This is a genomic window from Streptomyces sp. NPDC040432, assembly GCF_055595445.1.
In genome coordinates, this window is sequence record NZ_JBVIVP010000007.1 from 1 (window position 1) to 57,671 (window position 57,671).

Here is a 57,671-nt window from a genome sequence, read left to right on the forward strand (position 1 = left end):
CGTCAGCCGCATCCGCACCACCCTCGGCGCGGAACTTCCCATCCGGCAGCTCTTCGAGACCCCCACCATCGCCGGCCTCGCCACCACCCTCGACCAAGCAGCCGACGCCCGCACTCCCCTCACCCCACAACCCCGACCCGACCACATCCCCCTCTCCTACGCCCAGCAACGCCTCTGGTTCCTCCACCAACTCGAAGGTGAAAGTTCGGCGTACAACATCCCCACCACGCTCCGGCTCACCGGTCGCTTGGACGTCGATGCTCTGGGAAGGGCGCTCAACGATGTCGTCGCCCGGCACGAGAGCCTGCGCACCGTTTTCGCCGAGGACGAGGAGCACGGGCCGCACCAGATCGTGTTGCCGGTCGGTGAGGCCGTCGTGCCGTTCGTGGTCCGCGATGCGGGGCCGGAGGAGGTCCCGTCCCTGATCGCCGAGGCGACCGGTCGTGGCTTCGATCTGACGTCGGAGATCCCCATCCGCGCCTCGCTCTTCCGGATCTCCGACGAGGAGCACGTACTCCTCCTCCTCATCCACCACATCGCCAGCGACGCCTGGTCCCGCACCCCCCTCGCCCACGACCTCACCACCGCCTACACCACCCGCACCACCAACGGCTCAGCCCCCAACTGGACCCCCCTCCCCGTCCAATACGCCGACCACGCCCTCTGGCAACGCCAACTCCTCGGCAACGACAACGACCCCACCACCACCGCCACCCAACAACTCACCCACTGGAAAAACACCCTCCACGGACTCCCCGAACAACTCGACCTCCCCACCGACCGACCCCGACCCCCCACCACCACCCACCACGGCGACCGCATCACCTTCACCATCCCCACCACCACACACCAACAACTCACCGAACTCGCCCGCACCACCAACACCACCACCTACATGGTCCTCCAAACCGCCCTCACCACCCTCCTCACCCGACTCGGCGCAGGCACCGACATCCCCATCGGAACCCCCATCGCCGGCCGCACCGACGACGCCACCGACCACCTCATCGGCTTCTTCGTCAACACCCTCGTCCTCCGCACCGACACCAGCGGAAACCCCACCTTCAACCAACTCCTCCACCGCATCCGCGAAACCGACCTCACCGCCTACGCCCACCAAGACCTCCCCTTCGAACGCCTCGTAGAAGCCCTCAACCCCACCCGCACCCTCTCCCACCACCCCCTCTTCCAGACGATGCTGACGTTGCACAACACCGAGGGCGCGCAGGCACGTTCGGAGGTCCCGCGGTTCGCCGGGCTCACTGCCCGGGTGGAGGGATCGGAGGGGGCTTCGGCGCGCTTCGACCTGTCGTTCGCGCTGGCCGAGCGGTTCGGTGCGGACGGGGCCTGTGAGGGCATGTCGGGCAGCGTCACGTACAGCACCGACCTGTTCGACCGGGAGACCGTGCAGGGCATCGCGGACCGGCTGGTGCAGGTGATCGGTACGGGTGTGGCGCACCCCAACCGGCCGATCGGGCAGTTGGAGATCCTCAGCCCGGCCGAGCGGCAGTCGCTCCGCGAGTGGAGCGGGACGGCCGGGCCGGTGCCCGACGCCTCCGTGTCCCGGCTGGTCGAGCGGCAGGCCGCGCTGACCCCGGACGTGCCGGCGCTCGTCGTCGCCGGCACGGCTCTGACGTACTCGGATCTCAACGCGCGGGCCAACCGGCTCGCCCGACAACTCGTCGAGCGGGGCGCGGCGCCGGGCCGGTTCGTGGCGGTGGCGTTGCCGCGTTCCGTCGACCTGGTCGTGACGCTGCTGGCGGTCCTCAAGTCGGGTGCCGCGTATCTGCCGCTCGACCCCGGCTACCCCGCGGACCGCATCGCGTACATGCTCGACGACGCGGCTCCGACGCTCACCGTCACCGAGCCGGTCACCGCGGACGAACTGGCGGCGTACCCGGCCACCGATCTCGCGGACACGGAGCTGCGGACGCGGGTCCGCGGCGCGCACCCCGCCTACGCGATCTACACGTCCGGGTCCACCGGCCGGCCCAAGGGTGTCGTGGTGCCCCGGGCCGCGCTGGGCGCGTTCCTCGACTCGGTGGGGCGGCGCTTCGCGCCGGGTGTCGGGGACCGGCTGCTGGCGGTCACGACGGTCGGCTTCGACATCGCCGGTCTCGAACTGTTCCTGCCCCTGCTGCACGGTGCGACGGTCGTCCTCGCGGACGAGGAGACGGCGAAGGACCCGGCCGCGCTGCTGCGGACGGTCGTGGAGTCCCGGATCACGATGTTGCAGGCGACGCCCAGTCTGTGGCAGGGGTTGGTGGCCGCGGAGCGCGGCGAGCTGGCCGGGGTCCACGTGCTGGTGGGCGGTGAGGCGTTGCCGGTCGAGCTGGCCCGGACGTTGGGCGGGCGGGCGCGTTCGGTGACCAACCTGTACGGGCCGACGGAGGCGACGATCTGGGCGACGGCCGCCGAGGTGTCGCGGCCGGGGCCCGCGGGTCCGGTCATCGGGCGGCCGTTGGCGAACACGTCGGCGTACGTGCTGGATGCGGCGCTGCGCCTGGTGCCCGTGGGGGTGCCGGGCGAGCTGTACCTGGCGGGGGCGCAGCTGGCGGAGGGGTACCACCGGCGTCCCGGGTTGACGTCGGAACGGTTCGCGGCGGACCCGTACGGGCCGCCCGGTGCGCGGATGTACCGCACCGGGGACCTGGTGCGACGGGAGCGGGACGGTGCGTTGCGCTACCTGAGCCGTGTCGACCAGCAGGTGAAGCTGCGCGGGTTCCGCATCGAGTTGGGTGAGGTCGAGTCGGAGCTGGTGCGGCACCCGGGGGTCGCGGAGGCGGCGGTCCTGGTCCGTGAGGACCGGCCGGGTGACCAGCGGCTGGTCGGGTACGTCGTCGCGGACGGGCCGGCGCCGGCGCCGGCCGCGTTGCGGGACCTGCTGCGGCGCAGGTTGCCGGAGTTCATGGTGCCGACGGCCCTGGTGTTCCTCGACCGGTTGCCGTTGACGCCGAACGGGAAGTTGGACCGGGCGGCGCTGCCCGCGCCGGACCAGGCCGACGGGTCGGTCGGGCGGGGTCCGCGGGATCCGCGCGAGGAGATCCTCTGCTCGCTGTTCTGCGAGGTGTTGGGTCGGACGCGGGTCGGTGTCGACGACAGTTTCTTCGACCTGGGCGGGCACTCGCTGCTCGCGAGCCGGCTGGTCAGCCGGATCAGGACGGCTTTGGGCGCGGAGCTGTCCGTACGGCAGTTCTTCGAGACGCCGACGGTGGCCGGGCTGTCGGGTGCGCTGGATGCGGCGTCCGGTGCGCGGGCCCCGTTGGTGGCGCGGCCGAGGCCGGAGCGCGTTCCGTTGTCGCCTTCGCAGCAGCGGCTGTGGTTCCTGCGGCAGTTCGAGGGTCCGTCGGCGACGTACAACCTGCCGACCGCCCTGCGGCTGACCGGTGTCCTGGACCGGGAGGCCCTGGAGCGGGCGGTCGACGACGTGGTGGAGCGGCACGAGAGCCTGCGGACCGTCTTCGCGGACGACGAGCGGGGTTCGCACCAGATCGTGCTGCCCGCCGACCGGGTCCGCCGGCCGTTGCGGGTCACGGACGTGACGGCGGGGGAGCTGGAGGAGCGGCTGGCGGAGGCGACGGGTCACGTCTTCGACCTGACGGACGAGATCCCGTTCCTGGTCCGGTTGTTCCGGCTGTCCGACACGGAGCACGTGCTGCTGTTGCTGATCCACCACATCGCCGGTGACGGCTGGTCGATGGCTCCGCTGGCCCGTGACCTCACCTCGGCGTACGCGGCGCGCGGCGCGGGCGGGGCTCCGGTGTGGGAGCCGCTGCCCGTGCAGTACGCCGATTACGCGTTGTGGCAGCACGAGCTCCTCGGTGACGAGGCGGATCCGACCAGCACCGCCGGTCTTCAGTTGGCGTACTGGAAGGAGGCCCTGGCCGGGTTGCCCGAGCAGTTGGAGCTGCCCACGGACCGGCCGCGTCCCGCGACGGCCGGCTATGCGGGGGACCGGATCCCGTTCACCGTTCCGGCGGCGTTGCACGCCCGGCTGGTGGAGTTGGCGCGGGCGGCGCACGCGAGCCCCTTCATGGTCGCCCAGGCGGCGTTCGCGACGCTGCTGACCCGCCTGGGCGCGGGTGAGGACGTGCCCATCGGCACGGCGGTGGCCGGTCGTACGGACGCGGCGACCGAGGACCTCATCGGGTTCTTCGTCAACACGCTGGTCCTGCGGACGGACACGAGTGGGAACCCCACCTTCCGGGAGCTGCTGAGCCGGGTGCGTACCGCCGATCTGGCGGCGTACGCGCACCAGGACGTGCCGTTCGAGCGGCTGGTGGAGGCGATCAACCCGACGCGCAGCCTGTCCCACCACCCGCTCTACCAGGTGATGATCACCTTCAACAACACGGCTGAGCCGGTGCGCGAGGAGGACCGCGGTCGTGGCGCGGTGGCGGGTGGTGACGTCCTGCGGGACGCGACGCGGCTGGCCGCGCGGACGGGCGTCGCGAAGTTCGACCTGTCGCTGACGCTCGGGGAGAGCCACGACGCGTCGGGCGCGCCGGCGGGGATGCGGGGTTCGCTGGAGTACCGGACGGAGCTGTTCGACCGGGAGACCGTCGAGTCGATCATTTCGCGGCTGTTGGGCGTGCTCGGTTCGGTGACGGCGGATCCGGACCTGCCGATCGGCGGGATCGGTCTGCTGGATCCGGTGGAGCGCCGGCAGGTGCTGGAGGAGTGGAACGACACCGCCCGTCCCCAGCGGGAGGCGACCCTGCCGCAGCTGTTCGAGGAGCAGGTGGCGCGGACCCCGCTGCGCCCGGCGCTGTCGGCGGACGGGACGACCCTCACGTACGAGGAGCTGAACGCGCGCGCCAACCGGCTGGCCCGGCTGCTCGTCGCGGCGGGGGCGGGCCCGGAGCGGATCGTGGCGTTGTGCCTGCCGCCGTCGGTGGACATGGGGGTGGCGGTCCTCGCGGTGCTGAAGAGCGGCGCGGCGTACCTTCCCGTCGATCCTTCGGCGCCGCCGGAGCGGGTCGCCGTGATGGTGGACGACGCCCGGCCGGTGTGCGTGCTCACGGCGGGTCGGCTGCCCGAGGGGTTGTTCCCGGACGGGTTGCCCCGGTTGGCGTCGGACGGTCCGCAGGTGCGTGCCGAGGCGGCGGGGCTGCCCGACCACGACCTGGACGACGCGGACCGTACGGCGCCCCTGTCGCCGTGGCACGCGGCGTACGTGATCTACACGTCGGGGTCGACGGGCCGCCCCAAGGGTGTGGTCGTGGAGCACCAGCCGGCGGTGAACTACCTGGCGGTGTCGACCGAGTTGTATCCGGGGGTGGCCGGGCACGCGCTGCTGCATTCGCCGCTGTCGTTCGACCTGACGGTGACCGGGCTGTTCGCGCCGCTGCTGAGCGGCGGCTGCGTCCACCTCGCCGACCTGGAGGAGCTGCACGAGCGGCACCTGGCGGGCGAGGTGCCCGAGGGGCTGCCGCAGATCACCTTCCTGAAGGCGACGCCGAGCCACCTGCCGCTGATCACCGAACTGCCCGGGGTGTACGCGCCGAGGGGTGACCTGGTGCTGGGCGGGGAATCGCTGACGGGCCGGGCGGTGCGCACCGCGTTGGAGGCGCACCCCGGCATGACCGTGCTCAACGAGTACGGGCCGACGGAGACCATCGTCGGGTGCACGACCTGGCGGGTGGGTTCCCCGGAGGACCTTCAGGACGGGGTCCTCACCATCGGCCGGCCGTTCCCCAACACCCGGATGCTGGTCCTGGACCGGTTCCTCCAGCCCGTGCCGGTGGGTGTGCCCGGTGAGCTGTACGTCTCCGGTGTGCAACTGGCGCGCGGCTACCTGGCCCGGCCGGGGCTCAGTGCCTCCCGGTTCGTGGCGAACCCCTTCGAGGGGCCCGGTGAGCGGATGTACCGCACGGGTGACATCGTCCGCTGGAACCGGCGGGGTGACCTGGAGTTCATCAGCCGGGTCGACGACCAGGTGAAGATCCGCGGGTTCCGGGTGGAGCTCGGCGAGGTCGAGTCCACCCTGGCCCGGCATCCCGGGGTGTCGGAGGCGGTGGCGGTGGTCCGTGAGGACCGGCCGGGTGATCGGCGTCTGGTGGCCTACCTGGTGGCCGCCGAGGGCGCCGGCGGGGTCGCGGACGCGGAGGAGCTGCGGGCCTTCGTACGGGACGCGCTGCCCGACTACATGGTGCCGGCGGCGTTCGTGACGCTGGACGTGCTGCCGCTGACGGGCAACGGGAAGCTGGACCGCAAGGCGCTGCCCGCGCCCGACTACGGGCGGCGTTCCACGGGCCGGGCCGCGGGCAACGCCGTCGAGGAGCTGCTGTGCCGGCTGTTCGCCGAGGCCCTCGGACTGGAGTCCGTCGGAGTCGACGACGGTTTCTTCGACCTGGGCGGCGACAGCATCCTGTCCATCCAGCTCGTCAGCCGCGCCCGCGGGCAGGGCCTGACGATCTCCGTCCGGGACGTCTTCGAGCACCAGAGCGTCGCCCTGCTCGCCGAATCCCTGGACCGGGCGGCCGGCACGGGGACGGAAGGGGCGGCGGCCGAGGTGTTCGGGCCGACCGGGCCGGTCCCGATGACGCCGATCATGGGCTGGTTGAAGGAGCTCGGCGGTCCGGTGGCCCCGTTCAACCAGTCGGTGGTGGTGTCGGTGCCCGCCGGCCTCGACGAGGACCGGCTGCGGGGCGCCCTGCGGACCCTCCTCGACCATCACGACGCCCTGCGCCTGCGGGTGGCCCCGGACTGGACGATGTCCATCCCGGAGCCGGGTGTTCCGCAGGTGGAGGCCGTGTTGACCCGCCACCACGCGCCCGGGCTCGACGGGGACGCGCTGCGCACGACGGTCACCGATCTGGCGGCCGCCGCCCGCGACCGGCTCGACCCCGAGCACGGCCGGATGCTGGAGGCCTGCCGGCTCGACCGGGGTCCCGGGGCGGAGGGCCTGCTCGTCCTGGTCGCGCACCACCTCGTCGTCGACGCGGTGAGCTGGCGGTTCCTCGTACCCGATCTGGCCGCCGCGTACGAAGGCCGGCCGCTCGCCGAGGGCGGCACCGGTTGGCGGCAGTGGGCCGAGACGCTGCGCGGCCTCGCGGAGCGGCCCTCGACGGAGGCGGAGGCCGAGCACTGGCTCCGGACCCTGGACCACACGGCGGCCCTGGCCCTCGATCCGGTCCGTGACACGCACGCCGCGGCGGGCCAGGTCACCCTGGACCTCGACGCGGACACCACCGAGGCCCTCCTGACCTGGGTGCCGGGCGTCTACCACGCCGAGATCAACGACGTCCTGCTGACCGCGTTCGCCCTGGCCGTCGCCGACTGGCGGCGGACCCGGGGCGAGGACCCGGGCGCACCGGTCGTGGTCGACCTCGAAAGCCACGGCCGGCACGAGCACCTGGCGGCCGGCGCCGACCTCACCCGCACGGCCGGCTGGTTCACCTCGATGCACCCGGTGCGACTGAGCCCCCGCGTCGGCGGGGACTGGGCGCAGGTGTGGGACGGCGGTCCGGCGGCGGGCCGCGCCCTGAAGCAGGTCAAGGAGCAGCTGCGCGAGGTCCCCGGTGACGGGGTGGGCCACGGCCTGCTCCGGTACGTGAACCCGCGGACCAGGGAACGGTTCTCGCGGTTGCCCGCCCCCGAGTACGGGTTCAACTACCTGGGCCGGTTCACCGGCGCCCGCGGGACCGGGGAGGGCGGAGCGGCGCCCGCGTGGAGCGTGGTGGGTCGGGGCGTGGCCGGGCAGCACCCGGACACCGTGCTCGGGCACCCCGTCGAACTGGTCGCCGGCGCCCATGACACCGCGCACGGGCCGCGACTGCACAGCGTGTGGACGTACGCGGCGGGCGTACTGACCGAGGACGCGGTCCGCGGCCTCGGCGAAGGCTGGTTCAGGGCGCTGAAGGCACTGGTGGAGCACGCCCGTCGGCCGGAGGCCAGTGGCCTGACGCCGTCGGACGTGTCCCTCACCTCGCTCAGCGCGGACGACATCTCACGGCTCGAAAGCGAATGGGGTTCCCTCTGATGGCCAAGTCAGGTCTGGAAGACATTCTTCCGCTCTCTCCGCTCCAGGAGGGAATGCTGTTCCACAACCTCTTCGACGCCGATGAGTTGGACGCCTACAACGTCCAGGTCTTCATCGAGCTCGAAGGCCGCGTCGACGCGCACCGGCTGCGCGGCGCCACCACGGCGATGCTGCGGCGGCACTCGAACCTGCGCGCCGCCTTCCGGCACGAGGGCCTCAAGCGTCCGGTGCAGTTGATCCCCCGCGACGTGGTCGTGCCGTGGCGGGAGGAGGACCTGAGCGGGCTGCCGGAGGACCGGCGGGAGGCTGCGGCGGAAGGACTCGCCGACGAGGACCGCTGGACCCGGTTCGACCTGGGCAAGCCGCCGTTGATCCGGTTCACGCTGATCGGGCTGGGTGGGGGCCGTCACCGCCTGGTGATGACGAACCACCACATCCTGCTCGACGGCTGGTCGATGCCGGTGCTGCTGCGCGAACTCCTCACGCTGTACACGGTGCACGGTGACGTCACCGCGCTGCCGCGGGTCCGCCCGTACCGCGACTACCTCACCTGGCTCGACGCCCGTGACCGGGGGGCGGCCGAGACCGCCTGGACGGAGGCCTTCGAGGGGTTCACCGGCCCGAGCATCGTGGCGCCGGACCGGGGGGCGCTCACCTCGGCCCCGGAGCGGATCCACTTCGTGGAGGACGAGGCGTTCACCGCCGCGCTGACCCGCTTCGCCCGGTCCACCGGGGTGACCGTGAACACCACGATCCAGAGCGCCTGGGGCCTGGCCCTGGCCCACATGACGGGCCGCGGCGACGTGGTGTTCGGTGTGACCGTCAGCGGTCGGCCGCCGGAACTCCCCGGGATCGACACGATGGTCGGCCTGTTCATGAACACGCTGCCGCTGCGGGTGCGGCTGCGGCCGGCCGAGCCGCTCGCGGACCTGCTGCGCCGGGTGCAGCGCGAACAGGCCCGGCTCATCGACCACCAGTGGGTGGGGCTCGCGGACATCCAGCGCTGGGCCGGCTCCGGGGAGCTGTTCGACACGGCGATGGTCTTCGAGAACTACCCGTTGAACTCCAGCCGGGGTCGGCCGCCGGGTACGGACGCCGCCGCGGACCTCCCCACCGTCCTGAAGATCCACTCCCGTGACCAGATGCACTACCCGCTGGGCCTGCTGGCCCTGCCCCGGGACAACATGCTCCGGTTCTCGCTGGGTTACCTGCCGGACCTGTTCACCGCCGAGCGGGTCGACGAGGTGATCGCCGTGTTCCGCCGCGCCCTGCGGGCCATGGTCGAGGAGCCGCAGGTCCCGGTGGGCGCCGTCCGACTGCTGGACCCGGCCGTGCGGCGCACGGTCCTGGAGGAGTGGAGCGGCTCCGACTACGAGCCGGCCCCCGAACTGTTCACCGACCTGTTCGAGGAGCAGGTGGCGCGGACCCCGCACGCCCCGGCCCTGATCGCGCCCGACGACACCCTCTCCTACAGGGACCTCAACGCGCGCGCCAACCGGCTGGCGCGGCGCCTGGTCCAGCTCGGTGTGGGCCCGGACCGCCTCGTCGCGATCGCCGCGCCGCGCTGCGCGGACCTCGTCGTCGGCATGCTCGCCGTCCTCAAGGCCGGCGGCGCCTACGTGCCCGTCGACCCCGGCTACCCGGCCGACCGGATCCGGCACATGATCGAGGACTCCGATCCGGTGCTCGTGCTGACCACCGCCGAGGTGGACGTACGGCTGGGCCGGGAGAGCGGCGCCCCCCTGACGTTCGTCATGGACGATCCGATGCTGCCCGGGACGCTGCGGGAACACTCCGCCGCCGACCTCCGCGACCCGGACCGGGCCGCGCCCCTGGCCCCGCACCACCCGGCCTACGTCATCTACACCTCGGGCTCCACCGGCCGACCCAAGGGCGTGCTCGTCGAACACCGGGCCCTGTCGGCGTTCGTCAGGCACTGCCGGGAGACCCAGGCACCCGACGTGTCGGGCCTGTCCGTGATGCAGGCCTCGGCGTCCTTCGACCAGAGCGTCGGCTCGCTGCACGCCCCGCTGATCAGCGGCGGCTGCGTCCGGCTGTCGGACCTGGAGAGCCTGGCCGAGACCGCCGTCGCCGAACCGGACTTCCTGCGGGCCACGTTCATGAAGGGCACGCCGTCGCACCTGGCGCTGCTCGCGACCATGCCGGAGTCGGTGTCCCCGTCCGGGCTCCTCACCCTCGGCGGGGAGCAGCTCCTCGGCGAACACCTCTCACCGTGGCGCGAGTCGAGGCCCGAGGTGACCCTGGTGAACGTCTACGGCCCGACCGAGGCCACCGGGCACTGCCTGGAGCACTGGATCCGGCCCGGGACCGAGGTGCCGTCCGGGCCGGTGCCGATCGGCACCCCGCACCACGGGGTCCGGCTGTACCTGCTGGACGCCGGGCTGCGCCCGGTGGGGCCGGGCGCCGACGGCGAGGTGTACCTGGCGGGGGCGCAGCTGGCGCGCGGGTACCTGGGCCGGGGCGGGCTGACGTCCGAGCGGTTCACCGCCAACCCCTTCGGCGATCCCGGCAGCCGCATGTACCGCACGGGTGACGTGGCCCGCTGGAACGACGACGGGAAGCTCGTCTTCGTCGGCCGTGCGGACGACCAGGTGAAGCTGCGCGGGTTCCGCATCGAGCTGGGCGAGATCGAGTCGGCCGTCGCGGCCCAGCCGGGCGTGCTCCAGGCGACCGTCCTGCTCCGCGAGGACCGGCCCGGCGACCAGCGCCTGGTGGCGTACGTGGTGCCCGACCGCACGCTGTGGAACGAGGGCGTCGCGCAGGCCGGGCTCGCGGAGCGGCTTCCCGACTGGATGCTCCCGTCGGCGATCGTCGTCCTCGACGCGTTCCCGCTGTCCCCGAACGGCAAGCTCGACCGCAGGGCCCTGCCCGAACCCACCTGGACGGCGCGGTCCGCAGGGCGGGCGCCGCGCGGGCCGCGCGAGGAGATCCTCGTCTCCCTGTACGCGGAGATCCTGTCCGTGCCGCACCTGACGATCGACGACAGCTTCTTCGACCTCGGCGGCCACTCGCTCCTCGCGACGCGTCTGGTCAGCCGCATCCGCACCACCCTGGGCGCGGAACTCTCCATCCGGCAGCTCTTCGAGACCCCCACGATCGCCGGCCTCGCCACCGCCCTGGACCGGGCGGCCGACGCCCGCGAGCCGCTGACCGCCCGGCCGCGTCCGGAGCGCGTTCCGCTGTCCTACGCCCAGCAGCGCCTGTGGTTCCTCCACCAACTCGAAGGCCCCAGCCCGACCTACAACATCCCGACGACGCTCCGGCTGACCGGTCCGCTCGACACCGACGCCCTCGAAGAGGCCGTCAACGACCTCATCGGCCGGCACGAGATCCTGCGCACCGTGTACGCGGAGGACGAGCGGGGCGCGCATCAGGTGGTGCTCGGTCCGGAGCGCTCGCGCATCACCCTCGTCCGGGGCGACACGACCGAGGCGGACCACGAGCGGGACTGCGCGGCGGCGGCCCGGCACGCGTTCGACCTGACGTCGGAGATCCCGGTCCGTGCCTCGCTCTTCCGGATCTCCGACGAGGAGCACGTACTCCTCCTGCTCATCCACCACATCGCCAGCGACGCCTGGTCCCGCACCCCCCTCGCCCACGACCTCACCACCGCCTACACCACCCGCACCACCAACGGATCAGCCCCCAACTGGACCCCCCTCCCCGTCCAATACGCCGACCACGCCCTCTGGCAACGCCAACTCCTCGGCAACGACACCGACCCCAACAGCACCGCCACCCAACAACTCACCCACTGGAAAAACACCCTCCACGGACTCCCCGAACAACTCGACCTCCCCACCGACCGACCCCGACCCCCCACCACCACCCACCACGGCGACCGCATCACCTTCACCATCCCCACCACCACACACCAACAACTCACCGAACTCGCCCGCACCACCCACACCACCACCTACATGGTCCTCCAAACCGCCCTCACCACCCTCCTCACCCGACTCGGCGCCGGCACCGACATCCCCATCGGAACCCCCATCGCCGGCCGCACCGACGACGCCACCGACCACCTCATCGGCTTCTTCGTCAACACCCTCGTCCTGCGCACCGACACCAGCGGAAACCCCACCTTCAACCAACTCCTCCACCGCATCCGCGAAACCGACCTCACCGCCTACGCCCACCAAGACCTCCCCTTCGAACGCCTCGTAGAAGCCCTCAACCCCACCCGCACCCTCTCCCACCACCCCCTCTTCCAGGTGGTCCTCTCCCTGCAGAACACCGGTCCGCGCGGACCCGCGGCGCAGGCCGGCCCGGCCCTGCCCGGCGGGCTGACGATCTCCCGCGCCGGTGGCACGGCCACCGCCGCCAAGGTCGACCTGGGCTTCTCGGTGTCGGAGCGGCGCGACGGCGACAACGCCCCCGCCGGCATCACCGGCGTCCTCGACTACAGCACCGACCTCTTCGACCGCGCGACGGCCCGGGCCCTGGCCGACCGGTTCGTCCGGGTACTCGTCGAAGCCGTCGCCGACCCCGGCCTGCGGTTGAGCCACATCGACGTCCTGGGACCCGAGGAGCGCGGACGGGTCCTGTCGCAGGCGCGGGGGCCCGCGAAGAACCTCGTCCCGACCGGCTTCGCCGCGCTCTTCGAGGAGCACGTCCGCCGGCGCCCCGACGCCGAGGCCCTCGTCCTGCGCGAGGAGTCGCTGACCTACGCCGAGCTCAACGCGCGCGCCAACCGGCTGGCCCGGCTGCTGATCTCGTACGGAGCCGGTCCCGAACGCCTCGTCGCCCTGGCGCTGCCGCGCTCCACCGAACTGGCCGTGGCCGTCCTGGCCACCGCGAAGGCCGGCGCCGCCTTCCTGCCCCTCGACCCCGGACACCCCGCGGAGCGGATCACCGGCACGCTCCGGGACGCGTCCCCCGTCGTCCTCGTGACCACCTCTGCGACCGGCGGCACGCTGCCCGCCGCCGACGTGCCCCGGCTGGTGCTGGACGAGCCCGCGACGGCCGCCCGGCTCGCCGGTCAGGACGCCGACGACCCGACCGACGCCGACCGGACGGCCCCGCTCTCCCCGTTCAACCCGGCCTACGTCATCTACACCTCGGGGACGACCGGCCGCCCCAAGGGGGTCACCGTCACCCACGCGGGCCTGCCCGGCCTCGTCGACATCTTCACCTCGTACGCCGGGGTCGTCCCCGGCAGCCGGGTCCTGCACCACCTGTCCCCCGCCTTCGACGGCGCGGTCTGGGAACTTTCCATGGGCCTGCTCACCGGATCGACGCTGGTCGTCGCACCCCCGGAGACCGTCCCCGGCCGGGAACTCGCGGAGCTGGCGGTCCGCGCGTCCGTCACGCACGCCGCGATCCCGCCGGCGGTCCTCCAGCTGATCCCCGAAGGGGCGCTGCCCGCCGGGATGACCCTGGTCGTGGCCGCCGAGAGCTGCCCGCCCGAGCTGGTCGCGCGCTGGTCCGCGGGGCGACTCATGCTCAACTCGTACGGCCCGTCCGAGGCGACGGTCTGCGCGACGATGAGCGGCCCCCTGACCGGCGCGGTCACCCCGCCGATCGGCGGCCCGGTGGCCGACACCTCGGTCCACGCCCTCGACGAGGCCCTCCAGCCCGTGGCGCCCGGCGTGCCCGCCGAGCTGTACGTGAGCGGCCCCGGCCTCGCCCGCGGCTACCTGGGCCGGGCCGCCCTGACCGGCGAACGGTTCGTCGCGAACCCGTACGGCCCGCCCGGCAGCCGCATGTACCGCACCGGCGACCTGGTCCGGCGGAACCGGGACGGCCAACTGGAGTACCTGGGCCGCACCGACACCCAGGTCAAGCTGCGCGGCATGCGCATCGAGCCCGCCGAGATCGAAGTGGCCATGACCCGTCTTCCCGGCATCGCCCAGGCCGCGGTGCTGGTCCGCGAGGACACCCCGGGCGAGCGGCGGCTCGTCGGCTACGCGGTCCCGGAGAGCGGCTTCGTCCCGGACCCGGCGGAGCTGCGCCGCCGGCTGCGGGAGCTGCTGCCCGAGTACATGGTGCCCGGGGCGGTCACCGTCCTGCCCGCGCTGCCCCTGACGTCGAACGGCAAGCTCGACCGGCGTGCGCTGCCCGTGCCCGCGTACCGCACGCCCGGCGGCCGGGCCCCGCGCACACCGCGCGAGGACATCCTGTGCCGGCTGTTCGCCGAGGTGCTGGAGCTGGAACTCGTCGGCCCCGACGACGGGTTCTTCGACCTCGGCGGCCACTCCCTGCTGGCGGTCCGGCTCGTGGAACGGGTCAGGGCCGAGCTGGGCGCGGTGATGACGGTGCGGGACCTGTTCGCCGCGCCGTCCGTCGCGGACCTCGCGGCCCGGCTCGCCGCCGGTGGTGCCCGCGAGCCGATGGAGCGCCTGCTGCCGTTGCGGGCCTCGGGCTCGGAACGTCCGCTGTTCTGCGTCCACCCCGGTTCCGGGATGAGCTGGTGCTACTCGGGTCTCGTCCGCCACCTGCCCGCCGGGATCCCGCTGTACGGGATCCAGGCCGCGGGCCTCGACGGTGACGGCACGCTGCCCGCCACCCTGGAGGAGATGGCCACCGAGTACGCCGACCTGATCCGCGGGGTGCAGCCCGAAGGCCCGTACCGGCTGCTCGGCTGGTCGCTCGGCGGGAACGTCGCCTTCGCGATGGCCGACGAACTGCGTCGGCGCGGCGAGGAGGTGGAACTGCTGACCCTGCTGGACTCCTACCCGCGGCGCCGCACGGCCGGCGCGGAACCGGAACTGGCCGAGGTGTTCGCCCACAACCTGCGCGACGCCGGCTTCGACGTGACGCCCGCGGAACTGGCCGGCGGGGCGTTCCCCGCGGCCCGCTACCGGGAGTTCCTGCACGCCACCGGCGACCCGATGGGCCGCCTCGAAGCGGACGAACTCCGCTCGGTGCTCGACGTCTTCATGAACAACGCGGGCCTGATGCGCGGCCACGTCCCGGGCCGCGTCGACGGCGACGTGCTGGTGGTGTCCGCGGAGCGGGTGTCCGCGGAGAAGCTCGCCCGGCGCGACGCCGAGTCGTGGCGCCCCCACGCGACGGGCCGCATCGACCGCGTCGGCGTCGACTCGGACCACCTCGGGCTCGTCCAGTCCGACGACGCGCTCGCCCGCATCGCCCGGGCCCTGACCGAACGACTGCTGCCCACCGAAGGAGACACCGCCATGTCCCGTCCGAACGAAACCGCCTGACGCCATGCCCCTCATCGACGTCAACGGCATCCGGCTCAATTACTACGACAACCGGGCCGCCAACCGGGCCGACAACCCCGCCGCACCGACCGGCCCCGGCCGCACCGCGCCCGCCGTCCTGCTCATCATGGGCTCGGGCAGCAAGGGCCGGGCCTGGCACCTGCACCAGGTGCCGGCCCTGGTCGCCGCGGGACTGCGCGTCATCACCTTCGACAACCGGGGCATCGCCCCGAGCGACGAGTGCGCCGGCGGTTTCGGCCTGGCCGACCTGATCGCCGACACGGCCGCGCTGATCGAGGAACTGCGGCTGGGCCCCTGCCAGGTCGTCGGCACCTCGATGGGCGCCTACGTCGCCCAGGAACTCGCCCTGGCCCGGCCCGAACTCGTCGACCGGCTCGTCCTGATGGCCACCCGGGGCCGCGCGGACGCGGTCCGCAGCGCGCTGTCCCGCGCCGAGATCGAGCTGTACGACTCGGACGTGCGCCTGCCCGCCTCCTACGAGGCGGTCATCGAGGCGATGCAGATGCTGTCGCCCACCACCCTCGACGACGACCAGCGGGCCCGGGACTGGCTCGACCTGCTGGAGCTGACCCGGGCCTCCGGGCCCGGCAGCCGGGCCCACCTCGGCATCACCGTGGGCTCGGACCGGCGTTCGGCCTACCGCGACATCCGGGTCCCGACCCGGGTCATCGCCTTCGAGGACGACCTCATCTCACCGCCCCGGCTCGGCCGGGAGGTCGCCGAGGCGATCCCCGGCGCCGAGTTCGAGGTCCTGCCCGACTGCGGGCACTACGGCTATCTGGAGCAGCCGGAAGCCGTCAACAAGAGCCTCATCGGCTTCCTACGGACGTGAGGAGCACACCGTGCTGAAGGCAAATCCCGTGGTCGACCTCCCCGGCCTCGCCGAGGGCGAACGGGACCTCCTGGACCGGATCCTGGAGGTGTGCCCCGCGCTCCGACCGGCCTCGGTCGTCTACCGCAGCCGGACCTCCCTGGTGGTCTCCGGCGACCTGGCGGGCACCGAGGTGGTCGCGAAGGTGCGCACGCCCGAATGGCGCCGGCAGAGCCTGCGCGAGATCGAGGCGTACGACCTGTTCGACGGGTCGCCGCCGCCCGTGCCGGTGCCCCGGCGCTTCGCCTCCGACCGGGAGCACGCGGTACTGGTCCTGGAACGGCTGCCCGGCGGGGTGGTGGCACCGGAGCGGTTCCCCGCCGCCCCGGTGCCGGAGGCGGATCTGACGGGCGTCCTCGACGCCGTGCGGCGGCTGCGCGGCTGGCGCCCCGACGTGCCCGCCTCCTGGCACGTCGACTACCGGCCCATGCTGGACGGCGTCATCGCCCGGGGCGACCTCGACGCGGCGCACGGGACGGCCGTGCTCCGGCTCCTGGAGTCGGCCGGACCGCCGCGGGAGATCGGGCACGGCGACCTCGTCCTCGCGAACGTGGTGCGCGCCGCCGGCGGGCACGCCCTGATCGACTGGGCGAGCGCCGCCGTGTTCCTGCCCGGCGCGGACCTGGCACAGCTGTGGCTGCTGCTGGGCGAGGTGCCGGGGGCCCGCGAGCGGATCGACGCGGTGGCCGCCGGGCCCGGCGTCCCCCCGGCGGACGTCGCCGGGTTCCTGGTCAACCTGACCCTGCTGCTCTACCGCGAGCGGCGGGCCCACTCCCGCTTCACCGACGAGGCGTCCCGGGCCCGCGCCGCCCGGCTGGACACCGACTGGGACCTGATCCGCGAACGCGTCGGGGCCTGCGCCCCCTGACGGGGTCGGCGGGACCGTACGCGCAGGGGCCTCCCGGTCCGCGGGCCGGGAGGCCCCTGCGCGTCCGCGGGCCCCCGCGGGTCCGGGGCGCGGCGGCGCAGCACGGCCCACACGGTCTCCAGGCCGAGTCCGGCGACCACCGCGAGACCCACGGCGCTCCAGGTCGCCGCGCCGCCGGCGGGGGCGATCAGGAAGAACTCCCGCAGCGGCGGCACCAGCAGCACGGCCAGGAACACCAGACCGGCCCCGCCGGCCAGCAGCAACCCGCGCGCCCCGAAGGGCCGCACGAGCAGGGCGAGGACCCACAGACCGACGAGGAAGAGGCCGAGCAGCCCGGCGGCGGACGCGGCGCCCGCGTCCCCGCCGCGGACCCGGAACGCCACCCCGTACGCGCCGCAGGTCGCGGCCGCGGTCAGGGCGCCCGCCGGAACCGCCAGGCGTAGGCCCCGGCCGGCGAAGGGCGTCGCCAACCGGTCCGTCCCCCGGCCCCGGACGAACACCAGGAACAGCGCCGGCAGGACCACCACGAGGGAGGCGACCAGGGCGTGCTGTCGCGGCAGGAACGGGTACGGGACCCCGCCGGCGACGACGGCGAGCGTCAGCAACGCCCCGTACACCGCCTTCGTCAGGAAGAGGACCGCGATCCGTTCGACGCCGCCGATGAGCCGCCTGCCCTCGGCGACGACGGACGGCAACCCCTGAAGGGCCGGTCCGAGCAGCACGAGGTGCGCCGCGCCCCGGGCCGCGGCCGTCCCCGACCCCGAGGACACGGCGGTGTCGGCGTCCCGCAGTGCCGGGAGGTCCCCGACGCCGTGCCCGACCACGGCGACGCGCCGGCCGCGCTCGCGGAGTCCGGCGACGAGGTCCGGCCCGTGCCCCGGACCGGCCCCCTCGGGCAGGCCGCGTACGTCGACGCCCTGCCCGCCCAGTCGGCGCGCCGCCTCGGCGGCCCCCGGGTCGGCCCGCGGCCCGAGCGCCACCAGCGCGACGGGTTCCGCGCTGCCGGGCACCGCGTCCGGGTCGGTGAGGAGGACGGCGAGGCCCGCCTCGGACCGGGCCAGGACCAGGACGTCCAGGCCCTTGGCCGCGTAGGCGTCGGCGACGACGCGCAGTGAGTGCCAGCCGGGCAGCAGCGGGGCGGGGGCGCCGAGGAGCCAGGTCCGGGGGCCGTCGTCACCGGTGACGTCGACGCCGCTCCATCCGGGGTGGGGAAACGGTCCGCAGGTCCGGCCCCGGACGGTGGGTCCGGTCTCGGGGTCCGGTGCGGGGAAGCGTTCGGCGACGGCCCGCAGCGTCGGATCGGGGCGGCTCTCCGTACGGCTCAGGAGGCCCAGCACGGCGGCGACGGGCGCCTCCTCGTCCAGGACGTGCACGGCCACCACCTCCCGCTCGGCCCGCACCGCGGGGGTGTCGGCGCCGACGACGACGGTGTCCGCCCGGCCGATGCCCTCGATCCCGGACGCCTTGCGCACCAGGCAGCCGCGGCGCCCCAGCCGGACGACTGCGGCGGAGTGCGCCATCGTGGTGAACAGCACGAGCCCTCCCGGAAGCATCGGCAACAGCGCGCTGACCATGTGGCGGACGGCGTCCCCCGGATCGTTCCTGCCGACCACCCACTGGCCGATGATCCCGACGAGCGCCGCCGGGACGACCAGGTACCCGGCGTGCGCGAGCTGCCTCGTCAGGCTCCGGCCCAGCGGCCCCTCCTGGTCCGGCCCGACCGGGTCCGGGCGGACCGCGGCGCCCGACCGGGCGGCGCGGACGCCCGCGGCGGTCACCGCGTACGCCCCGGTGCCGGCCATGACGAGGGCGCCCGCCCGGACCGGGTCGCCGGGCTGCTTCAGGACCGGATCCGCCTCGCCCGGCACGGGGTGCTCGTCGATCTCCAGATCCTCTGCACCGACGATCGACCCACCCACCAGGATCCGGTCCCCGGGGCCCAGTTCGACGACGTCGTCGACGAGGAGGTCCCGGACGCCGAGCGGGACGAGCTCCCCGTCGCGCCGGCCCGACGGGCGGTTCTCCGCGACGGCCGTCAGCCGCTCCGTGATCCGCCGGGCCCGAACGCCCTGGAGCACTCCGAGGGCGGTCGCGGCGAGCGTGACGGCGACGAACACCGTGTCCTGGACGGGCCCGGTGGCCACGACGGCCAGGCACAGCAGGCCGGACAGCGCGCCGGCGCGGGTGCGCAGGTGGGCGCGCAGCACCGCGCGCAGAACGCGCGGGGCCGGTAAGGAGGTTGCCGCGCCGCGCTCCTCGTCGACCCTGAGGGCCACCTGCGCCGCGGAGAGGCCGGTGCCCCGGACCGCCGGGAGGGCGAGGACGGGTACCGACCCGGCCGGGCGGGGCGGTTGCTCGGCAGCGCCCCCGCGTCGTCCGCTCATGAGTCCCTTGCTCCACGTTCCCGATGGCCTTCAGCCGGCCGGCCCCGGCTGAACGTACGGTACGAAACGGGCCCCGCACCACTGCCGAAGGGCAGTCGCCCACCCCTGACTTCCGTCAGGGGCGCGGGGACCGCCCTTCGTCACGGGCACCACCCCGACCGGCTACTTGATCAGCAGCTGATGGCTCGCCAGCTCCCGGTAGAGGGGGCTGCTTTCGGTGAGTTCCTCGTGGCTTCCGGTGGCGACGACCTCGCCGTGTTCGAGGACCACGATCTGGTCGCTGTCCACGACGGTCGACAGCCGGTGCGCCACCACGAGCAGGCTGCGGTCGGCGATGACCTCGTTGATCGCGTTCCGCATGAGCGCCTCGTTGCGGGCGTCGAGGTTGCTGGTCGCCTCGTCGAGCAGCATGATCGGCGGGGCGGCCAGGAAGGTCCGCGCCAGGGCCAGCCGCTGGCGTTCACCGCCGGAGAGCAGGACGCCGCCCTCGCCGACCTCGGTGTCCAGGCCGAGGGGGGCCCGCATGATCACCTGTTCCAGGTTGACCGAGCGCAGCACCCGGCGCATGTCCTCGTCCGTCGCCCCCGGCGCCGCCAGGGACAGGTTGTCCCGCACCGTTCCCGCGAGGACGGGCGCCGACTGCTCGACGTAGCCGAGGGAGTGGCGCAGCCGCGTGCGCGGCAGCTCGCGTACGTCGGTGCCGCCGACGCGCACCGCGCCCGAGGTGACGTCGTAGAACCGTTCCACCAGGGACAGCAGGGTGGACTTGCCCGCCCCCGAGGGGCCGACCAGGGCGGTGCGGGTGCCGCGGGCGACGGTCAGCGACACGTCGCGGAGCACGGTCTCGCCGTTGCCGTAGCCGAAGGAGACCCGGTCGAACTCGATCGCGGGCGCGGCGGCGGCCGGCGCGTCCGGGGCGACGCGCTCCCGGACCGACAGGGTCGCGCCCGCGGTCGGCGGGGCGGCGGGACGGACCGGGGCGAGGTCCTCGGGGCCGGCGACGTCGCTCTCCTGCGGGAGTTCCAGCACTTCCTCGATGCGCTGGAGCGCGCCGAGTCCGGTCTGGAGCCGGGCGTAGCCGTTCAGGGCCCGGCCGAGCGGGAACCAGAGCATGAAGAGGAACAGGACGAAGGCGACCAGGTCACCGACCTGGATCGCGCCACTGGCCACCCGGGCACCGCCCAGGCCCAGGACGACCAGGAAGGCCAGTTGGATCGTCGTGGAGGTGATCGGGTTGATCATCGCCTGGAGCTTCGCGATGCGCATGCCCGCGTCGAAGGCGTCCTTGGCGTAGCCGTCCACGGCCCGCTCCTCACGCTCCTCGGCGCCGCTGGCGCGGATGGTGCGCACCGCCGAGATCGCCCGCTCCACGGCGGCGGTCATCCCGCCGATGCGGTCCTGTGCGTCGCGGGAGGCCCCGCGGACCCGGCGGGCGAGTCCCAGGACCCCGGCGACGCCCAATCCGATGCCGAGGGCCGTCGCCGCGAACAGGGTGGGGTCGATGACGAACATCATGCCCGCGGAGCCCACGACCATCAGGACGTTGGTGACGGTGTCGAACAGCCCCGACGTGACGACGGCCCGCAGCAGGGTGGTGTCGGAGCCGACCCGGGACAGCAGGTCGCCCGTACGGCGCCGGTCGTACTCGATGATCGGCATCCGCAGCAGACGGGCCACCAGCCGGCGGCGGGCGGTCAGCACCAGGCCCTCGGCGGCGCGCTGGAGCAGGTAGTCGCGGAACCCGCTGAGCACGGCCACCACCAGCAGCGCCGCGACCAGCAGCGCGACCAGCGATCCGACCGGTCGTTCCGCCTCTATGTTGGCCAGCACCTCACGGGTCATGACCGGCTGGCTGAGGGTGAGCAGGGTCGTCGCCAGGGACAGCACGGCGACGGCCGCCAGGGTGCGCCAGCGCCCCTGGAGGTAGGGCAACAAGGACCGGAGCCCGACCTCTTTCTTCACGGGTGGTGGCGCCTGGGGCGGAACCTTCCGGGGCGGCTGCGTCGAGGTGTCCGGAGCGGACGGCCTCACCCGGGTCTGCATGCTCGTCATCGCACTCCAACTCATCGCTCGCTGCCGGCGGTCGGTGGGCCCGCCCCGGCGGGGGCTACGGCTACGGAAGGTCTCCCAGCACGTATCCGTCGGCCGGTCGCAACCCTCGTGACCGACGCAGGTCGGTCATCACGAAGGTGCGCTGGAGCCAGCGGTCGGTGCCGTCGTATCTCGGTGTGAATTCGGTACGGCCGTGCACGGTGACCCGGTTGTCGACGATGGCCAGCTCACCGGGGTGCAGCCGGTGGGTCGCCGCGTGGCGGTCGAACTGCTCCTGCAGGGCGCGCAGGGCGTCGGCGGCCCGTGCGGTGACCGCGGTCGTCGCCGACAGGTCGACACGGATGTCGGGGTCCAGCGGGTCGCCGCTGAGGACCGGCGCCGGCTCGGCCCGGAAGTCGTTCATCCCGAAGGACGGGGGCGGCTCGGTGACGAACTCCGCCGCCCACAGGGCCTCGACGGTCGCCGCGGACAGCAGCGGCAGCACCTGGCGGATGCTCGCCGTGCGCAGGCCCGCCCGGCCCTCGGGGTCGGCGCGCAGGCACAGCAGCATCACGAAGTCGGGCCGGTGCTCGTGGAAGACGTTCTCGTTGTGGAACGTCAGCAGCGTCGAGCCGGCGTTGCCCTGGAACTCCTCCATGCCGGGGACGGGTACGACGTCCTGGACGAGGGCCCCGCCCTTCTCCGGCCGGAACGCCCCCGGGTCGCCGAGCCCGCAGGCCACCATCAGCAGGACGGCGGCCCCGATCGACGGCTCCCGTTGGACGGACCCCTTGACGTCCGGGGTCACCGGCAGGTCCAGGGCGCCGACCGGGAGCCCGCGCAGCACCAGTCCGCCGTCGGGGCCCGAGTCGCGTCGGAAGTCGGCCAGCGTCCGGCGCAGCGCGACGGGCAGTTCGTGCCAGGAGTTCCTGGCGGCCGCCACCCAGTCGGGGTCGTCGGGCCGGCCCGACGCGTGGGTGACGAGTTTCCAGGCGATCTCCTCGACCCTTTCCGCGTCTTTCAGGTCGAGCGTCACATCGTAGGGATTTGCCACATAGCCGGCTGCCACCGCCATATTCAAAGCCTCCATCCACAGGGGTGTACCGTTCTCCGGAAACGCTATGGAAATTCGTTATCGGGCACGTATCGGGGCAGCATGGCCGCCGTCCGATCGCCCGCACTGCCGTCACCCGTTTCGAACGGGTTCCCGACATCAGCCCCGTACGTCGTGGACGGGTTCGGCGCCCGTCCAGACGACGGCCGAGGAACCCCAGGTCAGACCACCTCCGAAGGCGGTCAGCAGCAGCTTGTCGCCCTCCTTGATCCGACCGGCGGCAGCAGCGTCCGCCAACGCCAGCGGAATGGAGGCCGCAGCCGTGTTACCGACGTTCTCGATATTCGAGATCACGCGTTCCGGAGGCAGCCCCAGACGTTTGGCGACGGCCTTCAGGATGCGAATGTTCGCCTGGTGCCCGATAAACGCATCGATATCCGCGAGGTCCCATCCGACCCGGCCGGCGACCGACCGGGCGGATTCCGCCATGGTGGTCACCGCCCGTTTGTAGACCTCCGGGCCGTCCATCGTCAGATAGGCACCGTCCTTGGGGATCGTGATCAGCCCGTCCCCACTGCCGTCGCTGCCCAGCTCCGTTCGGAGCACCGCGCCCGGCCCGTCCGGCCGGCCCCGCTCCAGCAGGACCGCACCGGCCCCGTCACCGAAGAGGGGCGCCGTCACCCGGTCGTCGGGGTCGACGATCGAGGAGTAGACGTCCGCACCGATCAGCAGGACGCTGTCGCAACTCCCCGCGCCGATCATCGACGTGGCCACGGAGAGCCCGTAGACGAATCCCGAGCAGACGGCGGCGAGGTCGAACGCGGGCACCCGCAGGCCCAGTTCGGCCGCCACCCGCGGCGCGGTGGCGGGGCAGCGGCGGTCCGGCGTCGTCGTCGCCAGGAGCACGAGGTCGCAGCCGTCCCGCCCGGCCGACTTCAGCGCCGCGGCGCCCGCGGTGACGGCGAGGTCGCCCGTCTCGATCCCGGACGCCACCCGGCGCCGCGAGGCGATGCCGGTCCGGCTGTGGATCCACGCATGGTCGGTGTCCAGGTTCCGCGACACCTCCTCGTTGCTGACCACGGCCTCCGGCAGACAACTGCCGATGCCCGTGATGACCACGCCGCCACCGTCACGCGGACCGGTCATGGACGAACTCCTCTCGGTACTCCGGCACGCCCACGACGACGGGCGTCCGACCGCCGTGCGCCGCGGCCACGTGACGTTCCGCGAAGTCGGGGCGGGCGATCGGAGCGGTGATCAGCTCGTCGGGGACCGCGAGCACCTCCAGCAGCTCGTCCGCCTCGAACGGCGCACCGGCCGCCTCCTGCCGCTCGGCCTCCAGGCGCAGGACGTCGTCCCGGTCCAGGATCCCGGCCGCGAGACCTGTCAGGGCGTGCTCCAGCACGCAGCCCGCCGCGTACTGCCCCAGCAGCCGCCGCTCCAGGACGGTGGTGGCCGTCGCGGCCCACCGGCCCAGCGCCAGCAGTTGGTGCACGGCACGCGTCCAGTGCGTGGTGGCCTCGCCCGGACCGTGCGCGTCGACCCGGTCCAGCAGGGCGTCGCAGATCGCGCGCAGCCGTCGTACGGCATCCAGGCCGTCGGCCGGCAGCACGGCCGCGTCGAGCGCCGCGTCGAAGCCGGCGCGCTGCCGCAGCGCGTAACGGGTGGCCTGGTAGCCGAGGACGGTGTTGTCCCCGCCGAAGGTGACGGCCACCTCGTAGTCGTGCAGCAGCGGGGCGATCTGGTTCGCGTCGTGGTAGCCCAACCCCCCGCACAGCTCGCGCGTCTCGGCGAGCGTGTGCCGGGCGTCGCCGGTCGAACCGGACTTGCCGCAGGAGATCAGCGCGTGCAGCACCTGATCGCCGGCCGGCGGCCCGTCCGCCGCCCGGTCGACCGCGATGTCCGCCAGCGCCTCCAGCGCGTACCGGGACGCCAACGCCCGGCCCACCGCGGTCGTCAACCGCGTCCGGTAGTGGGCGTGACCGAGCAACGGCGATCCGAAGGCCCGTTTCACGGACGCGAACCGGGTGGTGACCGCGCAGGCGAGACGCTGCGCGTGCGCGGCGCCCACCGACGGGAACAGCCGCTCGTGCGTGAAGGTCGCCAGGCACTCCTCGAAGCGCCGGTGCCGGGGCAACGGCGACCGGTAGGTGCCGTCCGCGTCGATCGACGCCCACCGGTTCATCAGCGCCGACAGCGGCAGTCGGTGGTCCGTGAAGGTCAGGAGACCGGTCTGGTTGGCCGCCACCCCGCCCTTCGGTTCGGCCCGCCCGATGCTGATGCCCGGCAACACCTTCCCGCCGGCCCGCAGGGGCACCCGCAACCAGTGGTGCCCCTCGTCCCGCCCCGCGACGACGAGCCGGGCCAACACCATCGCGACGTCGCCCGAGTGCAGGCTGTTGCCGATCCAGACCTTGCCGGCGCCCGGATCCGGTGTGTCGAGGACCAACTGCCGGTCCTGCGGGCGGTACGTCGCGGTGGTCGCCACCCGCTTCAGATCCGACCCGGCGTGCAGTTCGGAGGCCGCGAAGCAGTACACCTTGCCCATGCCGTCGATCTCCGGGCCGTAACTGCGCACCTGGATCGGCCCCGCGTGGCTGAGCAGCGCGTCCCCGGCGATCTGGTGGGAGACGAGCACGTTGAGCAGGGACAGGTCGTACGCGCCGATCCACCCCATGGTGCGCAGGAAGTCGGGGAAGCGGTCGCTGTCACCGCGCCCCAGCCACTGCGCGTTCGAGCTGAAACCGGCCCGGTTGAGGATCCTCGCCCGGCGCAGCGTCAGCAGGCTGTAGTCGAGGACGCTCTGATCGACGGGCCGGGTCGTGGCGAACTCGGGCCCCGAGAGGACGTGGGCCAGTTCCTTTTCGCGTTGCGTCATGATTCCTTCCCCTGGGACGTGGCGCGCGGGCGTGCGGACGGCTCAGACATCGAGCACCAGAGCCGAGTTGCTGCCGCCGAAACCGAAGGACGTGCTCACGGCGACGGACGCGCCGTGCCGGCGCACGCCCCCCAGGACGAGGTCGATGTCGGGCAGGTCCGGGTCGGCCCGGACCGTGTGCGCGATCGGTGGCACCGTCCCCGTGCGCAGGCTGCGCAACGTCAGGACGGCCTCGATGGCGCCGGAGGCGCCGAGCGTGTGCCCGAGCAGCCCCTTGTTCGCCGTCACCGACGGACCGTGCGGGAACACCCGGGCGATGAGCTGGGCCTCCGACCGGTCGTTCTGCGGTGTGGACGTGCCGTGCGCGTTGAACGTCCCGACGTCCTTCGGCACCAGACCGGCCTGGTCCAACGCCTGCCGGACGGCGGCCTCGGCACCCACCCCCTCGGGATGCGGGGAGACCGGGTGGTACGCGTCGGAGGTGCTGCCGTAGCCGAGCAACCGGCCGAGGACCCTGGCGTGCCGGGCCAGGGCCGTCGCCGGACGTTCCAGGACGACGGCACCCGCCCCCTCGGAGATGACGAAACCGTCGCGGTCGGCGGCGAACGGCCGTGAGGCGTCGGGCCCCTTGTGCCGCGAAAGGGCTCCCATCCGGGCGAAACCCGACACCACGAGCGGGGTGACCCCCGCGTCCGTGCCACAGGCGATGACCGTGTCGCAGGTCCCGGCGTCCAGCAGCGTCTTCGCCAGCCCGATCGCGGCCGCACCCGACGCGCAGGCCGCGACCACCGTATGGCTGGGCCCGGTGATCCCCAACCGCATCGCGAGGGTGCCGGCCGCCATGTTGATCAACGACCGCGGGTGCATGTACGGCGAGACCATCTCGGGCCCGTTCCGCGACAGCCGCTGGTGGCCCTCCTCCAGGGTGGTCACCCCGCCCAACCCGCAACCCACCACGACCCCGACCCGGCTGCCGTCCCACACTCCCGGATCGAGCCCCGCCTCACCGAGCGCCTGATCCACCGCCACCAGCGCGAACCGTATGAACGGATCGGTCCGCGCGGTTCCCCGGCCCGTGAGCTGCTCCCCGAGCGGGGGCACCCGCAGGCTGTGCCACACCCCCGTCCCCTCCAGCGGCCCCGGATCACCGGACTCGGGCGACCGGGCCGCGCTCAGCGCGGCCCAGGTCGCGTCGACGTCCGTGCCCGCGGGAGTCACCAGGCCGGTCCCGGTGATGGCGGCGAAGCCTCCCGTCACGCCGCTTCCAGCACGGAGTGGGCCAGGGCCACGACGTCCCCGACCGTGCAGTCCACCAGGCGGGTCTCGTCGCCACCGAGGTCCGCGCCCGTCTCCTCCTTGATGCGCACGATCAGTTCGGCGATGGCCAACGAGTCCAGCTCAAGGGTGCGCAGCAGGACGTCGTCGGCGATCTCCGCGGGGTCCACCTCCAGGTCATCGGCCAGGATCCCGTGCACGATCGTCTTGGGGTCAATGCTCACGGCTTGTCACCTCTGTTAGGGAGAAACTCGGATCGGCCGCCGCCACCGACGACTTGAGACGCGCTCAAGCCCGGCAAGGGCGCCACCAGGGGAAGGAACGAGATCGAGTCCACTGTGCTGCCGCCGGATATGCGCCCCGTATCCCCCGGTTATCCCGCCCCTGGAGCCCCCCGCCGGCCCGCCGCCCCGACCCCCACCACCCACCACGCCGCCGTCGCCCGAAAACCCCGTCCCCGCAGCTCACCCCACCACCCGACGCCCCGCACCCCCCACCCTGGTCCCGCGCACGACAACCGCTCGACCCCCACCGGACTGCGAACCTCACCCCGGCCCACAAGCGCCGCCCGCGAGCACGCGCCGGCGCCTCCCTGTTCGCGGTGACCCGCCCGCGGCGACAGAACTCCGGGCCCGAAAGCGGAGTTGCCCCCTCGAAGCCACCCGTCCACCCACCCCGACGCGCAGCCCGCCCCACCCCTCGCGAACCGGGACGCGATCATCGCGTCGATGGCCGTGGGGAGCCCTCACCCACGGGGCCCACAGGCCCGCACCACACCGCGCGTATCGCCGCCGACACCACCCCCGCACCGGCGGAGGGCATGAAAAAGCCCCAGGTCACGGCGAGTGAGTCCTGGGGCTGATCCGAGCCGCCTTCGGGATTCGAACCCGAGACCTACGCATTACGAGTGCGTTGCTCTGGCCAACTGAGCTAAGGCGGCACCGCTGGGAAGACAAGAATTTCCCTGGTGGGAGGCTCTCATCAGCAGCGGCGCCAAGTCTACAGGGTTAAACCGGGTGCCCCGAACCGGGTCGGCGGAGCGGGGGCCGGCGGGGTCAGCAGCGCTTGCCGTCCTTCGGGGGGACGCCCTGGAGGAGGTACTGGTTGACGGCGGTGTCGATGCACTCGCTGCCGCGTCCGTACGCCGTGTGGCCGTCTCCGTCGTACGTCAGGAGGGTGCCCGAGTCGAGCTGCCCGGCCAGGGCCTGGGCCCATTTGTACGGGGTCGCGGGGTCCCGCGTCGTGCCGACCACCACGATCGGCGCCGCGCCCTTGGCGGGCAGCTCCTTCGCCTGGCCCGTCGCCTTCACCGGCCAGTACCCGCAGTTCAGCGAGGCCCATGCCAGCCCCGCGCCGAACACCGGGGAGGCCTTCTCGAAGGACGGCAGCGCCGCGTCGACGGCGTCCGGGCCGGTGAAGGCGGCCGGCTGGTCGAGGCAGTTCACGGCGGCGTTCGCGAACATCAGGTTCGCGTACTTGCCGTCCGCCCCGCGCTCGTAATAGCTGTCGGCGAGCGCCAGCAGCCCGGCGCCGTCGCCGTCCATGGCGTTGGTGAGGGCTTCGCGCAGCTGCGGCCAACCGCTCTCGTCGTACAGGGCCGCGATCACGCCCGTCGTGGCGAGCGACTCGCCCAGCGGGCGGGAGTCGTCGCCGGACGGGACGGGCTGGGCGTCGAGCTTGCGGAAGAACTCCTTCAGGCGCAGCGCCACGGAGTCCGGGTCCCCTTGGCCCAGGGGGCAGTCGGGTTGCTTGGCGCAGTCCTTGGCGAAGGACCGGAAGGCCGTCTCGAAGCCGGCCGTCTGGTCCCGGTTCAGGTCGAGCGCGGGCCGGGAGGGATCCATCGCGCCGTCCAGCACGAGCCGGCCTACGCGGTCGGGGAACAGGTCCGCGTACGTCGCGCCGAGGAAGGTGCCGTACGAGGCCCCGACGTAGTTGAGCTTCTCGTCGCCCAGCACCCCCCGGAGCATGTCCATGTCCCGGGCGGCATCGACGGTGGAGACGTGCGGCAGGATCCGCTGCGATCGGGTCTGGCAGCCCGCCGCGAACTCCTTGAACGCGGCCACCAGCCGGGCCCGCTCCGCCTTGTCGTCCGGTGTCTGGTCCACCTGGGTGAACTTGTCCATCTGCGGCCCGGACAGGCACTCGACGGGGCTGCTGCGGTCCACACCGCGCGGGTCGAAGGAGACCATGTCGTACTGGGCGCGCACGGCCGCCGGGTAGCCGATGCCCGCGTACGCCTGGAGGTAGCCGATGCCGGAGCCTCCCGGACCACCCGGGTTGACCAGGAGGGAACCCAGTTTCTTGCCGGGGCCGGTGGCGGTGCGGCGGGCGACCGCGAGGTCGATGTCCTGCCCGGCGCCCGGGTTCCCGTAGTCCAGCGGCGCCTTCATCGTGGAGCACTGGAAGCCGGGGACACCGCACTCGCGCCAGCTCAGCTTCTGCTCGTAGTACGGACGCAGCCCGGCGGGGACGGCGGACGGCCCCCCGGAGGCCGCCACCCCCGAACCACCGGAGGTGCACCCGGAGAGCAGCAGCCCGGCGGCTGCGATCACGGTCCCGGTGGTACGCAGCAGGCGACTGGTGTCCATGCCAGGAGCCTACGGCTCGGGCCCGCCCGCCGTCGGGTGACGCCGATCCGGGCAGCGGACGGCCGACCGGGGTCGGCCCTGCGCCCGCCCGGGACGTTCCGTCCTGCGCGGGCGTCGCGGACCGCTCGTACGGGTGAACCGCCGAGGCGTCCGCGCGACGAGCGCGACCGCCCGCCGTCGCCGGCCCACCCGCCTCGGCCGCGACCGGGACGGCCTCCCCCGTCGGACGGCCTCGCCGCGTCAGCCCGCGCGCAACGCCATCGTCATGGCCTCGACCGCGAGCAGCGGAGCCACGTTCCGGTCGAGGGCGGTCCGGCAGGCGATGATCGCCTCGATGCGCCGCAGGGTCCGCTCGGGACCCGAGGCGCGGGCGATCCGGTCGAGGTCCGGCCGTATCTCCTCGTTCGCGATGGCGAGGCCGGAGCCGAGCTGGAGCGCCAGCACGTCCCGGTAGAAGCCGGTGAGGTCGGTCAGTGCCAGGTCGAGGCTGTCGCGCTGGGTACGGGTACGGCGACGCTTCTGGCGGTCCTCCAGCTCCTTCATCACGCCCGCGGTGCCCCGCGGCATCCGGCTGCCCGCTCCGGCGCCCGCGCCGAGCGCCGCCCTCAGCTCCTCGGTCTCCTTGCCGTCGACCTCCTCCGCGACCTGCTTGGCGTCCTCCGCCGCCGCGTCGACGAGTTCCTGCGCGGCCTTGAGGCAACCGCCCACGTCGTCCACGCGCAGCGGGAGCCGCAGGACGGCGGTGCGCCGGCTCCGGGCGGCCTCGTCGGTCGCGAGCCGGCGGGCCCGCCCGATGTGTCCCTGGGTCGCGCGGGCCGCCGCCGAGGCCGCCGCGGGCTCGACCCCGTCGCGCCGCACCAGGAGATCGGCGACCGCCTCCACGGAGGGGGTGCGCAGGGTCAGGTGCCGGCAGCGGGACCGGATGGTGGGCAGCACGTCCTCCAGGGAGGGTGCGCACAGCAGCCACACCGTCCGCGGAGCGGGCTCCTCCACGGCTTTGAGGAGCACGTTCCCGGCGCCCTCGGTGAGCCGGTCGGCGTCTTCGAGGACGATGACCTGCCAGCGGCCGACGGCCGGCGAGAGCTGGGCCCGGCGGACGAGGCTGCGGGTCTCCTTGACGCCGATGGACAGCAGATCGGTACGGACGATCTCCACGTCGGCGTGCGTGCCGATCAGGGTGGTGTGGCAGCCGTCGCAGAACCCGCAGCCGGGTTCACCGCCGAGGGCGCGGTCGGGGCTGACGCATTGGAGCGCGGCAGCGAAGGCACGGGCCGCCGTGGCCCGTCCGGACCCGGGCGGGCCGGTGAACAGCCAGGCGTGGGTCATCTTGGACGCGGCGGGTGCGGAGGTGCCGTCCGAGCCGGCGGTGACCAGGGCGTCGGCGTCCCGGGCGGCGGCTGCCAGCTGCGCCTGTACGCGGTCCTGCCCCACGAGGTCGTCCCAAACGGGCATTCCGCGCCCACCGTCCTTCCCACTCCGTCGATTCGGGGCCGTGCGACTCCGTCGGCCCTTGCCGTACCGATCCCCATGCCGGATCGCCGGCCGCACGAACCCGCCGACCGTTCGGCCCCGCCGGCGGGCCGCCGATGACCGGACGGCCATCGGTGACCGCACGGCAATCGGTGACCGGACGGCCGCCGATGACCGGGCAGCCGCCGCGGCCGCTGTCGGCCACCGGTGGCCGCGCGTGACGTTCCCATTGTGGCGCGCGCCACCAACAATTCCGGCCGCTGCGGTCAGCGCCTGCGGCGCGGGCGGCGGCCCTCGTCCTCGCCGTCGTCGTCCCGGTGCGATCCCAGCAGTTCGTCCGCCAGGGTCGGCAGGTCGTCCATCGGGGTTTCCTCGGCCCAGTCGGAGGGCTCGCGGCGCGGCCTCCCGTCGTCCCCGACGACGGGGAGCTCGCGGGTCACGTCGTTCCCGGCGTCACGGAAGATGCCGGGCGGAACCCGGTCCGTCGGGTTCTCCTCCGACCGGCGGGCCGTCGGCCGCGAGGCCGAACCGCTCCGACCGCCCGAGCCCGTGGGCGGCGCGGGCGGCGTCGCCCGACGGCCCTCGGCGCCGGAGGCGCCCGAAGAACCGGAAGCACCCGCGCCACCCGGGCCGGCGGCCCCGTCGGGACGTACGGCGGGCAACACCGCCGTCTCGTCCGTGGCACCGGCCGCACCCGCCGCACCTCGCGTCGGATCGACCTTCGGCACCGGAACCGTCTGGGTCACGTCGTCCGGCTGGACGACCCGCCTGACCACCGGCGTCTCGACGGTGACGGCGTCGTCCGGCAGCGGCTCCTTGCGCATGCCGACCTTGGGGGCGGGCGCCTGAACCGGCGCGACCGGCGCCGAAGCGGCCGACGTCGACGCGGATGCCGCCGACGCTGCCGCCGCCGACGCCGCCGCGGCGGCAGCAGCCGAGGCCTCCGCCTCCCGGCGCGCCTCCTCCGCCCTCAGCAGGGCCTCCTCGGCGCGCCGCTGCTTCTCCAGCCTCCGCGCCTCGGTCTCGGCCCGCAGCCGGGCCTCCTCCGCCTCCTGGAGCCGGAGCCGTTCCTGCTCGGCGGCGCGGGCCTTCGCCTCGGCCTCGGCACGCAGCCGTTCGGCCTCGGCCCGGGCCCGGGCCTCCTCCTCGGCGCGCAGCCTCTCCTCCTCCGCCTTGCGGGCGGCCTCCGCCTCGGCCCTGATCCGGGCCTCCTCGGCCTCGCGGGCCAGCCGGGCCTCTTCCTCGGCCTTCAGCCGGGCCTCCTCGGCCTTGCGGGCGGCCTCCGCCTCGGCCTTGAGCCGGGCCTCCTCCTCGGCGAGCCGGCGGGCCTCGATCTGCGCCGCCACCTCCGCCTCGGACAGCGGCAGCATCCGGTCCAGGCGGTGCCGTACGACGGTGGTCACCGAGCCCGGGTCCTGGCCCGCGTCGACGACGAGGTAGCGACCGGGGTCGGCGGCGGCGAGCGTCAGGAATCCGGCGCGCACCCGCTGGTGGAAGGCCGCCGGCTCGGATTCCAGCCGGTCGGGCGCCTCGGTGAACCGCTCCCGGGCGGTCTCCGGGGACACGTCGAGCAGGACGGTCAGGTTCGGGACGAGTCCGCCGGTGGCCCAGCGGGAGATCCGCGCGATCTCGGTCGGGGCGAGGTCGCGGCCGGCTCCCTGGTAGGCCACGGAGGAGTCGATGTAGCGGTCGGAGATGACCACGGCGCCGCGCTCCAGCGCGGGCCGGACGACCGTGTCCACGTGCTCCGCACGGTCGGCGGCGTACATCAGGGCCTCGGCCCGGTTGGACAGACCGGCCGAGGACACGTCGAGCAGGATCGAGCGGAGCCGCTTGCCCACCGGCGTGGCTCCCGGCTCGCGGGTCACGACGACCTCGTGGCCCTTGCCCCGTATCCAGTCCGCGAGGGCCTCCGCCTGGGTGGACTTGCCGGCCCCGTCACCGCCTTCGAGGGCGATGAAGAACCCCGTGGCGGAGGGGGCCTGGACCGGGTCCCCGCCGCGCAGCGCCTCACGCAGGTCGCGGCGCAGCGGTACTCCGCCGCGGTCGTCGGCCTTGGCGAGGACCACCACGGCGACGGGCAGCAGCAGCGCGCCGACGAGCATCAGGGTGAAGGCGGCGCCACCGTGCGAGAACACGTCGTCGCCGCCGACCAGCCGGTGCGGCCCGATCGCGGCGGCGAGCAGCGGGGCGGCGACCGCGCCCAACGCCACCGCGACCCGGACGGCGGCCTGGAGGTGCTCGGTGACGCGGGTCCGGCGGAACTCCTCGGTCTCCTGGTCGATCAGGGTGTGCCCGGTGTTGGCGGCGACGCCCGCGGCGGTGCCGGCGAGCAGGGCGAGGAACAGCACGGTGGCGGTGTCGGGGACGAGCCCAGCCAGCAGCAGGGCGAGGCCGGTCACCGCCGTGGCCAGGGCCAGCAGGCGGCGCCGCGACAGGGTGGGCAGCACCTTGCCGGCCTGGGTCGCGCGGATGCCGAGGGCGGTGCCGCCGACGAGGGCGAGGACCAGCAGGGCGTAGGCGGCGGGGCCGCCGCCCAGGTCGAAGGCCTGCAGTACGGCGACTGAGGCGGCGCAGGCCACCGCACCGGCGACGGCGGCGCAGGTCAGCACGAACAGTCGGAGGTTGCCCGTACGCCCCTTCTCGCGCTGGTCGCCCGCCTTGGGGGCCCGCAGGCCCTCCAGCGGGGAACGCGGCCGCGGGGTCTTCGTCGCGGGCAGCACCAGCGGCAGCAGCAGCGAGACGGACGCGGCGAACAGACCGGCCGCCACGTACGAGCCGAGCGCCGCCTGGTTCGCGGCGAACCATTCCACGCCCAGGCCCAGGGCCCGCCCGACGAGGGTGGCGGCGAGGAGCGCGCCGGCCGCGACGGGCATCGCCGCGAAGGCCGTACGCAGCGTCAGGCGCCGCAGGGCGTCGAGGTGGTCCGGGAGCGGACGCACCGTCGCCCCCTCGGGCGGCGGCTCCGGCAGCAGCGCCGGCGCGGCGCTCTCCTTGGCCAGCGTCCACACCCGCTCGGCGGCGCCGGAGACGAAGACGGTGGCGAGCAGCGCGGTCGTCGCGTGCCCGGGGATCCAGTCGAGCCAGAGCGGGGCGACGACGAACAGGCCGATGCGCAGGCCGTCGGCTCCGACCATCGTCCAGCGCCGGTCCAGCTTGCCCCCGGGGGCGGTGAGCTTGGCCAGCGGGCCGAGCAGTACCGCTCCGAACAGCACGGTGGCGAGGATCCGCACGCCGAAGACCGCGGCGACGGCGAACGCCGCCCCCCGGTAGCCGTCACCGAAGAGGCCTCCCGGGGCCGCCTCGACGGCGGCCTGGAGCGTCAGCAGCACCAGGACGAGCAGGGCGAGGGCATCGCCGATGCCGCTCACCAGTTGCGCGCTCCACAGTCGGCGAAGTCTGGGGGTGCGCAGCAGGGCGCGCACCGCTCGCTCGCGGGAGTCCGCGGCCAGGGCTTCGTCGTAGGTGGGGGTCTCGGAGTCGGTCACGACCGTTGGCTGCTCGGCTCGCGTCATCCGCCCAGCCTATCCGCTGTCCCTGGCGGTTGCGTTGGGCTGTGGACGGGGCTCCGTGTGACCCCGCACCCACTCGTCGCGGGCGGCCGGGCAGCGGACGCCCGAGGGCCCCGCGCGGATCGCGCGGGGCCCTCGGAAGGTACGGACGGCCGGGTCGGCCGGTCGGCCGCTACGCCTCCGACGCCGGGGCGGCCGCCGTCTTCTTGGCCGTCGTCTTCTTCGCCGCGACCGTCTTCGTGGCGGTGGTCGTCTTCTTGGCCGCCGTCGTCTTCTTCGCGGCGGTCTTGGTGGCCGTCGCCTTCTTCGCCGGGGCCTTCTTGGCCGTCGCCTTCTTCGCGGGGGCCTTCTTCGCGGTCTTCTTCGCCGGGCCCTTGGCGCGCTTCTCCGCGAGCAGCTCGTAGCCCCGCTCGGGCGTGATCGTCTCGACGTCGTCGTCCCGGCGCAGCGTCGCGTTGGTCTCGCCGTCCGTCACGTACGGGCCGAAACGGCCGTCCTTGACGACGACGGGCTTCTCGCTGACCGGGTCGGTGCCGAGCTCCTTGAGCGGGGGCTTGGCCGCCGCCCGCCCGCGCTGCTTGGGCTGGGCGTAGATGGCGAGGGCCTCGTCGAGGGTGATCGCGAAGAGCTGGTCCTCGGTCTCCAGGGACCGCGAGTCCGTGCCCTTCTTCAGGTACGGGCCGTAGCGGCCGTTCTGGGCGGTGATCTCGACGCCCTCGGCGTCCACGCCGACCACGCGCGGCAGCGACATCAGCTTGAGCGCCTCGTCGAGGGTGACGGTGTCCAGGGACATCGACTGGAAGAGGGAGGCCGTCCGCGGCTTCACCGCGTTCTTGCCCGTCTTCGGGGTGCCCTCGGGAAGGATCTCGGTGACGTACGGCCCGTAGCGACCGTCCTTCGCGACGATCTGGTTCCCGCTCACCGGGTCGGCGCCGAGTGCGAATTCACCGCTCGGCTTCGCGAACAGTTCCTCCGCGTACTCGACCGTCAGCTCGTCCGGAGCCATGTCGTCCGGTACGTCGGCCCGCTGGTGGCCCTCGGCGTCCTTCTCGCCGCGCTCCACGTACGGCCCGTAGCGGCCGACGCGCAGCACGATGTCGTCGCCGACGGGGAAGGAGGAGATCTCCCGGGCGTCGATCGCGCCCAGGTCCGTGACCAGCTCCTTCAGGCCGCCGAGGTGGTCGCCGTTGGCGGGGACGACCTCGGAGGCGTCCTCGGAACCGAAGTAGAAGCGCTTGAGCCACGGCACGGACTGGGCCTCGCCCCGCGCGATGCGGTCGAGGTCGTCCTCCATCTTCGCGGTGAAGTCGTAGTCGACGAGCCGCCCGAAGTGCGTCTCCAGGAGGTTCACCACGGCGAACGACAGGAAGGACGGCACGAGGGCCGTGCCCTTCTTGAAGACGTAGCCGCGGTCGAGGATCGTGCCGATGATCGACGCGTACGTCGACGGACGGCCGATCTCCCGCTCTTCGAGCTCCTTGACCAGCGAGGCCTCGGTGTACCGGGCCGGCGGCTTGGTCGAGTGGCCGTCGGCGGTGATCTCCTCGGCGGACAGGGCGTCGCCCTCGGCGACCTGCGGCAGCCGCTTCTCACGGTCGTCGAGCTCGGCGTTCGGGTCGTCGGCGCCTTCGACGTAGGCCTTCATGAAGCCGTGGAAGGTGATCGTCTTGCCGGAGGCGCTGAATTCGGCGTCCCGGCCGTCCGACGCGGTGCCGCCGATCTTCACGGTCACCGAGTTGCCGGTCGCGTCCTTCATCTGGGAGGCGACGGTCCGCTTCCAGATGAGCTCGTACAGGCGGAACTGGTCGCCGGTCAGACCGGTCTCGGCCGGGGTGCGGAAACGATCACCCGAAGGTCGGATCGCCTCGTGCGCCTCCTGCGCGTTCTTGACCTTGCCGGCGTAGACGCGCGGCTTCTCGGGCAGGTAGTCGGCCCCGTACAGCTGGGTGACCTGCGCCCGGGCCGCGTTCACGGCGGTGTCGGAGAGCGTCGTGGAGTCCGTACGCATGTAGGTGATGAAGCCGTTCTCGTACAGCTTCTGGGCCACCTGCATGGTCGCCTTCGCACCGAAGCCCAGCTTGCGCGAGGCCTCCTGCTGGAGCGTCGTCGTGCGGAAGGGGGCGTACGGGGAACGGCGGTAGGGCTTGGAGTCGACCGACCGCACCGCGAAGGACGTCTGCTCCAGCGCGGCGGCGAGCGCCCGGGCGTTCGCCTCGTCGAGGTGCAGGACCTCGCTCTTGAGCCGGCCGGTCGAACCGAAGTCGCGGCCCTGGGCGACGCGCTTGCCGTCGACCGTGTTCAGTCGGGCGACCAGCGTGGAGGGGTCGGACGCGTCACCGGCGCGGCCGGTGGCGAAGGTACCGGTCAGGTCCCAGTACTCGGCGGAGCGGAAGGCGATGCGCTCGCGCTCCTTCTCCACGACCATGCGGGTGGCGACGGACTGGACGCGGCCCGCCGACAGCTTCGGCATGACCTTCTTCCACAGGACCGGCGAGACCTCGTAGCCGTAGAGGCGGTCGAGGATGCGGCGGGTCTCCTGGGCGTCGACCATGCGCTGGTTGAGCTCGCGCGGGTTGGCGACGGCGTCGCGGATCGCGTCCTTGGTGATCTCGTGGAAGACCATGCGGTGGACGGGGACCTTGGGCTTGAGGACCTCTTGCAGGTGCCACGCGATGGCTTCGCCCTCGCGGTCCTCATCGGTGGCGAGGAAGAGTTCGTCGGACTCGGCCAGCAGGTCCTTGAGCTTGCGGACCTGGGCCTTCTTGTCCGCGTTGACGACGTAGATCGGCTGGAAGTCGTGTTCGACGTCCACACCGAGCCGTCGCACCTCGCCGGTGTACTTGTCGGGAACCTCGGCCGCGCCGCTGGGGAGGTCGCGGATGTGCCCGACGCTCGCCTCGACGACGTATCCCGGGCCGAGGTAGCCCTTGATCGTCTTCGCCTTGGCAGGGGACTCGACGATGACGAGTCGGCGGCCGCCCTTTGCGGTCTCGCTAGTCGGGGACAACTTGGCTCTTCTCTCCGGTCGGCACTCGGTCGCAGTACGGCGACGCTGCGGAGTGTGACGGTACAACCCGCCCCCGTGTCAAACGGCACAAGCCCGCAACGGCCACTCGAACGGTAACCCGACAAGTGCCATTCCTGCCGCCCGGATGCCGCGCCGGACCCCTTCCGGTCACCGGCCGGAGTGGCCGGAGGGCCGTCTGGCCCCGCCTCCGCACCCGTCTCGACGTCGGGTTTCACCCCCGACGGAGATCATCGCCGGGCCCGCCTCAGAAGCGCTGGAGGCACCAGATCCCGAGGGCCAACGAACCCGCGCCGGCCAGGAGGGCCAGTGGTACGGCCAGGACGGGGCGCACGCCTTCGGCCACCGGCGCGCGGTGCAGGGCGCGCGCCCCCGTCCAGACCAGCAGAGCGGCTCCGAACAGCAGGAACACGGCTGCCGCGAAGATCGCCGGACCGCGTTCCATGCCGTTCCCCTTTACCCCTGGGCCGCTCGGGGATCCCCCCGGATCCCGCTGCCCCGGAGCCTGCCGGCCCTGGGGATACGGCGGGCGAACCCCGGGTTACATCACGGGTACGGGGAGTGCTTCCCCGGGGCGCGCCGGACGGACGGGAGTCCTACGGGGTGCCGCCGCCCGGCAGGGGCTCCAGGAAGCCCTGCTCCACCAGCAACCGGATGGCCTCCGGGGTCCGGTCCCGCAGGACGACGGGATCCTCCTCCATCAACTGGGCGATCGCGTCGAGGATCCGCCCCGCGCTGAGTGAGCCGTCACACACCCCGGCGAAGCCCGCCCCGACCGTGTCGACCTTGGTCGCCCGACGCATGCCGCGGTTCTGCCGCAGCACGACGTGCTCCGGGTCCTCCGCCCCGGGCGCGCCGACCTGCTCCTGCACCACCTCGGCGGTCAACCGGAAGTACCCGGCCAGCAGCGCGGCGTCGTCGTGTTCGCGCAGGTAGTCCTGCCGGGCGAAGTGGGCCAGGACGGCCTCGCCGAGCGGCTGCTCCACCGAGTGCGGCCACTCCTCGACGACGATCGACGGCTCCGCCGCGTCGGTGCGGCGCAGGGTGATCCAGCCGAAGCCGACCGCCTTGGTCCCACTGGCCTCGAACGCGTCCAGCCATTCCTCGTACCGGCGGTCGTACTCGGCCGGGTCGGTGCGGTGATCGCCCGCGTCGCGGAGCCAGAGCTCCGCGTACTGCGTCACGTCCTGCACGTCACGCTGCACGATCCAGGCATCGCAGCCGCGCGGCACCCACGAACGGAGCCGGTCGTGCCAGTCCTCGCCCTCCACGTGCTGCCAGTTGCCGAGGAACTGGGCGTACCCGCCCGGATTCAGGTGTGCGCCCGCCTCCCGGACCAGCGTCCGGCACAGGTCGTCGCCGCTCATGCCGCCGTCGCGGTAGGTCAGCCGGGCTCCGGGGGAGATCACGAACGGCGGGTTCGACACGATGAGGTCGTACGTGGCGTCCCCGACGGGCTCGAAGAGGGAGCCGGCGAGCAGTTCCGCTTCCGGTGCCCCGGAGAGAGCCAGCGTCAATCGGGTGAACTCCAGCGCGCGCGGGTTGACGTCGGTGGCGGTGACGCGGGTCGCGTGCTGGGCGGCGTGCAGCGCCTGGATGCCGGATCCGGTGCCGAGGTCGAGGGCGGAGCCGACGGGGATCCGCACGGTGATTCCGGCCAGGGTGGTGGACGCACCGCCCACGCCGAGGACCACGCCCTCCTCCCGGCGGCCGATCCCGCCGGCCCCGCCGACGGCGCAGCCGAGGTCCGAGACGATGAACCAGTCCTCGCCGTCCGGTCCGCCGTACGGGCGTACGTCGACGGTGGCGTGCACGGTGTCCTCGCCGTCGGCATCCTCGCGCCGCAACCAGCCGTCGGCGAGGGCGGCCTCGACGGGCAGCGCGGCTGCGGCGTGCACGTGCGGCACGGACTCCTGGAGGAGGAAGAGCCGGACCAGGCTCGCGAGCGGGGCGTCGCCGGCGCTGCGCGTGGCCCGCAGGGCGGGGACCGTCTCGCTGCGGGCCAACGCCGCGTAGGCGGGGGCTCCGAGCAGGTCGAGCAGCCCGTCGGCGGTGAAACCGGCGGCGAGCAGGGCGGCGCGGAGTTCGGCGGCACTGTCGGGCGAGGGAAGGCTGGTGGTACTCACGCGTCCATTGTGGCCGCTGGGGCCGGTAAACCGAACGACCCCCGACGCACGGCAGGGCGGCCGGCTCCACGGAGGAACTCGGCCGCCCGGGGCGGCGATCGGCGCGCCCCGCGCGACCGATCCGCGTCGACCGATCCGCGTCGGCCGATCGGCCCGCGCCGCGCTCAGCCCGTCGCCGGCGTGGTGACCTGGCAGCCCTTCTGACCGTAGATCACCTTGAGTCCGGTGGACTCCAGCTTCTGCTTGCTCGCCGTCTCGTTGGCCGCGACCTCGGTCAGGCCGCCGGCCACCTGCTGGAGACCCTCCGCGAACTTGCTCTGGTCCTTCGCGTCGAGCGCGTCGATCTTCGTCTTCAGATCGATGTAGCTCTTGGAGATCTGGTCGTAGCTCTTCACCACGGAGTCCTGGGCCGACTTGCCGTCCTTGACCGGCGCCTCGCCCGCCGCGGTCAGCGCGCCGCCCATGGACTTGTAGGCGTCGGACAGCGACTGGAAGGCCGCCGAGTCGGTCTGCTGGACCTCCTCGGGCTTGTTGCTCTGCGTCGCCACCCGCTTCAACTCGTCATTGGTGGTCTTGATCTTGGTGAGCTCGGGCTCCCACTTGTCACAGACCTTCTTCGCCCAGGCGTCGGCCTTCTGCTTGCTGTCGTCTTTCCCGTCGCCGCCGCAGCCGGACAGGACGAGCATCAGTACCGCACCGCCGGACACCGCGGCCGCAAACTTCTTGTTCACCGGATTGGTCCCTTCGAAGGCTCTCGGCCCGGAAGATACACGCCGACCCTCCGGGGACGCACAAAGGCGGACGGACGACGCGTCCCTACGCGCCGCCCGTCCGCCGTTCGGGCGCATCTTCGAGCCGGTCGCCCGCGGAGGTCAAAACTCCGGATGCCCGGACTCCGGAGCGGGGGTCGGTGGTCCGACCGTCAGGAGACCACCGCCCGCCCGGGCGGCTGGGCCACCCGATCGGCCTGCGAGTCCTCGTCCTCGCCCTCGTCCCCGACGGCGATGCCCCGCCGCTTGGAGATGTACACCGCGCCGATGATCACACCGATGGCGAGGATCGCGACGACGGCCCGTACGGTCGGACTGGTGTCGTCGCCGTAGCTAAACTGGACCACGGCGGGGGCGATCAGCAACGCCACCAGGTTCATCACCTTGAGCAGCGGGTTGATGGCCGGTCCGGCGGTGTCCTTGAACGGGTCGCCGACCGTGTCACCGATGACGACGGCGGCGTGGGCCTCACTGCCCTTGCCGCCGTGGTGGCCGTCCTCGACGAGCTTCTTCGCGTTGTCCCACGCGCCACCGGAGTTGGCGAGGAACACGGCCATCAGCGTGCCGGTGCCGATGGCGCCCGCGAGGAAGGACCCGAGCGCGCCGACGCCCAGGGAGAAACCCACCGCGATCGGGGTGAGCACGGCGAGCAACCCGGGCGTGGCGAGCTCGCGCAGGGCGTCCTTGGTGCAGATGTCCACGACGCGGCCGTACTCGGGCTTCTCCGTGTAGTCCATGATCCCGGGGTGCTCGCGGAACTGACGGCGCACCTCGTAGACGACGGCGCCGGCCGAGCGGGACACGGCGTTGATGGCCAGGCCCGAGAACAGGAACACGACGGCCGCGCCCAGGATCAGGCCGACGAGGTTGTTCGGCTGGGCGATGTCGAGGCTGAGGTTCAGCTCCCCGGCCTTCGCCCCGACCTCCTTCACCGCGCCGGCGATCGCGTCGTTGTACGAGCCGAACAGCGCGGCCGCCGCGAGGACGGCGGTGGCGATGGCGATGCCCTTGGTGATGGCCTTGGTGGTGTTGCCGACGGCGTCCAGGTCGGTGAGGACCTGAGCGCCCGCTCCCTCGACGTCGCCGGACATCTCCGCGATGCCCTGCGCGTTGTCCGAGACCGGACCGAAGGTGTCCATCGCGACGATGACGCCGACGGTGGTCAACAGCCCGGTGCCGGCGAGCGCCACCGCGAAGAGCGCCAGCATGATCGACGTCCCGCCGAGCAGGAAGGCCCCGTACACGCCGAGGCCGATCAGCAGCGCCGTGTACACGGCGGATTCCAGGCCGACGGAGATGCCCGCGAGGACGACGGTGGCCGCGCCGGTCAGGGAGGACTTGCCGATGTCCCGGACGGGACGCCGGGTGGTCTCGGTGAAGTAGCCGGTCAGCTGCTGGATCAGGGCGGCGAGGACGATGCCGATGGCGACGGCGACGATCGCCAGGACCCGCGGGTCACCGGAGTGGTTCGCGATGGCGGCGTCCTCGACCCCGACGAGCTCCTTGTACGTGGCCGGCAGGTACGCGTAGACGGCGATCCCGACGAGCACCAGGGAGATCACGGCGGAGATGAAGAAGCCGCGGTTGATGGCGGTCATGCCGCTGCGGTCGGAGCGGCGCGGCGCGACCGCGAAGATGCCGATCATGGCGGTGACGACACCGATGGCGGGCACGATCAACGGGAAGGCGAGCCCGAGGTCACCGAAGGCCGCCTTGCCCAGGATCAGCGCAGCCACCAGGGTGACGGCGTACGACTCGAACAGGTCGGCCGCCATCCCCGCGCAGTCGCCGACGTTGTCGCCCACGTTGTCGGCGATGGTCGCGGCATTGCGCGGATCGTCCTCCGGAATGCCCTGCTCGACCTTGCCGACCAGGTCGGCGCCGACGTCGGCGGCCTTGGTGAAGATGCCACCCCCGACACGCATGAACATGGCGATCAGCGCGGCGCCCAGGCCGAACCCCTCCAGGACCTTCGGCGCGTCGGCCGCGTAGACCAGCACGACGCAGGAGGCGCCGAGCAGGCCGAGGCCGACGGTGAACATGCCCACCACGCCACCGGTGCGGAAAGCGATCTTCATGGCCTTGTGGGACACGTCGGTGAGGTCCTTGGCGGACTCGCCCTCGGCGGGAGTGGCCTCCCGGGCGGCGGCAGCGACGCGGACGTTGGCGCGCACCGCGAGGCGCATGCCGATGTAGCCGGTGGCGGCCGAGAAGAGCGCGCCGACGAGGAAGAACCCGGAGCGGCCCCCGCGCTGCGACCAGTCGTCGGCGGGCAGCAGGAAGAGCAGGAAGAAGACGACCACGGCGAAGACGCCGAGGGTGCGCAACTGGCGTCCGAGGTAGGCGTTGGCGCCTTCCTGAACGGCTGCGGCGATCTTCTTCATGCTGTCGGTGCCCTCGTCCGCGGCGAGGACCTGGCGGGTCAGGATCTGCGCGACGACGAGCGCGGCCAACGCGACGACGGCGATGACGATGACGATGAGCCGATTGTCATCGGTGAGTACTGCGGCTGCCAGATCATGTGCGCGATCCGGCGCGATAGGGGTGAAGAGCCCCGTCATTCGTCCTCCTTGACGTGATGAGCTCAAGATGTGGACGGATTGTAGGGAGCGCGACCTGATCAAAACAGGGTGCGTGAAACGGAATTGGCCCGCACTTGCTCCTCATCAATGGATCGCGTCACTCCATTACCCTCGAAAGAAGTAATGGGGCAAAGGCATTGACGACTGATCAACGATCTAGAGGGTTTTTCGGAGAAATACAAAAGGCCCTGCTCAACAGGGCCTTGATAAAGATCGGACGATACGATCCGCACGCGTGCGGCGATCCCCCGGGCGGGCGCCCGGCGTACGCGGAAGGGGGCGCGGCACACGCGGCGGCCACTACGACCGCCACCGAACGGATCCGGGTCCGGCTCGATCCGCCGGCCTCACGGGGGCGCGCATGAGGGCCGCCCGGCCCGACCGAGCGGGGCGACGGCGGCGTCAGCGACCACGGCGGCGGCGGAAACAGCGGGAGAAGCGGGGACAGCGGCCTGACGCTACGGAATCCGGGCGGACCCGGAGACGGGCCAGCTCATCCGAATCGTTCCGCCGGACTCGTCCGCGGACACGGAGACGTCGTCGACGAGCCCACTGATCACGGCGAGGCCCATCTCGTCCTCACCGTCGATGTCCGGGTCCAGGACGGCCGCGATGCCGGGCACGGCGTCGATGGGACCACCGGCCGGACCGGGCACCTCGTCGCCGACTTCGATGGAGAACGACTTCTCCTCCTCGGTCAGCACCACCCGGACGGGCGCGGTCAGTCCGTTGCTCCGATGCAGTCCGACGGCACGCGAACACGCCTCGCCCACGGCGAGGCGGACCTCGTCGAGCACGGCTTCCTCCACCCCTGCCCGGCGCGCCACCGCGGCCGCCACCAGGCGGGCCGTCCGGACGTGTTCGGGCTGGGCGCTGAAGCGCAGTTCAACGGTGGCCATGTACGTCCCCCTCGGACTACGGGCGTGACCTGACAGGGGACCGGACCGCCCATGGCCCGGTACCCCCGCTCCTCGTCGGCGCCTGCGCCGTTTCCGGCGGCAGGCGCCAGGAGCACGTCAGTCGGTGGCTGCGACGGCGTCTTCCACCGTGGTGTGGATCGGGAACACCTTGGTCAGACCGGTGATGCGGAAGATCTTCAGGATGCGCTCCTGGTTGCAGACCAGACGCAGCGAGCCCTCGTGCGCACGGACGCGCTTGAGGCCTCCCACGAGCACACCGAGGCCGGTGGAGTCGAGGAAGTCCACTCGCTCCATGTCGACAACCAAGTGGTAGCTGCCGTCGTTCACCAACTCCACCAACTGCTCGCGCAGCTTGGGCGCGGTATACACATCAATCTCGCCACCGACCTCTACGACCGTGCGGTCGCCGACAGTGCGAGTCGACAGGGACAGGTCCACGGATCCTCCAGCACCTTGCTATCGAGCGGCGCCCCCCAGGGGCCTCCCCCACCCGAAGGCTGGGAGAGGGATCGGCTGCCGCGATGGCATTCAATCACTTACCGGCAGGCGCGCACGACGCCTTGGGACCATTGTCCCGCACGCCAGTGACACACTCGGTGCCAATGGCCAACACTCACCGCCCCGGTCGGCCCACGGCGCCCGAGGACGCACGACCCGCTCCCGACACGGTCCTGGACCGGTTGTCACGGGGGTCTTCCCGAGCTGCGCGCATCACTCATACGGAGCACTTGCCCCCTCGGGCGGGTCGTCATGCGGTCTGGCCCGATCGCATCCGAACGGATGTCGTAGCCGCGATTTCGGCCGCCGGCATCGACCATCCGTGGGAACACCAGGCGACCGCCGTCGAGCTCGCGCTCGACGGCGAGTCGGTGGTCGTCGCCACCGGAACCGCCTCCGGCAAGTCGCTGGCCTACCTCGCCCCGGTGCTCTCCGCCCTCGCGGACGGCGCCGAGGCCCCGAACGGCCGGGGTGCGACCGCCCTCTACCTGGCCCCCACCAAGGCTCTGGCCGCCGACCAGCGGCGCGCCGTGCGGGAGCTGGCCGCACCGCTGGGAAACGCCGTCCGACCCGCCGTGTACGACGGCGACACCCCGTTCGAGGAACGGGAGTGGGTGCGTCAGTACGCCAATTACGTACTGACCAACCCGGACATGCTGCACCGTGGGATCCTGCCCGCCCACCCGCGCTGGTCGTCGTTCCTGAAGGCCCTGCGCTACGTCGTCATCGACGAGTGCCACACCTACCGCGGTGTCTTCGGATCCCACGTCGCCCAGGTCCTGCGCCGGCTGCGGCGGCTGTGCGCCCGCTACGGCTCCGAGCCGGTCTTCCTGCTGGCCTCCGCCACCGCGAGCGACCCGGCGGCGGGCGCCTCCCGACTGACCGGCGTACCCGTCACCGAGGTCTCCGACGACGCCTCACCGCGCGGCGAGGTCGTCTTCGCCCTGTGGGAGCCGCCGCTGACCGACCTGAAGGGCGAGAAGGGCGCCCCCGTACGCCGCACCGCGACCGCCGAGACCGCCGACCTGCTGACCGACCTCGTCGTCCAGGGGGTCCGCACGGTGGCCTTCGTCCGCTCCCGGCGCGGCGCCGAACTGATCGCCGTGATCGCCCAGGAGAGACTCGCGGAGGTGGACCGCTCCCTGCCCCGGCGTGTCGCGGCGTACCGGGGCGGCTACCTGCCCGAGGAGCGCCGCGCCCTGGAGCGGGCCCTGCACTCCGGCGAACTGCTGGGCCTGGCCGCGACCACAGCGCTGGAGCTGGGCGTGGACGTGTCCGGCCTCGACGCCGTCCTGATCACCGGCTACCCGGGCACCCGGGCCTCCCTGTGGCAGCAGGCGGGCCGCGCCGGCCGGTCCGGGCAGGGCGCCCTGGCCGTGCTGATCGCCCGCGACGACCCGCTGGACACCTACCTGGTCCACCACCCCGATGCGCTCTTCCGACAGCCCGTCGAGGCCACCGTCCTGGACCCCGACAACCCGTACGTCCTGGCCCCGCACCTGTGCGCGGCGGCCGCCGAGCTGCCGTTGACCGAGGCCGACCTGGACCTCTTCGGCCCGGCCGCGCACGGCCTCCTGCCCCAGCTGGAGGCGGCGAAGCTGCTGCGCCGCCGGGCGACGGCCTGGCACTGGACCCGCCGCGAGCGGGCCTCGGACCTGACCGACATCAGGGGCGGCGGCGGCCGGCCCGTGCAGATCGTGGAGGCCGCCACCGGACGGCTGCTGGGCACGGTCGACGAGTCCGCCTCGCACACCGCCGTCCACGACGGGGCCGTCCACCTCCACCAGGGTCGCTCCTACCTGGTCAAACGCCTGGACCTGGAGGATTCGGTGGCTCTCGTAGAGGAAGCCAGCCCGCCGTTCTCGACCACGGCCCGCGACACCACGTCCATCTCGATCCTGGAGACCGAGACCGAGATCCCGTGGGGCGCGGCCCGGCTCTGCTTCGGATCCGTCGAGGTCACCAACCAGGTGGTCTCCTACCTGCGCCGCAAGCTGATCACCGGCGAGGTGCTGGGCGAGGCGAAGCTGGACCTGCCGCCGCGCACCCTGCGCACCAGGGCCGTGTGGTGGACCGTCACCGAGGACCAACTGGACGAGGCCCGGATCAACCCGGAGATCCTCGGCGGCGCCCTGCACGCGGCCGAACACGCCTCCATCGGCCTGCTCCCGCTGTTCGCGACCTGCGACCGCTGGGACATCGGCGGCGTATCCGTACCGCTGCATCCCGACACCCTGCTGCCCACGGTGTTCGTGTACGACGGCCACCCGGGCGGCGCCGGATTCGCCGAGCGGGCCTTCCACACGGCGCGGGCCTGGTTGACGGCCACCAGGGACGCCATCGCCGCCTGCGAGTGCGAGGCGGGCTGCCCCTCCTGCATCCAGTCCCCGAAGTGCGGCAACGGCAACGACCCCCTCCACAAACGCGGCGCCATCCGCCTCCTCACCCACCTCCTCGCCCCGCCCCCGCCCGCCTGAGAACGTCGCCCGTGCCCCCACGAGGTCGGGCCGACGCCACCGCCGTCCCGGCCGCCCCCCGCGGAGACCCGCCCGCACCACCACCGCTCCCGCTCGCCCGGGTCGACACCGACCCGGACCGCCGAGACCCCGTCCGGCCCGGGTCGGCATCTGCCCGGACCCCCTGGGGCCCGGCCTGCCGGGCCCCAGGGCGGGGCCACCGCCACTGCGGGCGCCGACGGCCCCACAAGAGCCGAGGCGCATCCCGAACCCCCACAAACCACCCTCAGGGCCCATGGAGCCGCGCCCCGAAAGCGGGCACGAAAAACTTCGCGAACCACCCCAAGTCACCCTTCGAATCCCTGACGCGGGACAACCCGACCCCCTCACCGAGATGGCCGAAAATCGCCCCCACTTCTCCCCCAGAGACCTGCCCCGCCCCGGGAACCCTCCACAAAACTCCCCCACCCTCGCCCTACGAGGCACAGCAGGGCCCGGAGAGCCCGGAGACCTGCGGCGCAGAAGGAATTCGGGCCCGGAGAGATCCCGAGCACCCGGAGAAGCCGCAGTCCTGAGCGATCCGAGGGCCGGTGAGGCCCGAGGGCCCGGAGACCGGATCGCCCCCGTACGCGGGCGATCCGGAACCGGCGGACGCCGGGCACCCGCACGGCTCGGCACACGGTCGGGATCCCGGGAATGCCCGGAGCCGTTCCGCACCCGCCGGAGCCACGTCACGACCCCCGGGGCTCGCACCCCTGTCCCGAGAAGCAACCGCGCAGCCCCACGGTCGCAGCCCCACGGTCGCAGCCCCACGGTCCTCACCCCCGGCCCGCCGGAGGCACCGGCGGGCCCGCTCTGGAGAGCTGGGTCGGGGCGAAGGGGCCCGATTCGACGCGAGCCGTGATCTCGGTGACCTCCCCGTCGACCCGGCACGCGGTCACGCTCGCGCCCTGCGCCCCGGCCACCCTGGCCGCCGCGGCACAGGCCGTGGCGGGGCCGTGGGACCAGCTCGCAGCCGCCGCGAGGGCGGCGAGGTCGGCCGCCGCACCCGCACGGTGGCGGGCCGCGACCGCCTGGCCGAGCAGCAGCACGCCACCGAACACGGCACCCAGCACCGTGACGGCCACCGTGGCCCACACCGTCGCGGAACCCCGGTCGCGGCTCACGGCGGCGGCCCCACGCTGTCCTCGGCCAGGGCCACCGCCCGCGCCCCGATCCGCACCGGCAGCCGGTCGGGGCCCGGCGCGGGCGCGGCGACCCTGACCCGCCACAGGTCGCCCGCACGCTCCACCTCCACCTCCGCTCCCGGCGGGGCGGCCGCGCGGGCGGCGGCCACCGCCACCTCCATCGGCTCGGACCGGGCCGCCGCCCGAGCCCCCGCCCTGGCCGCGTCCACGCACCGGATCTGCGCCGCGGCCGCCATCAGCGCCCACACCAGCAGCGCCGCGAACAGGACCAGGGCGGGGATCACCATGGCCGCCTCGGCCGTCACGTATCCGCGGTCCGTCCCGGGTTCCGCCTTTCCCGGCGGCTTTCGCTCAGAACGGCGCATCGAGCGCCTTTCCGATGGTCGACTGGAGCGCCGTCGAGACCACGTCGCTCGTCACCACCTTGTACAGAACAGCCGCGAACGCACACGCCGCGATCGTGCCCATGGCGTATTCCGAAGTCGACATTCCGGTGTCGCCACCACGACCGCCCAAGGCCTTCCGCAGTCGGAACCAGATGATCCTCATGACAAACCTCCTGTGGGATTACGTTCTTGATCTGATTTCAGGTTTCGATTCCTGCTTTTCAGCTCCCGGAGAGCAGCCCCGAGGCCATTCCGATCACCACCGGAGCCACTCCGATCGCAAGGAACGCGGGGAGGAAGCAGAGCCCCACCGGCGCCGTGACGAGTACCGCCGCACGCTGTGCCCCCGCGCTTGCCTGTCGCATCCGTTCGGCCCGCAGGCCGGCGGCCAGGCGGGAGACCGGTTCGGCAGCGGGCGCCCCGGTCCGCGCGGCCCGCTCCAGGCACTCCGCCAGGTCGCGGGCACCCGGTATGCCGGCCAACCTCCCCCACGCGGCGCCCGGTTCACCTCCGAGCCGTAGCTCGGCCCCCGCCATCGCCAACCGGTCGCCCACCGGGCCGCCCACCGACTCCCCCACCACCTCGGCGGCTTCGACCGGCCCGGCCCCCGCCGCCAGGCAGGCGGCCAGCAGATCGGCGGCGAAAGGCAGTTGCCTCTCCGCCTCCCGGGAATCAGCCCCGGTCGGCTGTCGTGCGGCCCTGAGCAGCAGGCACCTCGCCGCGAAGGCCGCCGCGCACCCGACCAGCAGTCCCGCCGGGCCGCCCACCACCCACCAGCCCGCCGCCAGGACGCCACCCGGCCCGGCCCACGCGGTGACCGCCCGGCTGGTCCCGGGTTTCCACCACGGCCGGCGTCGGGCCTGCTCCTGCTCCCGACGGAAGAGGCCCACGATCCGGCGCCGCGCAGTCCGGCTCCGTAGCCCGGCCCACAGCGCCGAGGTCGCCCACCACACCAGGACCGCCAGGCAACACGCCGTCCCCAGCCTGTGGACATCGGGCCCGCCCATCACCGCTCCCCCACCCGTACGATCCGCCGGCACCAAAGGAGCCCCGCCGCCTCCAGCACCCCGCCCACGACCAGGCAGCCCCATCCCATCGGGGAGTGCAGCAGCACGCGCAGCGGGTCGGCCCCGAGACCGGTCCCGATCAGCAGCCCCACCAGCGGCAGCAACGCGAGCACCACCGTCGTGGACCTGGCCCCCGCCAGCTGGGCCCGCAATGACTCCTCCCGGTCCCGCTCGGCCCGCAACGCCCCTTCCAGCCGGTCGAGTCCGGCGGCCAGTCCGGCGCCGCCGTCCACCGATACGTGCCAACAGGCGGCCATCCCGGCCAGCCCCTCCGCGCCCGGCTCCAGCGCGGCCCGGCGCAGCGCTCCGGGCACGTCCCCGCCGAAGGCCGCGGCGGCCAGCACGCCCGCTTCCGCAGGCCCCGGGCCGCCGGGACCCTCGACCGTGCGGCGCATCGCCACGGTGAGGGCCTGCCCGGGCTGCGCCCCGGCCCGCAGTTCCCCCACGACGGCCCCGCACAGCGCCATCACACCGGCGGCCCTGGCAGTGCGGGCACGCTCCCGCTCCGCCGCCCTAAGCCACCGTTTCAGCAGCGGCACGGACACCGCCCCCAGCAGCAGCGGGATCAGGGATCCGCCCCACAGGGCGATCAGTGGAGCGACCGCCGGGACGGCCCACTCCCGCCACCGCCCGGCCCGCACTCGCGCCCAGGCCGCCAACCGCTCGACTCGCAGGGGGCCACCGGTCAGGACGGCGCGTCCTCCGGCAAGGACCAGCCGGGCCCGCCGTTGCCCTTGATCACCCCCGGTCAACATCCAGGCGGCCGCCCCGGCACACAGCAGCCCGGCGAACAGCGGCACGGAGCCGACCGGCACGGCGCTCACCGCGCACCCCCGAGCAGCGGCCCCAGCCGCGCCCAGCCCTGCTCCCGCACGAAACCCCGGATCCCCCAGCGCAGGGCGGGTACGGTCACCACCAGTCCGGCCGGGTCCCGTTCCAGCACGTGCACCTCGGCGACCCGGCGGCGCCCGCTGCGGTCCCGGGTCAGGTGGACCACCAGGGTCAGTGCCGCCGCCAACTGGCTGTGCAGCGCGGTACGGTCCAACCCGGCGGCCGTACCGAGCGCCTCCAACCTGGCCGGGACGTGCGCGGCGGCATTGGCGTGCACGGTGCCGCACCCGCCTTCATGCCCGGTGTTCAGCGCGGCCAGCAGGTCGGCGACCTCGGCGCCGCGCACCTCGCCCACCACCAGCCGGTCGGGCCTCATCCGCAAGGCCTGCCGGACCAGGTCCGCCAGCGTCACCAGTCCCGCCCCCTCCTGGTTGGCGGGACGGGTCTCCAGCCGCACCACGTGGGGATGGTCGGGGCGCAGTTCGGCGGAGTCCTCGGCCAGGACGATCCGCTCGCCCGGTCCGACGAGACCCAGGAGGGCGCTGAGCAGGGTGGTCTTGCCCGTTCCCGTCCCGCCGGAGACGAGGAAGGACAGCCGGGCCTCGACCATGGCCCGCAGCAGTCGCTGGCCGCCGGGCGGGAGGGTCCCCGCGGCGACCAACTCGTCCAGCGTGAAGGCCTTCGGCCGCACCACCCGTAGGGACAGGCACGCCGATCCGACGGCCACCGGGGGCAGCACCGCGTGCAGCCTGGTCCCGTCGGGCAGTCGGGCGTCCACCCAGGGTCGGGCGTCGTCGAGGCGCCGCCCGGCGACGGCGGCCAGCCGCTGGGCCAGCCGGCGCACGGCCTCCGCGTCGGCGAAGGTCACCCCGGTCAGTTCGAGTCCGCCGCCCCGGTCCACCCACACCCGGTCCGGAGCCGCGACGAGCACGTCGGTGACATCGGGGTCGGCCAGCAACCGTTCCAATGGCCCCGCGCCGACGAGCTCGGACCGCAACTCCGCTGCGACGCCCAGCACTTCCGCGTCCCCGAGCAGGCGCCCCTGGGCCCGCAGTGCTGCTGCGACCCGGGCCGGGGTCGGCTCGCCGCCGCTCTCGGCGAGGTGCTGACGCACCGCGTCCAGCAGGACCGTGCTGCTCATGCCGGCACCTCCTGGGCGGTACCGAGCGCACGCTGCCAAAAGCCGTCGCAGAAGCGGGCCAGGGTGCCCCGCGACCCCGGGGGTTCCCCTTCCGCCACCCGCCCGGGCAGACCCACCTCGACGGGCACCTCTCCGGCCAGGGGAACGCCCAACAGCCGGGCCACCGCTTCGGCGTCGAGCCCGTGGGCACCGCGGCCCCGTACGACCACGCGAACGTCCCGGGCCACCATGCGGACCCCGGCGGCCACCCGCCCCGCCGCGGCCACCGACCGCAGTTCGCCGGGCACCACCATCAGCACCAGGTCGAGCTGGGCCAGCGCCTCGGCCACCGCCGCGTCGACCCGTCGGGGCAGGTCGACGACCACGACCCCGCCCCGGCGTCGGGCGGCGGCCACGACGGACCGCATCGCGGCGGGCGGCACCACCACCCGGTCCCCGCGGTCCCAGCTCAGCACGCGCAACGCGTGCAGCTCCGGCAGGGACTCCTCCAGCGCCCCGGCGCCGACCCGGCCCCGGGAGGCCGCGAAGTCGGGCCAGCGCAGCCCTTCGGCACTCTCCCCGCCGAGCAGTACGTCCATGCCGCCGCCGAGCGGGTCCCCGTCGATGAGGATGGTGCGCTCCCCGGCACGGGCGGCCCGCAGGGCGAGGGCGCAGGCGAGTGTGGAAGCTCCCGCGCCGCCGCTGCCGCCGATCACCCCGACGGCGAGGGCGGGCCGGCCGGCCCCTTCCACCACGTCGGCGATGCGGTCGACGAGCAGGCCCTCGGCATCGGGCAGCCGCAGCACCTCCTGCACTCCGATCTCCACGGCCCGTTGCCAGACCCGGGGGTCGTCGAGTTCACGGCCGACGAGGAACACCCCGTCCCTGCGCGGTGCCCCGATGACCCGGTGGGCGGCGTCGTCCCCGACGAGTACGAGCGGTGCACTCTCCCAACCGCTCCCCCCGACCGGTCCGGCCGGGTCACGGCCGGCGTCCTCCCCGGCTCCGCCGCCCCGATCCGCCCCTCCCCGCTCCGGCACCGCGTGGTGCACGTGGGGCTCGGCGCCCGCCGCGGCGCACAGCCGCAGCAGGTCGTCGAGCAGCAACGGATCCTCGGTGATGATCAACGGCCGGCCGGCACCCGGGCCTGCGCCGCCGTCCCGATCGGACCGCCCGTCCCTCCCGGCCACCAAGGGTTCCGACGCTTCACACGACTTCGATCCAGCCACGATCTCCGCCCCCTTCTCACTGCAAATCCATGAACCGCGGACTTCGCGGCTGGAATCACGGTGCAAGGTTCCGGAAATTGAAGTGGATCTTGCGTGAAAACTGTGGACAAGAAGGGGGTTGTGAATAACTTCGCCACACCATCAGGTGAGTTCCGGAGCGCGGCGGAACAACTACGGAGAGTGACGAGTTCGAGGGGGTGAAGGCCTTCGCCCAGAAGGTCGACCGCAGAGGAAGGACCGAAGAGATGGCCACTGAAGGTCGTGAGCACGGGACACAAACCGCGTCCGGACATGCGACGACCCCCGCCGGGGGGGAGAGCGGGGGTCGTCCCCACGGTCCGACTCGGGGGGGGAGGAGCCAGACCGGGTTAGCACGGTCGCGAACGATCCGTGACTTCCATGGTGTACCCGAGAGCCTTCTCAAGCAAACCCACGCGCCGCACCTTACGCCGAATGGTGGGCGCATATGCTCGGGTCGTGGAAAATCAGCCCTTGCCGCACTCCTCGCCTCGGACCGCTGCCTTCTTCGACCTGGACAAGACGGTCATTGCGAAGTCCAGCGCCCTGACGTTCAGCAAGTCCTTCTACCAGGGCGGCCTGATCAACAGGCGGGCCGTGCTGCGCACCGCGTACACGCAGTTCATCTTCCTGGCCGGTGGCGCCGACCACGACCAGATGGAGCGGATGCGGGAGTACCTGTCCGCCCTCTGCAAGGGGTGGAACGTCCAGCAAGTGCGGGAGATCGTCGCCGAAGCCCTGCACGACCTGATCGACCCGATCATCTACGACGAGGCGGCGTCGCTGATCGAGGCCCACCACACCGCCGGCCGTGACGTGGTGATCGTGTCGACCTCGGGAGCCGAAGTCGTCGAGCCCATCGGCGAGATGCTCGGGGCGGACCGGGTCGTGGCGACCCGGATGGTGGTCGGCGAGGACGGCTGCTTCACCGGTGAGATCGAGTACTACGCCTACGGCCCGACCAAGGCCGAGGCGGTGCGGGAGCTCGCCGAATCCGAGGGGTACGACCTCTCGCGGTGCTACGCCTACAGCGACTCGATCACCGACGTGCCGATGCTGGAGGCGGTCGGAAACCCGCACACGGTCAACCCCGACCGGGCGTTGCGCCGGGAGGCCGTCGCGCGGGAGTGGCCCGTGCTGGTGTTCAACAAGCCGGTCCGCCTCAAGCAGCGGCTGCCCGGACTGTCGATGCCGGCTCGACCCGCCCTGGTCGCCGCGGCGGCTGTCGGCGCAGCCGCGGCCACCGCCGGGCTGGTCTGGTACGCGAGCCGCCGCCGCGCGGCGACGAGCACCGCATCGGCCTGACCGCCCGACCGGAAGACAGCCGCCCCACCCCGGACGTCGGCCGGAGCCCCCTCCCGGGCCCTCCCGGCCCACGAGCGCAGGGTGTCCGGATCGCCCCGCATCACCCCGAAAAGTAAAGAACTGTGGCCAGGGGTTTCGCTCCGACCGGAAGCGGAGTACAAAGGAATCACGGCCCGCGAGACCAAAGAACATCCGAGAGGATCATCTTTAAAACGCAGTAAGGCCCACGGACCGAAGCACGAACGCCGAGCACCCACGCGACGTCGACCCGTCGATTACGGGCCAGCCGCACCAGGTAACGGGCAAAGTCCCCGACCTGATGGGCAATCATCGAGGACGCTTGGTAACTGGGCGCGAGTGCCAGCGGCGACACCAAAGCAAGACGGTGTCGCCGCAACCCATGTTCGGGGGCGATCCACCCAACCCCCGCCTGCCGACGCCCCGCCCCCGCCCCCTCCGGGCCAACGCCTCGACAACACCCACTCGGCCCGAACCGGCCCGAAGCGGCCGGGACCGACTCAGGTCGGCCGGGACGGGCTGATTCCCGGGGCCAGGTCCCCCAGGGTCTGGTCGGCCGGAGTCAGGTCGGGTGCACACGGTTCAGGTCGGACCGCGTCCGGGTACGGCTCAGGCCGCGCCGCGCTGGAGCGCCTCGCAGACGGCCGTCGACTCGCGGACACCGAGCTCGATCGCGCGCCCGCAGTGCGCGATCCAGGCCGCCATCCCCTCCGGGGTGCCGGATACGTACCCCTCGAAGGCCGCCAGATACGCCTCGCGCCCCTGTTCCGCGTGTCCGGCCTCCGCCGGGCAGATCGCCTTCGGGTCGAGACCGCTGTTGATCAGCACGATGCGCTCGGCGGCACGCGCGACCAGGCCGTTGTGGGAACCGAACGGGCGCAGGGCCAGCAGCTCTCCGTGCACGACCGCCCCCGTGATCAGGGCGGGGGCTGAGCCGCCCGCGATGATCAGGTGGGACAGGCCGTCGAGCCGGCCGGCCACCTCCTCCGCTCCGGGCAGCGGGAGGTCCACCACGGGCTCGTCCACCGTCTCACCGGCCAGTCGGGGCCGACCCACGACATCCCCCGCCTCCGTCGACCCGGAGGCGACGAGATGGAGTCGGGCCAGGACCCGGAGCGGCGATTGGCGCCAAATGCTGAGCAGTTGACCGGCCTCCGCCGTCAGACGCAGGGCGGCACCCACCGTCCGCGCCTCCACCTCCGCGCCGAAGTCGGTCCGCCGACGGACCTCCTCCAACGCCCAGTCGGCACCGGACAGCGCCGCGCTGCCCCGGGCGCCGCGCAGCGCGGCCTCCGAGGTGATCTCCGCGCTGCGGCGCCGCATCACCCGGTGTCCGTAGACCCGGTCCACTGCCTTGCGTACGGAATCCACGGACTCGGCGACACCCGGGAGCGAGCCCAGGGGCGCCAGCGGGTCAGAAGCACTACTCATAAGTAGGGAGCCTACGCACTGCTCACCCGTAGCACCGACCCCTCCTTGGAGTGGTCTTCTTCACTCACCTCGACCACCGAACGCGATCGACCCACTACCCTTGGTGAACATGAAGATCGCTTTCGTGGGAAAGGGCGGCAGCGGGAAGACCACGCTGTCCTCCCTCTTCATCCGCCACCTCGCCGCCAATGAAGCCCCCGTCGTCGCGGTGGACGCCGACATCAACCAGCACCTCGGCGCGGCCCTCGGGCTCGGCGAGGAGGAGGCCGCCGCGCTGCCCGCCCTGGGTGCGCACCTGCCCCTGATCAAGGAGTACCTGCGCGGATCCAATCCGCGCATCGCGTCCGCCGACAGCATGATCAAGACCACCCCGCCCGGCACCGGATCCCGGCTGCTGCGGATCACCGAGGACAACCCCGTCTACGAGGCCTGCGCCCACACGCTGCTGCTCGACGGGGATCCCGTCAGGTTGATGGCCACCGGGCCGTTCACCGAGGCCGATCTCGGGGTGGCCTGCTACCACTCGAAGGTCGGCGCGGTCGAGCTCTGCCTCAACCACCTGGTCGACGGGCCCGACGAGTACGTCGTCGTCGACATGACGGCCGGTTCGGACTCCTTCGCCTCGGGCATGTTCACCCGCTTCGACGTGACCTTCCTCGTCGCCGAGCCGACCCGCAAGGGAGTCTCCGTCTACCGCCAGTACAAGGAGTACGCCCGGGACTTCGGGGTCACGCTCAAGGTGGTCGGCAACAAGGTGCAGGGGCCGGAGGACATCGAGTTCCTCCAGGACGAGGTGGGCGAGGACCTGCTGGTCACCTTCGGGCACTCCGATTGGGTCCGGGCGATGGAGAAGGGCCGCCCGGCCGCCTTCGAACTGCTGGAGGCGACCAACCGGCTCGCCCTCCAGGCCCTCCAGGACGCGGCGGAGGACTCCTACGCCGGTCGGGACTGGGCCAAGTACACCGAGCAGATGGTGCACTTCCACCTGCGGAACGCGGAGAGCTGGGGCAACGCCAAGACCGGGGTCGACCTGGCGGAGCAGGTCGACCCCGGCTTCGTCCTGAACGAGGCCGTCGGTATCCGCGACGAGGTGCTGGTCAGCCCTCGTCCGACTCCGCAGCCCGCTCCTCAGCCGGCTTGACCCCGGCGGCACCCGACGGGGCGGCCGGTTGAGCCGGCGGCCCCGCGGTGAGGAACTTGTTCCAGCCCTCCTTGGGCGTCTCGCCCACGTCGAGGGTGCGCATCCACTCCAGGGCCTTGGGGTCCTGGGCGTCCAGCCAGTCGGCGAGCTCGCGGAACGGAACGCAGCGGACCTCGGGCTTGGTGCACATGCTCTTGATCGACTCCTCGATCGCGCGCATGTAGGTGCCGCCGTTCCACGACTCGAAGTGGTTGCCGATGATCAGCGGCGCGCGGTTGCCCTGGTAGACCCGGTCGAAGGCCTGGCGCAGGCCGTCGCGCATCTGGTCACCCCAGTACTGGTGTTGCGAGGGGTCGCCCTGGGACGTCGTCCCCGACTGGTTGACCATGTAGTTGTAGTCCATGCTCAGCGTGTCGAAGGCGCGGCCCGGCATCGGGACCAGTTGGAGCGGGATGTCCCAGAGCCCGTCCGTCTTCTTGGGCCAGATCTGCTTGCTGATGCCGCTGGAGTCGTAGCGGAAGCCCATGTCCTTCGCGGCCAGCATGAAGTTCTTCTGGCCTTCGAGGCAGGGGGTGCGGGCTCCGATGAGCTCCTTGTCGTAGTCGAACGGCAGGGCTTCCATGTCCCTGAGGCCCGCGTTCGTCTTCCAGTTCTTGACGAAGGACTTGGCCTGGTTGATCTCGCTCTTCCACTCCTCCACGGACCAGGTGCCGACGCCCCCCTCGGGTCCGCAGAAGTGGCCGTTGAAGTGGGTGCCGATCTCGTTGCCCTCCAGCCAGGCGGCGCGGACCTGGGTGGCGGTGTCCTTGATGCCCTGCAGGTCGCCGAAACCGATGTCGGAGCGGCCGGAGTCGTGCTGCGGGGCGGTATAGAGGGAACGTTTCTCCTCGGGCAGCAGGTACACCCCGCTGAGGAAGTAGGTCATCCGGGCGTTGTACTTCTTCCCGACCTCACGGAAGTGCGAGAAGAGCTTCTGACTGTCCTCGCCGGCCCCGTCCCACGAGAACACCACGAACTGCGGCGGCTTCTCGCCCGCCTTCAGCTTCTGCGGCTTGACCACGTTGGGCTGGGGGCCGGTGTAGGCGGTGGAGCCGTCCCCGATCGGCCGCATGACGCTGCCGGGGGCCTCCGGGGCGGCGGCGCCCTTCTTGGCGTTCGGGCCACCGGCGGGCTTCACGGCCCCGGACGTACTGCACCCGGCGGCGCCGAGCACCAAGGCCGTGGCGACCAGACCTCCGGCGATCTTCTTCGTGGCGGCGATCATCCGCACACCTCTCCCTCGCAGTTCCCGACGCAGGACTTCCGCGCCGCAACGTCCCACGGGGGCCGGTTCGAGGAAGGTATGACAAGCCGGACAAAATGCTTATTCATGCCTGAGTGCTAATTCATAGACCATTTGCCCGTATTATCACCACCTTCCCTTTACTCTCCATTA

Annotated in this window: 32 protein-coding genes, 1 tRNA gene and 1 pseudogene; 7 read left to right on the forward strand and 27 right to left on the reverse strand. The window is 72.8% G+C overall.

The window, feature by feature from the left end; all coding sequences use genetic code 11:
• Nucleotides 1–148: 148 nt before the first annotated feature.
• From ACZ58N_RS17345 to ACZ58N_RS17360, 4 genes and pseudogenes are all read left to right on the forward strand, one after another.
• Nucleotides 149–7,984, forward strand: a pseudogene (locus tag ACZ58N_RS17345) (amino acid adenylation domain-containing protein); the annotation flags it as partial.
• Nucleotides 7,984–15,174: an amino acid adenylation domain-containing protein gene (locus ACZ58N_RS17350; RefSeq protein ID WP_471160162.1), complete on the forward strand. Its 7,191-nt coding sequence runs from the start codon at nt 7,984–7,986 to the stop codon at nt 15,172–15,174. The pseudogene ACZ58N_RS17345 and the gene ACZ58N_RS17350, both read left to right, overlap by 1 nt.
• Before the next feature lie 4 nt (nt 15,175–15,178).
• Nucleotides 15,179–16,027: an alpha/beta fold hydrolase gene (locus ACZ58N_RS17355; protein WP_471160165.1), complete on the forward strand. Its 849-nt coding sequence runs from the start codon at nt 15,179–15,181 to the stop codon at nt 16,025–16,027.
• Between the two features lie 10 nt (nt 16,028–16,037).
• Nucleotides 16,038–16,934 (forward strand): phosphotransferase, encoded by an 897-nt coding sequence (locus ACZ58N_RS17360; protein ID WP_471160167.1) that lies wholly within the window; start codon nt 16,038–16,040, stop codon nt 16,932–16,934.
• Here ACZ58N_RS17360 and ACZ58N_RS17365 read toward each other — a convergent pair.
• From ACZ58N_RS17365 to bldG, 18 genes are all read right to left on the reverse strand, one after another.
• On the reverse strand, nt 16,817–19,318 hold the full coding sequence (locus tag ACZ58N_RS17365; RefSeq protein WP_471160170.1) for a P-type ATPase actuator domain-containing protein: 2,502 nt from the start codon (nt 19,316–19,318) through the stop codon (nt 16,817–16,819). The two genes, ACZ58N_RS17360 and ACZ58N_RS17365, sit on opposite strands and share 118 nt — an antisense overlap.
• Nucleotides 19,319–19,480: 162 nt before the next feature.
• Nucleotides 19,481–21,280: an ABC transporter ATP-binding protein gene (locus tag ACZ58N_RS17370; RefSeq protein WP_471160172.1), complete on the reverse strand. Its 1,800-nt coding sequence runs from the start codon at nt 21,278–21,280 to the stop codon at nt 19,481–19,483.
• Nucleotides 21,281–21,431: 151 nt separating this feature from the next.
• Nucleotides 21,432–22,424: a TauD/TfdA family dioxygenase gene (locus ACZ58N_RS17375; RefSeq protein ID WP_471160812.1), complete on the reverse strand. Its 993-nt coding sequence runs from the start codon at nt 22,422–22,424 to the stop codon at nt 21,432–21,434.
• 138 nt (nt 22,425–22,562) lie between these two features.
• Nucleotides 22,563–23,549, reverse strand: a complete 987-nt coding sequence (locus tag ACZ58N_RS17380; RefSeq protein WP_471160174.1) for a beta-ketoacyl-ACP synthase III — start codon at nt 23,547–23,549, stop codon at nt 22,563–22,565.
• Nucleotides 23,533–25,281 (reverse strand): acyl-CoA dehydrogenase family protein, encoded by a 1,749-nt coding sequence (locus tag ACZ58N_RS17385; protein ID WP_471160177.1) that lies wholly within the window; start codon nt 25,279–25,281, stop codon nt 23,533–23,535. The genes ACZ58N_RS17380 and ACZ58N_RS17385 overlap by 17 nt, the downstream gene beginning before the upstream one ends.
• A 42-nt stretch (nt 25,282–25,323) precedes the next feature.
• A complete protein-coding gene (locus ACZ58N_RS17390; RefSeq protein ID WP_471160179.1) occupies nt 25,324–26,538 on the reverse strand; it encodes a beta-ketoacyl-[acyl-carrier-protein] synthase family protein in 1,215 nt (404 codons plus the stop codon).
• Nucleotides 26,535–26,780, reverse strand: coding sequence for a phosphopantetheine-binding protein (locus tag ACZ58N_RS17395; RefSeq protein ID WP_471160182.1), 246 nt, complete (start codon nt 26,778–26,780; stop codon nt 26,535–26,537). The genes ACZ58N_RS17390 and ACZ58N_RS17395 overlap by 4 nt, the downstream gene beginning before the upstream one ends.
• Before the next feature lie 642 nt (nt 26,781–27,422).
• A tRNA-Thr gene (locus ACZ58N_RS17400) sits at nt 27,423–27,496 on the reverse strand.
• Nucleotides 27,497–27,611: 115 nt separating this feature from the next.
• On the reverse strand, nt 27,612–29,144 hold the full coding sequence (locus ACZ58N_RS17405; protein ID WP_471160185.1) for an alpha/beta hydrolase: 1,533 nt from the start codon (nt 29,142–29,144) through the stop codon (nt 27,612–27,614).
• Between the two features lie 240 nt (nt 29,145–29,384).
• A complete protein-coding gene (locus ACZ58N_RS17410; protein WP_471160187.1) occupies nt 29,385–30,596 on the reverse strand; it encodes a DNA polymerase III subunit delta' in 1,212 nt (403 codons plus the stop codon).
• 284 nt (nt 30,597–30,880) lie between these two features.
• Entirely contained in the window at nt 30,881–34,129 is a 3,249-nt protein-coding gene (tmk, locus tag ACZ58N_RS17415) for a dTMP kinase (protein ID WP_471160190.1), read from the reverse strand.
• A gap of 169 nt (nt 34,130–34,298) precedes the next feature.
• On the reverse strand, nt 34,299–37,133 hold the full coding sequence (topA, locus tag ACZ58N_RS17420; protein WP_471160192.1) for a type I DNA topoisomerase: 2,835 nt from the start codon (nt 37,131–37,133) through the stop codon (nt 34,299–34,301).
• A 265-nt stretch (nt 37,134–37,398) separates the two neighbouring features.
• Entirely contained in the window at nt 37,399–37,596 is a 198-nt protein-coding gene (locus ACZ58N_RS17425; RefSeq protein ID WP_471160194.1) for a hypothetical protein, read from the reverse strand.
• A gap of 151 nt (nt 37,597–37,747) precedes the next feature.
• Complete coding sequence (locus tag ACZ58N_RS17430) at nt 37,748–39,277, reverse strand: DUF7059 domain-containing protein (RefSeq protein ID WP_471160197.1); 1,530 nt, start codon at nt 39,275–39,277, stop codon at nt 37,748–37,750.
• 164 nt (nt 39,278–39,441) lie between these two features.
• Nucleotides 39,442–40,008 carry a small secreted protein gene (locus ACZ58N_RS17435; RefSeq protein WP_471160199.1) on the reverse strand — a complete coding sequence of 189 codons (567 nt, stop codon included), beginning with the start codon at nt 40,006–40,008 and terminating at the stop codon, nt 39,442–39,444.
• Between the two features lie 191 nt (nt 40,009–40,199).
• Nucleotides 40,200–42,608, reverse strand: coding sequence for a sodium-translocating pyrophosphatase (locus ACZ58N_RS17440; protein ID WP_471160202.1), 2,409 nt, complete (start codon nt 42,606–42,608; stop codon nt 40,200–40,202).
• A gap of 479 nt (nt 42,609–43,087) precedes the next feature.
• Nucleotides 43,088–43,528, reverse strand: coding sequence for an ATP-binding protein (locus tag ACZ58N_RS17445; RefSeq protein ID WP_471160204.1), 441 nt, complete (start codon nt 43,526–43,528; stop codon nt 43,088–43,090).
• A 117-nt stretch (nt 43,529–43,645) separates the two neighbouring features.
• Nucleotides 43,646–43,987 (reverse strand): anti-sigma factor antagonist BldG, encoded by a 342-nt coding sequence (bldG, locus tag ACZ58N_RS17450; protein ID WP_030152678.1) that lies wholly within the window; start codon nt 43,985–43,987, stop codon nt 43,646–43,648.
• An 83-nt stretch (nt 43,988–44,070) separates the two neighbouring features.
• On the opposite strand from bldG, the gene ACZ58N_RS17455 reads away from it, so the two are divergent.
• Nucleotides 44,071–46,524 carry a DEAD/DEAH box helicase gene (locus ACZ58N_RS17455; protein WP_471160207.1) on the forward strand — a complete coding sequence of 818 codons (2,454 nt, stop codon included), beginning with the start codon at nt 44,071–44,073 and terminating at the stop codon, nt 46,522–46,524.
• A 797-nt stretch (nt 46,525–47,321) separates the two neighbouring features.
• On the opposite strand, the gene ACZ58N_RS17460 is transcribed toward ACZ58N_RS17455, so the two are convergent.
• The 7 genes from ACZ58N_RS17460 to ssd all read right to left on the reverse strand — a co-directional run bounded on the left by ACZ58N_RS17460 (nt 47,322) and on the right by ssd (nt 52,287).
• Entirely contained in the window at nt 47,322–47,669 is a 348-nt protein-coding gene (locus ACZ58N_RS17460; RefSeq protein WP_471160210.1) for an Rv3654c family TadE-like protein, read from the reverse strand.
• Nucleotides 47,666–48,055, reverse strand: coding sequence for a TadE family type IV pilus minor pilin (locus tag ACZ58N_RS17465; protein WP_471160213.1), 390 nt, complete (start codon nt 48,053–48,055; stop codon nt 47,666–47,668). Before ACZ58N_RS17465 ends, ACZ58N_RS17460 begins: the two co-directional genes overlap by 4 nt.
• Nucleotides 48,042–48,239, reverse strand: coding sequence for a DUF4244 domain-containing protein (locus tag ACZ58N_RS17470; RefSeq protein WP_471160215.1), 198 nt, complete (start codon nt 48,237–48,239; stop codon nt 48,042–48,044). The genes ACZ58N_RS17465 and ACZ58N_RS17470 overlap by 14 nt, the downstream gene beginning before the upstream one ends.
• A 58-nt stretch (nt 48,240–48,297) precedes the next feature.
• Nucleotides 48,298–49,083, reverse strand: a complete 786-nt coding sequence (locus ACZ58N_RS17475; protein ID WP_471160217.1) for a type II secretion system F family protein — start codon at nt 49,081–49,083, stop codon at nt 48,298–48,300.
• The gene (locus ACZ58N_RS17480; RefSeq protein WP_471160815.1) at nt 49,083–49,898 is read right to left on the reverse strand and encodes a type II secretion system F family protein; all 816 of its coding nucleotides are present in this window, start codon (nt 49,896–49,898) and stop codon (nt 49,083–49,085) included. Before ACZ58N_RS17480 ends, ACZ58N_RS17475 begins: the two co-directional genes overlap by 1 nt.
• Nucleotides 49,899–49,963: 65 nt before the next feature.
• Nucleotides 49,964–51,115: a TadA family conjugal transfer-associated ATPase gene (locus tag ACZ58N_RS17485; protein WP_471160220.1), complete on the reverse strand. Its 1,152-nt coding sequence runs from the start codon at nt 51,113–51,115 to the stop codon at nt 49,964–49,966.
• Nucleotides 51,112–52,287: a septum site-determining protein Ssd gene (gene ssd, locus ACZ58N_RS17490; RefSeq protein ID WP_471160222.1), complete on the reverse strand. Its 1,176-nt coding sequence runs from the start codon at nt 52,285–52,287 to the stop codon at nt 51,112–51,114. Before ssd ends, ACZ58N_RS17485 begins: the two co-directional genes overlap by 4 nt.
• A 489-nt stretch (nt 52,288–52,776) precedes the next feature.
• Here ssd and ACZ58N_RS17495 point away from each other — a divergent pair, with 489 nt between their 5' ends.
• Nucleotides 52,777–53,646 carry an HAD family hydrolase gene (locus ACZ58N_RS17495; protein ID WP_471160224.1) on the forward strand — a complete coding sequence of 290 codons (870 nt, stop codon included), beginning with the start codon at nt 52,777–52,779 and terminating at the stop codon, nt 53,644–53,646.
• A 627-nt stretch (nt 53,647–54,273) separates the two neighbouring features.
• On the opposite strand, the gene ACZ58N_RS17500 is transcribed toward ACZ58N_RS17495, so the two are convergent.
• Nucleotides 54,274–55,095: a Fic family protein gene (locus tag ACZ58N_RS17500; RefSeq protein WP_471160226.1), complete on the reverse strand. Its 822-nt coding sequence runs from the start codon at nt 55,093–55,095 to the stop codon at nt 54,274–54,276.
• A 109-nt stretch (nt 55,096–55,204) separates the two neighbouring features.
• On the opposite strand from ACZ58N_RS17500, the gene ACZ58N_RS17505 reads away from it, so the two are divergent.
• Nucleotides 55,205–56,236, forward strand: a complete 1,032-nt coding sequence (locus ACZ58N_RS17505) for an ATP-binding protein (RefSeq protein ID WP_471160228.1) — start codon at nt 55,205–55,207, stop codon at nt 56,234–56,236.
• On the opposite strand, the gene ACZ58N_RS17510 is transcribed toward ACZ58N_RS17505, so the two are convergent.
• Nucleotides 56,193–57,500: a polysaccharide deacetylase family protein gene (locus ACZ58N_RS17510; protein ID WP_471160231.1), complete on the reverse strand. Its 1,308-nt coding sequence runs from the start codon at nt 57,498–57,500 to the stop codon at nt 56,193–56,195. The genes ACZ58N_RS17505 and ACZ58N_RS17510 overlap by 44 nt on opposite strands.
• Nucleotides 57,501–57,671: the final 171 nt, after the last annotated feature.

Coding starts and splice junctions, on each gene's coding strand:
- ACZ58N_RS17455 (WP_471160207.1), top strand. CDS start 44,071: ATGGCATTCAATCACTTACCGGCAGGCGCGCACGACGCCTTGGGACCA.
- ACZ58N_RS17365 (WP_471160170.1), bottom strand. CDS start 19,318: ATGAGCGGACGACGCGGGGGCGCTGCCGAGCAACCGCCCCGCCCGGCC.
- ACZ58N_RS17350 (WP_471160162.1), top strand. CDS start 7,984: ATGGCCAAGTCAGGTCTGGAAGACATTCTTCCGCTCTCTCCGCTCCAG.
- ACZ58N_RS17440 (WP_471160202.1), bottom strand. CDS start 42,608: ATGACGGGGCTCTTCACCCCTATCGCGCCGGATCGCGCACATGATCTG.
- ACZ58N_RS17425 (WP_471160194.1), bottom strand. CDS start 37,596: ATGGAACGCGGTCCGGCGATCTTCGCGGCAGCCGTGTTCCTGCTGTTC.
- ACZ58N_RS17375 (WP_471160812.1), bottom strand. CDS start 22,424: ATGGCGGTGGCAGCCGGCTATGTGGCAAATCCCTACGATGTGACGCTC.
- ACZ58N_RS17475 (WP_471160217.1), bottom strand. CDS start 49,083: ATGGGCGGGCCCGATGTCCACAGGCTGGGGACGGCGTGTTGCCTGGCG.
- ACZ58N_RS17405 (WP_471160185.1), bottom strand. CDS start 29,144: ATGGACACCAGTCGCCTGCTGCGTACCACCGGGACCGTGATCGCAGCC.
- ACZ58N_RS17495 (WP_471160224.1), top strand. CDS start 52,777: ATGGTGGGCGCATATGCTCGGGTCGTGGAAAATCAGCCCTTGCCGCAC.
- ACZ58N_RS17485 (WP_471160220.1), bottom strand. CDS start 51,115: ATGAGCAGCACGGTCCTGCTGGACGCGGTGCGTCAGCACCTCGCCGAG.
- ACZ58N_RS17500 (WP_471160226.1), bottom strand. CDS start 55,095: ATGAGTAGTGCTTCTGACCCGCTGGCGCCCCTGGGCTCGCTCCCGGGT.
- ACZ58N_RS17510 (WP_471160231.1), bottom strand. CDS start 57,500: ATGATCGCCGCCACGAAGAAGATCGCCGGAGGTCTGGTCGCCACGGCC.
- ACZ58N_RS17480 (WP_471160815.1), bottom strand. CDS start 49,898: ATGTTGACCGGGGGTGATCAAGGGCAACGGCGGGCCCGGCTGGTCCTT.
- ACZ58N_RS17470 (WP_471160215.1), bottom strand. CDS start 48,239: ATGAGGATCATCTGGTTCCGACTGCGGAAGGCCTTGGGCGGTCGTGGT.
- ACZ58N_RS17385 (WP_471160177.1), bottom strand. CDS start 25,281: ATGACGCAACGCGAAAAGGAACTGGCCCACGTCCTCTCGGGGCCCGAG.
- ACZ58N_RS17410 (WP_471160187.1), bottom strand. CDS start 30,596: ATGCCCGTTTGGGACGACCTCGTGGGGCAGGACCGCGTACAGGCGCAG.
- ACZ58N_RS17505 (WP_471160228.1), top strand. CDS start 55,205: ATGAAGATCGCTTTCGTGGGAAAGGGCGGCAGCGGGAAGACCACGCTG.
- ACZ58N_RS17465 (WP_471160213.1), bottom strand. CDS start 48,055: ATGCGCCGTTCTGAGCGAAAGCCGCCGGGAAAGGCGGAACCCGGGACG.
- tmk (WP_471160190.1), bottom strand. CDS start 34,129: ATGACGCGAGCCGAGCAGCCAACGGTCGTGACCGACTCCGAGACCCCC.
- ACZ58N_RS17445 (WP_471160204.1), bottom strand. CDS start 43,528: ATGGCCACCGTTGAACTGCGCTTCAGCGCCCAGCCCGAACACGTCCGG.
- ACZ58N_RS17380 (WP_471160174.1), bottom strand. CDS start 23,549: ATGACCGGTCCGCGTGACGGTGGCGGCGTGGTCATCACGGGCATCGGC.
- ACZ58N_RS17355 (WP_471160165.1), top strand. CDS start 15,179: ATGCCCCTCATCGACGTCAACGGCATCCGGCTCAATTACTACGACAAC.